Annotated in this window: 48 protein-coding genes and 1 pseudogene; 30 read left to right on the top strand and 19 right to left on the bottom strand. The window is 64.4% G+C overall.

Features of this window, described 5'->3' with window-relative positions; genetic code table 11:
• The 12 genes from HMPREF2716_RS11700 to glmS all read left to right on the top strand — a co-directional run.
• The coding region (locus HMPREF2716_RS11700) for a F0F1 ATP synthase subunit A (protein ID WP_168168081.1) at window positions 1–283 on the top strand (283 nt) is incomplete at its 5' end.
• Window positions 284–332: 49 nt separating this feature from the next.
• Complete coding sequence (atpE, locus tag HMPREF2716_RS11695; RefSeq protein ID WP_003097235.1) at window positions 333–590, top strand: F0F1 ATP synthase subunit C; 258 nt, start codon at window positions 333–335, stop codon at window positions 588–590.
• A gap of 57 nt (window positions 591–647) precedes the next feature.
• Window positions 648–1,118, top strand: a complete 471-nt coding sequence (locus HMPREF2716_RS11690) for a F0F1 ATP synthase subunit B (RefSeq protein ID WP_003100235.1) — start codon at window positions 648–650, stop codon at window positions 1,116–1,118.
• 11 nt (window positions 1,119–1,129) lie between these two features.
• On the top strand, window positions 1,130–1,666 hold the full coding sequence (locus tag HMPREF2716_RS11685; protein ID WP_003097135.1) for a F0F1 ATP synthase subunit delta: 537 nt from the start codon (window positions 1,130–1,132) through the stop codon (window positions 1,664–1,666).
• Between the two features lie 18 nt (window positions 1,667–1,684).
• Complete coding sequence (gene atpA / locus HMPREF2716_RS11680) at window positions 1,685–3,229, top strand: F0F1 ATP synthase subunit alpha (protein ID WP_003097134.1); 1,545 nt, start codon at window positions 1,685–1,687, stop codon at window positions 3,227–3,229.
• Window positions 3,230–3,279: 50 nt separating this feature from the next.
• Window positions 3,280–4,140, top strand: coding sequence for a F0F1 ATP synthase subunit gamma (gene atpG, locus HMPREF2716_RS11675; RefSeq protein WP_003097132.1), 861 nt, complete (start codon window positions 3,280–3,282; stop codon window positions 4,138–4,140).
• A 30-nt stretch (window positions 4,141–4,170) separates the two neighbouring features.
• Window positions 4,171–5,547, top strand: a complete 1,377-nt coding sequence (atpD, locus tag HMPREF2716_RS11670) for a F0F1 ATP synthase subunit beta (RefSeq protein ID WP_003097130.1) — start codon at window positions 4,171–4,173, stop codon at window positions 5,545–5,547.
• Window positions 5,548–5,588: 41 nt separating this feature from the next.
• Entirely contained in the window at window positions 5,589–6,014 is a 426-nt protein-coding gene (locus tag HMPREF2716_RS11665; RefSeq protein WP_003097128.1) for a F0F1 ATP synthase subunit epsilon, read from the top strand.
• Between the two features lie 120 nt (window positions 6,015–6,134).
• Window positions 6,135–7,499: a bifunctional UDP-N-acetylglucosamine diphosphorylase/glucosamine-1-phosphate N-acetyltransferase GlmU gene (gene glmU / locus HMPREF2716_RS11660; RefSeq protein ID WP_003114651.1), complete on the top strand. Its 1,365-nt coding sequence runs from the start codon at window positions 6,135–6,137 to the stop codon at window positions 7,497–7,499.
• A 13-nt stretch (window positions 7,500–7,512) separates the two neighbouring features.
• Entirely contained in the window at window positions 7,513–8,022 is a 510-nt protein-coding gene (locus HMPREF2716_RS11655; RefSeq protein ID WP_003114652.1) for a M23 family metallopeptidase, read from the top strand.
• 67 nt (window positions 8,023–8,089) lie between these two features.
• A complete protein-coding gene (locus HMPREF2716_RS11650) occupies window positions 8,090–8,863 on the top strand; it encodes a DeoR/GlpR family DNA-binding transcription regulator (RefSeq protein ID WP_003100226.1) in 774 nt (257 codons plus the stop codon).
• Window positions 8,864–8,878: 15 nt separating this feature from the next.
• On the top strand, window positions 8,879–10,714 hold the full coding sequence (gene glmS, locus HMPREF2716_RS11645) for a glutamine--fructose-6-phosphate transaminase (isomerizing) (RefSeq protein WP_003097120.1): 1,836 nt from the start codon (window positions 8,879–8,881) through the stop codon (window positions 10,712–10,714).
• Window positions 10,715–10,777: 63 nt separating this feature from the next.
• On the opposite strand, the gene HMPREF2716_RS11640 is transcribed toward glmS, so the two are convergent.
• From HMPREF2716_RS11640 to HMPREF2716_RS11600, 9 genes are all read right to left on the bottom strand, one after another.
• Window positions 10,778–11,983, bottom strand: coding sequence for an MFS transporter (locus HMPREF2716_RS11640; RefSeq protein WP_003122302.1), 1,206 nt, complete (start codon window positions 11,981–11,983; stop codon window positions 10,778–10,780).
• A 159-nt stretch (window positions 11,984–12,142) separates the two neighbouring features.
• The gene (locus tag HMPREF2716_RS11635) at window positions 12,143–13,033 is read right to left on the bottom strand and encodes a 2OG-Fe(II) oxygenase family protein (protein ID WP_003100219.1); all 891 of its coding nucleotides are present in this window, start codon (window positions 13,031–13,033) and stop codon (window positions 12,143–12,145) included.
• A gap of 47 nt (window positions 13,034–13,080) precedes the next feature.
• Window positions 13,081–14,028, bottom strand: a complete 948-nt coding sequence (locus HMPREF2716_RS11630; RefSeq protein ID WP_014603451.1) for a 2OG-Fe(II) oxygenase family protein — start codon at window positions 14,026–14,028, stop codon at window positions 13,081–13,083.
• Between the two features lie 28 nt (window positions 14,029–14,056).
• A complete protein-coding gene (locus HMPREF2716_RS11625; protein ID WP_023132409.1) occupies window positions 14,057–14,938 on the bottom strand; it encodes a 2OG-Fe(II) oxygenase family protein in 882 nt (293 codons plus the stop codon).
• Between the two features lie 25 nt (window positions 14,939–14,963).
• Window positions 14,964–16,394, bottom strand: coding sequence for a cytochrome P450 (locus HMPREF2716_RS11620; RefSeq protein WP_023518227.1), 1,431 nt, complete (start codon window positions 16,392–16,394; stop codon window positions 14,964–14,966).
• On the bottom strand, window positions 16,391–17,332 hold the full coding sequence (locus tag HMPREF2716_RS11615; RefSeq protein ID WP_003100208.1) for a 2OG-Fe(II) oxygenase family protein: 942 nt from the start codon (window positions 17,330–17,332) through the stop codon (window positions 16,391–16,393). The genes HMPREF2716_RS11620 and HMPREF2716_RS11615 overlap by 4 nt, the downstream gene beginning before the upstream one ends.
• Entirely contained in the window at window positions 17,329–18,297 is a 969-nt protein-coding gene (locus HMPREF2716_RS11610) for a 2OG-Fe(II) oxygenase family protein (protein WP_070621897.1), read from the bottom strand. Before HMPREF2716_RS11610 ends, HMPREF2716_RS11615 begins: the two co-directional genes overlap by 4 nt.
• Window positions 18,298–18,299: 2 nt before the next feature.
• The gene (locus HMPREF2716_RS11605) at window positions 18,300–19,034 is read right to left on the bottom strand and encodes a tRNA-dependent cyclodipeptide synthase (protein ID WP_003158562.1); all 735 of its coding nucleotides are present in this window, start codon (window positions 19,032–19,034) and stop codon (window positions 18,300–18,302) included.
• A 457-nt stretch (window positions 19,035–19,491) separates the two neighbouring features.
• A complete protein-coding gene (locus tag HMPREF2716_RS11600; protein ID WP_003099642.1) occupies window positions 19,492–20,115 on the bottom strand; it encodes an HAD-IB family phosphatase in 624 nt (207 codons plus the stop codon).
• Between the two features lie 237 nt (window positions 20,116–20,352).
• On the opposite strand from HMPREF2716_RS11600, the gene cfaB reads away from it, so the two are divergent.
• From cfaB to HMPREF2716_RS11575, 5 genes and pseudogenes are all read left to right on the top strand, one after another.
• Window positions 20,353–21,537, top strand: a complete 1,185-nt coding sequence (cfaB, locus tag HMPREF2716_RS11595) for a C17 cyclopropane fatty acid synthase CfaB (protein ID WP_070621896.1) — start codon at window positions 20,353–20,355, stop codon at window positions 21,535–21,537.
• Window positions 21,538–21,700: 163 nt separating this feature from the next.
• The gene (locus HMPREF2716_RS11590; RefSeq protein WP_003097103.1) at window positions 21,701–22,660 is read left to right on the top strand and encodes a TAXI family TRAP transporter solute-binding subunit; all 960 of its coding nucleotides are present in this window, start codon (window positions 21,701–21,703) and stop codon (window positions 22,658–22,660) included.
• 74 nt (window positions 22,661–22,734) lie between these two features.
• Window positions 22,735–24,758: pseudogene (locus HMPREF2716_RS11585) on the top strand (TRAP transporter permease).
• Window positions 24,755–25,153: a DUF1850 domain-containing protein gene (locus tag HMPREF2716_RS11580; RefSeq protein ID WP_003099655.1), complete on the top strand. Its 399-nt coding sequence runs from the start codon at window positions 24,755–24,757 to the stop codon at window positions 25,151–25,153. Before HMPREF2716_RS11585 ends, HMPREF2716_RS11580 begins: the two are co-directional and overlap by 4 nt.
• An 86-nt stretch (window positions 25,154–25,239) precedes the next feature.
• On the top strand, window positions 25,240–26,484 hold the full coding sequence (locus HMPREF2716_RS11575) for a serine hydrolase domain-containing protein (protein ID WP_023089781.1): 1,245 nt from the start codon (window positions 25,240–25,242) through the stop codon (window positions 26,482–26,484).
• 44 nt (window positions 26,485–26,528) lie between these two features.
• On the opposite strand, the gene HMPREF2716_RS11570 is transcribed toward HMPREF2716_RS11575, so the two are convergent.
• The 3 genes from HMPREF2716_RS11570 to folE2 are packed head-to-tail and all read right to left on the bottom strand — an operon-like array spanning window position 26,529 to window position 29,322.
• Window positions 26,529–27,866, bottom strand: coding sequence for a dihydroorotase (locus tag HMPREF2716_RS11570; protein ID WP_003122312.1), 1,338 nt, complete (start codon window positions 27,864–27,866; stop codon window positions 26,529–26,531).
• 2 nt (window positions 27,867–27,868) lie between these two features.
• Window positions 27,869–28,429 carry a gamma carbonic anhydrase family protein gene (locus HMPREF2716_RS11565; RefSeq protein ID WP_003099663.1) on the bottom strand — a complete coding sequence of 187 codons (561 nt, stop codon included), beginning with the start codon at window positions 28,427–28,429 and terminating at the stop codon, window positions 27,869–27,871.
• A complete protein-coding gene (gene folE2, locus HMPREF2716_RS11560; RefSeq protein WP_003099665.1) occupies window positions 28,426–29,322 on the bottom strand; it encodes a GTP cyclohydrolase FolE2 in 897 nt (298 codons plus the stop codon). Before folE2 ends, HMPREF2716_RS11565 begins: the two co-directional genes overlap by 4 nt.
• Before the next feature lie 99 nt (window positions 29,323–29,421).
• On the opposite strand from folE2, the gene HMPREF2716_RS11555 reads away from it, so the two are divergent.
• Entirely contained in the window at window positions 29,422–30,615 is a 1,194-nt protein-coding gene (locus HMPREF2716_RS11555; RefSeq protein WP_003114144.1) for an N-acetylmuramoyl-L-alanine amidase, read from the top strand.
• Here the strand turns inward: HMPREF2716_RS11555 and HMPREF2716_RS11550 are convergent.
• Window positions 30,593–31,009 (bottom strand): hypothetical protein, encoded by a 417-nt coding sequence (locus HMPREF2716_RS11550; RefSeq protein ID WP_003097088.1) that lies wholly within the window; start codon window positions 31,007–31,009, stop codon window positions 30,593–30,595. The genes HMPREF2716_RS11555 and HMPREF2716_RS11550 overlap by 23 nt on opposite strands.
• 112 nt (window positions 31,010–31,121) lie before the next feature.
• Here HMPREF2716_RS11550 and dksA point away from each other — a divergent pair, with 112 nt between their 5' ends.
• The 3 genes from dksA to HMPREF2716_RS11535 are packed head-to-tail and all read left to right on the top strand — an operon-like array spanning window position 31,122 to window position 33,381.
• Complete coding sequence (gene dksA, locus HMPREF2716_RS11545) at window positions 31,122–31,526, top strand: RNA polymerase-binding protein DksA (protein ID WP_003097086.1); 405 nt, start codon at window positions 31,122–31,124, stop codon at window positions 31,524–31,526.
• Between the two features lie 14 nt (window positions 31,527–31,540).
• Complete coding sequence (gene zigA, locus HMPREF2716_RS11540; protein ID WP_003099674.1) at window positions 31,541–32,743, top strand: zinc metallochaperone GTPase ZigA; 1,203 nt, start codon at window positions 31,541–31,543, stop codon at window positions 32,741–32,743.
• Window positions 32,740–33,381 (top strand): DUF1826 domain-containing protein, encoded by a 642-nt coding sequence (locus tag HMPREF2716_RS11535; protein WP_043495195.1) that lies wholly within the window; start codon window positions 32,740–32,742, stop codon window positions 33,379–33,381. The genes zigA and HMPREF2716_RS11535 overlap by 4 nt, the downstream gene beginning before the upstream one ends.
• 152 nt (window positions 33,382–33,533) lie before the next feature.
• Here the strand turns inward: HMPREF2716_RS11535 and HMPREF2716_RS11530 are convergent, their stop codons facing one another.
• Entirely contained in the window at window positions 33,534–33,902 is a 369-nt protein-coding gene (locus tag HMPREF2716_RS11530; protein ID WP_003097081.1) for a hypothetical protein, read from the bottom strand.
• A 102-nt stretch (window positions 33,903–34,004) separates the two neighbouring features.
• Here HMPREF2716_RS11530 and HMPREF2716_RS11525 point away from each other — a divergent pair, with 102 nt between their 5' ends.
• Both HMPREF2716_RS11525 and tonB1 read left to right on the top strand, forming a co-directional pair.
• Complete coding sequence (locus HMPREF2716_RS11525) at window positions 34,005–34,973, top strand: CobW family GTP-binding protein (RefSeq protein WP_003122315.1); 969 nt, start codon at window positions 34,005–34,007, stop codon at window positions 34,971–34,973.
• 92 nt (window positions 34,974–35,065) lie between these two features.
• Window positions 35,066–36,094 carry an energy transducer TonB1 gene (gene tonB1 / locus HMPREF2716_RS11520; RefSeq protein WP_010895710.1) on the top strand — a complete coding sequence of 343 codons (1,029 nt, stop codon included), beginning with the start codon at window positions 35,066–35,068 and terminating at the stop codon, window positions 36,092–36,094.
• Between the two features lie 415 nt (window positions 36,095–36,509).
• Here tonB1 and HMPREF2716_RS11515 read toward each other — a convergent pair whose 3' ends face one another.
• Both HMPREF2716_RS11515 and HMPREF2716_RS11510 read right to left on the bottom strand, forming a co-directional pair.
• Window positions 36,510–37,817 (bottom strand): MFS transporter, encoded by a 1,308-nt coding sequence (locus HMPREF2716_RS11515; protein ID WP_003097074.1) that lies wholly within the window; start codon window positions 37,815–37,817, stop codon window positions 36,510–36,512.
• Window positions 37,818–38,132: 315 nt separating this feature from the next.
• Entirely contained in the window at window positions 38,133–39,890 is a 1,758-nt protein-coding gene (locus HMPREF2716_RS11510; protein ID WP_003099684.1) for a cation:proton antiporter, read from the bottom strand.
• A 361-nt stretch (window positions 39,891–40,251) separates the two neighbouring features.
• Between HMPREF2716_RS11510 and HMPREF2716_RS11505 the strand changes: the two genes are divergently transcribed.
• From HMPREF2716_RS11505 to HMPREF2716_RS11495, 3 genes are all read left to right on the top strand, one after another.
• Complete coding sequence (locus tag HMPREF2716_RS11505; protein WP_003099685.1) at window positions 40,252–41,106, top strand: Tim44 domain-containing protein; 855 nt, start codon at window positions 40,252–40,254, stop codon at window positions 41,104–41,106.
• A 196-nt stretch (window positions 41,107–41,302) separates the two neighbouring features.
• Complete coding sequence (locus tag HMPREF2716_RS11500) at window positions 41,303–41,704, top strand: SMI1/KNR4 family protein (RefSeq protein ID WP_003099687.1); 402 nt, start codon at window positions 41,303–41,305, stop codon at window positions 41,702–41,704.
• Between the two features lie 217 nt (window positions 41,705–41,921).
• Window positions 41,922–42,134 carry a YgdI/YgdR family lipoprotein gene (locus tag HMPREF2716_RS11495; protein ID WP_003097061.1) on the top strand — a complete coding sequence of 71 codons (213 nt, stop codon included), beginning with the start codon at window positions 41,922–41,924 and terminating at the stop codon, window positions 42,132–42,134.
• 16 nt (window positions 42,135–42,150) lie between these two features.
• Here the strand turns inward: HMPREF2716_RS11495 and HMPREF2716_RS11490 are convergent, their stop codons facing one another.
• On the bottom strand, window positions 42,151–42,831 hold the full coding sequence (locus tag HMPREF2716_RS11490; RefSeq protein ID WP_043494701.1) for a GntR family transcriptional regulator: 681 nt from the start codon (window positions 42,829–42,831) through the stop codon (window positions 42,151–42,153).
• A gap of 64 nt (window positions 42,832–42,895) precedes the next feature.
• The gene (locus HMPREF2716_RS11485; RefSeq protein ID WP_003118447.1) at window positions 42,896–43,678 is read right to left on the bottom strand and encodes an SDR family NAD(P)-dependent oxidoreductase; all 783 of its coding nucleotides are present in this window, start codon (window positions 43,676–43,678) and stop codon (window positions 42,896–42,898) included.
• A gap of 115 nt (window positions 43,679–43,793) precedes the next feature.
• Here HMPREF2716_RS11485 and HMPREF2716_RS11480 point away from each other — a divergent pair, with 115 nt between their 5' ends.
• From HMPREF2716_RS11480 to HMPREF2716_RS11470, 3 genes are all read left to right on the top strand, one after another.
• Window positions 43,794–45,188 (top strand): aspartate aminotransferase family protein, encoded by a 1,395-nt coding sequence (locus HMPREF2716_RS11480; RefSeq protein WP_023089776.1) that lies wholly within the window; start codon window positions 43,794–43,796, stop codon window positions 45,186–45,188.
• Between the two features lies 1 nt (window position 45,189).
• Window positions 45,190–46,557, top strand: coding sequence for a glutamine synthetase family protein (locus tag HMPREF2716_RS11475; RefSeq protein ID WP_003114138.1), 1,368 nt, complete (start codon window positions 45,190–45,192; stop codon window positions 46,555–46,557).
• Between the two features lie 94 nt (window positions 46,558–46,651).
• Complete coding sequence (locus HMPREF2716_RS11470) at window positions 46,652–47,410, top strand: SDR family NAD(P)-dependent oxidoreductase (RefSeq protein ID WP_003097046.1); 759 nt, start codon at window positions 46,652–46,654, stop codon at window positions 47,408–47,410.
• A gap of 47 nt (window positions 47,411–47,457) precedes the next feature.
• On the opposite strand, the gene HMPREF2716_RS11465 is transcribed toward HMPREF2716_RS11470, so the two are convergent.
• On the bottom strand, window positions 47,458–48,201 hold the full coding sequence (locus tag HMPREF2716_RS11465; protein WP_003118448.1) for a hypothetical protein: 744 nt from the start codon (window positions 48,199–48,201) through the stop codon (window positions 47,458–47,460).
• 160 nt (window positions 48,202–48,361) lie between these two features.
• On the opposite strand from HMPREF2716_RS11465, the gene HMPREF2716_RS11460 reads away from it, so the two are divergent.
• A partial coding sequence (locus HMPREF2716_RS11460) for an acyl-CoA thioesterase (RefSeq protein WP_049262500.1) occupies window positions 48,362–48,536 on the top strand: 175 nt, incomplete at its 3' end.

The raw sequence follows: 48,536 nt of genomic DNA, 5'->3' as shown, positions 1-48,536 counted from the left end.
GATCCTGCTGATTCCGGTGAACTTCCTGCTCGAGTTCGTGACCCTGATCGCCAAGCCGGTTTCGCTGGCGCTGCGTCTGTTCGGCAACATGTATGCCGGCGAACTGATCTTCATTCTGATCGCCGTCATGTTCGGTAGCGGAATGTTCCTGCTGAGTGCCCTGGGCGTAGCCCTGAACTGGGCGTGGGCTGTGTTCCACATCCTGATCATCACCCTGCAGGCCTTCATCTTCATGATGCTGACCATCGTCTACCTGTCGATGGCGCACGAAGACAACCATTAATCGATTCGCTTCAACCTTTAACCAACACGACAAAAAGTCGGGAGGAAAAATGGAAACTGTAGTTGGACTGACTGCTATCGCCGTTGCTCTGCTGATTGGCCTGGGTGCCCTGGGTACCGCCATCGGTTTCGGTCTGCTGGGTGGCAAGTTCCTGGAAGGCGCAGCTCGTCAGCCTGAAATGGTTCCGATGCTGCAGGTGAAAATGTTCATCGTCGCCGGCCTGCTGGACGCCGTGACCATGATCGGTGTGGGTATCGCCCTGTTCTTCACCTTCGCGAATCCCTTCGTTGGTCAAATCGCCGGCTAATCACTCGAATCATTCGATTTGAGTGTTTGACGGACAACGAACGAGCGAGGTGTTGGCGTGAACATTAATGCAACCCTGATTGGCCAGTCCGTTGCGTTCTTCATCTTTGTGCTGTTCTGCATGAAGTTCGTGTGGCCTCCGGTCATCGCGGCTCTGCAAGAGCGTCAGAAGAAGATCGCTGACGGCCTGGACGCTGCCAACCGCGCGGCTCGTGATCTGGAGCTGGCTCATGAGAAAGCGGGCCAGCAACTGCGCGAAGCCAAGGCTCAGGCAGCCGAAATCGTCGAACAGGCGAAGAAACGCGCTAACCAGATCGTCGATGAAGCCCGCGACCAGGCCCGTACCGAAGGCGAACGCCTGAAGGCCCAGGCCCAAGCGGAAATCGAACAGGAACTGAACAGCGTCAAGGACGCCCTGCGTGCCCAAGTGGGTGCCCTGGCCGTCACCGGCGCAGAGAAGATCCTGGGTGCTTCGATCGACGCAAACGCGCACGAGCAGCTGGTTTCCAAACTGGCAGCCGAGATCTAAGCGAGGGCGCTATGGCAGAACTGACCACGTTGGCTCGTCCCTACGCAAAGGCGGCTTTCGAGTACGCCCAGGCTCATCAGCAACTGGCCGATTGGTCGGCTGCGCTGGGTGTGCTGGCCGCAGTGTCGCAGGACGACACCGTGCGCCAGCTGCTCAAAGAGCCTCAGCTGACCTCTTCGGCCAAGGCCCAGAGCCTGATCGATGTGTGCGGCGACAAGCTGAATGCACCAGCCCAGAACTTCGTCCGGACTGTGGCTGAGAACAAGCGGCTCGAACTGCTGCCGACCATCGCTGAGATGTACGAGCAGTTGAAGGCCGAGCAGGAAAAGTCGGTCGAGGTAGAAGTCACCAGTGCCTTCACCTTGAGCAAAGAACAGCAGGACAAACTCGCCAAGGCTCTCAGCGCCCGGCTCAGTCGCGAAGTGCGGCTACATGCGTCGGAAGACGCGAGCCTGATCGGCGGCGTGATCATTCGCGCCGGTGACTTGGTAATCGATGGCTCGGTGCGCGGCAAGCTCGCGAAACTGGCCGAAGCGTTGAAATCTTGAGTTTGAAGGGGCAGCGGCATGCAGCAACTCAATCCTTCCGAAATTAGTGAAATCATCAAGGGGCGCATCGAGAAACTCGACGTCGCCTCCCAAGCACGAAACGAAGGCACCATCGTCAGCGTGTCCGACGGTATCGTGCGCATCTACGGTCTGGCCGACGTCATGTACGGCGAGATGATCGAGTTCCCGGGCGGCGTCTACGGTATGGCGCTGAACCTGGAGCAGGATTCCGTGGGTGCCGTGGTCCTGGGTGAATACCAGGGCCTCGCCGAAGGCATGAACGCCAAGTGCACCGGGCGCATCCTGGAGGTTCCGGTCGGTCCGGAACTGCTGGGTCGCGTAGTCGACGCACTGGGCAATCCGATCGACGGCAAGGGTCCGATCGACGCCAAGGCCACCGACGCGGTCGAGAAGGTCGCTCCGGGCGTGATCTGGCGTAAGTCGGTAGACCAGCCGGTACAGACCGGCTACAAGTCGGTCGACGCCATGATCCCGGTAGGCCGTGGCCAGCGCGAGCTGATCATCGGCGACCGCCAGATCGGCAAGACCGCCCTCGCGGTCGACGCCATCATCAACCAGAAAGACAGCGGTATTAAGTGCGTCTACGTGGCCATCGGCCAGAAGCAGTCCACTATCGCCAACGTCGTACGCAAGCTGGAAGAGAACGGTGCCCTGGCCAACACCATCGTGGTCGCCGCCAGCGCTTCCGAGTCCGCCGCCCTGCAATACCTGGCGCCGTACTCCGGTTGCACCATGGGCGAATACTTCCGCGATCGCGGTGAAGACGCCCTGATCGTCTACGACGACCTGTCCAAGCAGGCCGTGGCTTATCGCCAGATCTCCCTGCTGCTGCGCCGTCCGCCGGGCCGCGAAGCCTACCCGGGCGACGTGTTCTATCTCCACAGCCGTCTGCTGGAGCGCGCTTCCCGCGTTTCCGAAGAGTATGTCGAGAAGTTCACCAACGGCGCCGTGACCGGCAAGACCGGCTCGCTGACCGCGCTGCCGATCATCGAGACCCAGGCCGGCGACGTTTCCGCGTTCGTTCCGACCAACGTGATCTCGATCACCGACGGCCAGATCTTCCTGGAATCCGCCATGTTCAACTCGGGTATCCGTCCGGCCGTCAACGCCGGTATCTCGGTATCCCGCGTAGGTGGCGCGGCCCAGACCAAGATCATCAAGAAGCTGTCCGGCGGCATCCGTACCGCTCTGGCCCAGTACCGTGAACTGGCGGCCTTCGCCCAGTTCGCCTCGGACCTGGACGAAGCGACCCGCAAGCAGCTGGAGCATGGTCAGCGCGTTACCGAGCTGATGAAGCAGAAGCAGTACGCGCCGATGTCGATCGCCGAGATGTCGCTGTCCCTGTATGCCGCCGAGCGTGGCTTCCTGCAGGACGTCGAAATCGCCAAGGTCGGTAGCTTCGAGCAGGCGTTGATCTCCTACTTCCAGCGCGAGCATGCCGCTCTGCTGGCGAAGATCAACGAGAAAGGTGACTTCAACGACGAAATCGACGCGGGCATCAAGGCCGGCATCGAGAAGTTCAAGGCCACCCAAACCTGGTAAGCCGCAGCGGGAGCCGCGAGGCTCCCGCCTGCTAACCCGATAGGTGTCAAATGGCAGGCGCAAAAGAGATTCGCAGCAAGATTGCGAGCATCAAAAGCACGCAAAAGATCACCAATGCCATGGAAAAAGTGGCGGTGAGCAAGATGCGCAAGGCACAAATGCGCATGGCGGCCGGCCGTCCCTACGCGGAGCGTATTCGCCAGGTGATCGGCCATCTGGCCAACGCCAACCCGGAATACCGTCACCCGTTCATGGTCGAGCGTGAAGTCAAGCGCGTCGGCTACATCGTGGTGAGCAGTGACCGTGGTCTGTGCGGCGGTCTGAACATCAACCTGTTCAAGTCCCTCGTCAAGGACATGAGCGGCTACCGCGAGCAAGGGGCGGAAATCGACCTTTGCGTGATCGGTAGCAAGGGCGCTTCGTTCTTCCGCAGTTTCGGCGGCAACGTCGTGGCAGCTATCAGCCACCTCGGCGAAGAGCCTTCGATCAACGACCTGATCGGCAGTGTCAAGGTGATGCTCGACGCATACCTCGAAGGCCGTATCGATCGCCTGTTCGTGGTCTCCAACAAGTTCGTCAACACCATGACCCAGAAGCCGACCGTGGAACAGCTGATTCCGCTGGTGGCCGATGACGATCAGGAGCTGAAGCACCACTGGGACTATCTCTACGAACCCGACGCCAAGTCGCTCCTCGACGGGCTGCTGGTGCGTTACGTGGAATCCCAGGTGTACCAGGCCGTGGTTGAGAACAACGCCTGTGAGCAGGCGGCCCGGATGATTGCAATGAAGAACGCTACCGACAACGCCGGCGAGCTGATCAGCGATTTGCAGCTGATCTACAACAAGGCGCGTCAGGCGGCGATCACCCAGGAAATCTCGGAAATCGTCGGCGGCGCTGCCGCGGTGTAAGAACAGGTTCAAAATTCAGAGGAACCAGACATGAGTAGCGGACGTATCGTTCAAATCATCGGCGCCGTGATCGACGTGGAATTCCCGCGCGATGCCGTGCCGAGCATCTATGAAGCCCTGAAGGTTCAGGGCGTTGAAACCACCCTGGAAGTCCAGCAGCAGCTGGGCGACGGCGTGGTTCGTTCCATTGCGATGGGTTCCACCGAAGGCCTCAAGCGTGGCCTGAACGTGGACAGCACTGGTGCTGCCATCTCCGTGCCGGTCGGTAAAGCGACCCTGGGCCGGATCATGGACGTACTGGGCAACCCGATCGACGAAGCCGGTCCCATCGGCGAAGAAGAGCGCTGGGGCATCCACCGTGAAGCTCCGTCCTATGCCGACCAGGCTGGCGGCAACGAGCTGCTGGAAACCGGCATCAAGGTGATCGACCTGGTCTGCCCGTTCGCCAAGGGCGGCAAGGTAGGCCTGTTCGGCGGCGCCGGCGTGGGCAAGACCGTCAACATGATGGAACTGATCCGTAACATCGCCATCGAGCACAGCGGTTATTCCGTGTTCGCGGGTGTGGGCGAGCGTACTCGTGAGGGTAACGACTTCTACCACGAGATGAAGGATTCCAACGTACTGGACAAGGTAGCCCTGGTATACGGCCAGATGAACGAGCCGCCGGGTAACCGTCTGCGCGTCGCACTGACCGGCCTGACCATGGCCGAGAAGTTCCGTGACGAAGGCCGTGACGTTCTGTTGTTCATCGACAACATCTACCGTTACACCCTCGCCGGTACCGAAGTGTCCGCACTGCTGGGCCGTATGCCGTCCGCGGTGGGCTATCAGCCGACCCTGGCCGAAGAGATGGGCGTTCTGCAGGAGCGCATCACCTCCACCAAGAAAGGCTCGATCACCTCGATCCAGGCCGTATACGTTCCCGCGGACGACCTCACCGACCCGTCCCCGGCGACCACCTTCGCCCACCTGGACGCGACCGTCGTACTGTCCCGTGACATCGCCTCGCTGGGTATCTACCCCGCGGTCGACCCGCTGGACTCCACCTCTCGCCAGCTCGATCCGCTGGTGATCGGCCAGGATCACTACGACACCGCTCGCGGCGTCCAGTATGTTCTGCAGCGCTACAAGGAGCTGAAGGACATCATCGCGATCCTGGGCATGGACGAACTGTCCGAAGCCGACAAGCTGCTGGTGGCGCGCGCTCGTAAGATCCAGCGCTTCCTGTCCCAGCCGTTCTTCGTAGCGGAAGTCTTCACCGGTTCGCCGGGCAAGTACGTTTCCCTGAAGGACACCATCGCTGGCTTCAAGGGCATTCTCAACGGCGACTACGATCACCTGCCGGAGCAGGCGTTCTACATGGTCGGCGGTATCGAAGAAGCGGTCGAGAAAGCCAAAAAACTGTAATCCTGTGCGCCCGGCGACGGGCGCTCATGTGAGGCAAGCGTATGGCCATAACAGTCCATTGCGACATCGTCAGCGCCGAGGCGGAGATCTTCTCCGGCCTGGTCGAGATGGTTATCGCGCACGGCGCTCTGGGTGACCTGGGTATCGCCCCGGGCCACGCGCCGCTGATCACCGACCTGAAACCGGGCCCCATCCGCCTGGTCAAGCAGGGCGGCGAGCAGGAGGTGTACTACATCTCCGGCGGTTTCCTCGAAGTCCAGCCGAACATGGTCAAGGTCCTCGCCGACACCGTGGTTCGTGCCGGCGACCTCGACGAAGCGGCCGCCCAGGAAGCCCTGAAGGCTGCCGAAAAGGCGCTGCAGGGCAAGGGCGCCGAGTTCGACTACAGCGCCGCTGCCGCGCGTCTGGCCGAAGCCGCAGCCCAGCTGCGCACCGTCCAGCAACTGCGCAAGAAGTTCGGCGGCTGATTTCCAGCCGGTACTTCTAGCGGTGTCAGGGAAAAGGGTAGCCTGTGGGCTACCCTTTTTTCGTTTTGCATCTTCACTCACAGGTTTTGCCTGTGACCACCAGGAACGGTAGTCCAGTCCATGTCCCTTGAAATCGTGATTCTCGCCGCCGGCCAGGGCACCCGCATGCGTTCGGCCCTGCCCAAGGTCCTCCATCCCATTGCCGGCAAGCCGATGCTCGGCCACGTCATCGACTGCGCGCGCCAGTTGCAGCCGGAACGGATCCACGTGGTGATCGGCCACGGCGCGGATCTGGTGCGTGAGCGGATGGCCGCCGACGACCTGAATTTCGTGCTCCAGGCCGAACAGCTCGGTACGGGCCATGCGGTGGCCCAGGCCCTGCCGTTCCTCAGTGCAGACCAGGTGCTGATCCTCTACGGCGACGTGCCGCTGATCCAGCTGGACACCTTGCAGCGCCTGCTGGCGCAAGTCACCCCGGACCAGTTGTCGTTGCTCACCGTCGACATGCTCGACCCCACCGGCTACGGCCGCATCGTCCGTGACGACCAGGGCGCGGTGCAGGCCATCGTCGAGCACAAGGACGCGACCCCGGCGCAGCGCCAGATCGGCGAGATCAACACCGGCATCCTCGCGGTGCCGGGCAAGCGCCTTGCCGACTGGCTCGGCCGCCTGTCCAACGACAACGCCCAGGGCGAGTATTACCTGACCGACGTGATCGCCATGGCGGTCGGCGACGGCCTGGTGGTAGCCAGCGCCCAACCGCTGGACGCGATGGAAGTGCAGGGCGTTAATGACCGCATGCAACAGGCCCAGCTGGAGCGTCACTACCAGCGCCTGCGCGCGGAGGAGCTGATGCGCCAGGGCGTGACCCTGCTCGATCCGCAGCGCCTGGATGTCCGTGGCGAAATCTCGGTCGGCCGCGACGTGCTGATCGACGTCAACGTGGTGCTGGAAGGCCGCGTGGTGATCGAGGACGACGTGCGCATCGGACCGAACTGCGTGATTCGCGACAGCGTCCTGCGGCGTGGCGCGGTGATCAAGGCCAACAGCCATCTGGAAGGCGCGGAGCTGGGCGAGGGTAGCGATGCCGGTCCGTTCGCCCGCCTGCGTCCGGGCAGCGTGCTCGGCGCTCGGGCCCATGTCGGCAACTTCGTCGAACTGAAGAATGCCCGCCTGGGCGAGGGCAGCAAGGCCGGCCACCTGAGCTACCTGGGCGATGCCGAGTTGGGCGCCAACTGCAACATCGGCGCCGGCACCATCACCTGCAACTACGATGGCGCGAACAAGTTCCGCACCGAGCTGGGCGACGATGTGTTCATCGGCTCGAACAACTCGCTGGTGGCGCCGCTGAAGATCGGCGATGGAGCGACGACCGCGGCCGGCTCCACCATCACCCATGAGGTTCCGGCGAAGAACCTGGCCTTCGGCCGCGCCCGGCAGAAGAACCTGGAAAACTGGAAGCGCCCGGAAAAAATCAAGAAGTAACGGAGCGGCACGGATGCCGAAGCCTGCGAAACGGATCGTGCTGGGGCTGCTCATAGCCTGGGCGGTGCTGCCCGAATGGCCGCGGATACCCGTCGAAGGCGCCAGTGCCCGCGACTGGAATCCGCGAACCTTCTGGTTCGAGCCCTGGGGGCGCTCCGGAGTGCACAAGGGCATCGACATCTTCGCCCGCAGCGGCACCCCCGTACGCTCCGCCAGCTACGGCCTGGTGCTCTATCGCGGGGAGATCGCCCTCGGCGGCAAGGTCGTCCTGGTGCTGGCGCCCAAGTGGCGCCTGCATTACTACGCCCATCTCGATAGCCTCGACGCCTATCCGGGCCAGCCGGTCCTTGCCGGTTCCCGCCTGGGTACGGTCGGCACCACCGGCAACGCGCGCGGCAAGCCGGCCCACCTGCACTACGCGATCATCACCTTGCTGCCCTATCCCTGGCTGGCCGACGACAGCACCCAGGGTTGGAAGAAGATGTTCTACCTCGATCCCGATACGGTGCTGCCGAGCCGATGAAAAGTCATTGACGGGAAGCGCCGGATAAGTTTTGATTCGCACACTTTTCTTTCGAAACGAAACTTAAGTGATCTCGAAACGTAATACGCCGCAACGTCGCCATGCCATCCTCGCGCTGCTTTCCGAGCAGGGCGAGGTCAGCGTGGACGCACTCGCCAAGCGCTTTTCCACCTCGGAAGTGACCATCCGCAAGGACCTCGCCGCCATGGAAAGCCACGGCCTGCTGTTGCGTCGCTACGGCGGTGCGGTGCCGATGCCGCAGGAACTGATAGGTGAAGCTGCGCAGCCCGTCTCGCCCTACAAGCAGGCTATCGGTCGCGCCGCCGCGGCGCGCATCCGCGAGCATGCGCGGATCATCATCGACAGTGGCAGCACCACCGCGGCGATGATCCCCGAGCTTGGGCACAAGCCGGGCCTGGTGGTGATGACCAACTCGCTGAACGTGGTCAACGCCCTGCGCGAACTGGAGCACGAGCCGGTGCTGCTGATGACCGGGGGGACCTGGGATCCGCATTCCGAGTCGTTCCAGGGGCAGGTTGCCGAGCAGGTGCTGCGTTCCTATGACTTCGACCAACTATTCATCGGTGCCGACGGCATCGATCTCGAACGCGGGACGACCACGTTCAACGAATTGCTGGGCCTGAGCCGGGTGATGGCCGAGGTCGCCCGCGAGGTGATCGTCATGGCCGAGGCCGACAAGGTCGGTCGGCGCATTCCCAACCAGGAATTGCCCTGGAGCAGCATCCATACCCTGATTACCGACGAGCGCCTGGAACCTTCCGCGCGCGAACAGATAACCGCCCGGGGCGTCACGCTGATCTGCACCCCGGTCGAGGCCTGAAAGGAGAAAGACCCCATGTGTGGAATCGTAGGCGCGATCGCCGAGCGCAACATCACCCCCATCCTTATCGAAGGCCTCAAGCGCCTCGAGTATCGCGGCTACGACAGCGCCGGCGTGGCGGTCTTCGATAACGAAGGCAGGCTGCAGCGCTGCCGCCGGGTCGGCAAGGTCGCCAGCCTGGAGGAAGGCCTGGCCGGTACGCCGCTGCTCGGCCGCCTGGGCATCGCCCATACCCGCTGGGCGACCCACGGCGCGCCAACCGAAGGCAACGCCCACCCGCATTTCTCCAGCGACGAACTGGCGGTGGTGCACAACGGCATCATCGAGAACCACGAACCTCTCCGTGAGCGGCTCAAGGGGCTGGGCTACGTGTTCACCTCGCAGACCGACACCGAGGTCATCGTCCACCTGCTGCACCACAAGCTGCAGTCCATCGGCGACCTGACCCTGGCGCTGAAGGACGCGGTCAAGGAATTGCACGGGGCCTATGGCCTGGCAGTGATCAGCGCGGCGCAGCCGGACCGCATCGTCGCCGCTCGCAGCGGCAGCCCGCTGGTGATCGGCCTCGGGCTTGGCGAGAACTTCCTCGCTTCCGACCAACTGGCGCTGCGCCAGGTGACCGACCGCTTCATCTACCTGGAAGAAGGCGATATCGCCGAGATCCGTCGCGACAGCGTGCGCCTGTGGGATGTCCAGGGCAACGACGTGCAGCGCGAGACCGTGCAGTACCACGAAGGCGCCGAAGCCGCCGACAAGGGCGAGTACCGGCATTTCATGCTCAAGGAAATCCACGAGCAGCCCAGCGTCGTGCAGCGTACCCTGGAAGGCCGCCTCGGGCAGAACCAGGTAATGGTTGAAAGCTTCGGTCCGCAGGCGGCGGAGCTGTTCGCCAAGGTCCGCAACGTGCAGATCGTCGCCTGCGGCACCAGTTACCACGCCGGCATGGTCGCCCGTTACTGGCTGGAAAGCCTGACCGGGATTCCCTGCCAGGTGGAGGTCGCCAGCGAGTTCCGCTACCGCAAGGTCGCGGTGCAGCCGGATTGCCTGTTCGTCACCATCTCCCAGTCCGGTGAGACCGCCGACACCCTGGCTGCCCTGCGCAACGCCAAGGAGCTGGGCTTCCTCTCCAGCGTGGCGATCTGCAACGTTGCCACCAGTTCGCTGGTGCGCGAATCTGACCTGACCCTGCTGACCCAGGCCGGCCCGGAAATCGGCGTGGCCTCGACCAAGGCCTTCACCACCCAGTTGGTCGCCCTGCTGCTGCTGACCCTGGGCATCGGCCAGGTGCAGAAGCGCCTGGCCGATGGCGTCGAAGCCGAGCTGGTGGACGAACTGCGTCGCCTGCCGACCCGGCTGGGCGAGGCGCTGGCGATGAACCGTACGGTGGAGAAGGTTTCCGAGCTGTTCGCCGAGAAGCACCACACCCTGTTCCTCGGCCGTGGCGCGCAGTTCCCGGTGGCCCTGGAAGGCGCGCTGAAGCTCAAGGAAATTTCCTATATCCATGCCGAAGCCTACCCGGCCGGCGAACTCAAGCATGGCCCGCTGGCGCTGGTGGACAGCGACATGCCGGTGGTTACCGTGGCGCCGAACAACGAGCTGGTGGAGAAGCTCAAGTCGAACCTGCAGGAAGTCCGCGCCCGCGGCGGCGAACTGGTGGTGTTCGCCGACGAAGGCGCGGGCATCGAGGCCGGCGAGGGCACCCATGTGGTGGGCATGCCGCACATCGGCGACGTGCTCTCGCCGATCCTCTACACCATCCCGTTGCAATTGCTCTCGTACCATGTCGCCGTGCTCAAGGGCACCGACGTCGACCAGCCGCGCAACCTGGCCAAGTCGGTCACCGTCGAGTAACGCCGGCCGCGTGCCCGAGAAGCCGGGGCAGGCATGCTGCCCCGGCGCTCGCGGCGCTCGCCGTCAATCGCGCAACGGCAGCGCCTCGTCGCTCCTGCGGCTGGCGAACCAGTCCAGCACGGTGAGCCAGGCGCCGATCCCCAGGCCGATGCCCAATACCCACAGGGTGGCGGGCGGCCCCTTCAGCTCCAGCAGTCGCACAGCCAGGGGCACGCTGGCGAGAATGGCGATGTTGTTGAACGTCTCGGCGAACGACAGCACCATGCCCTTGTCCGGCCCGGAGCGCGAGGCGAGTACCACCGTGCCCGCCGGCGCGCCCAGGCCCAGCGCGGCGCCCCAGGCGCCCAGGCAGCAGAGCGCCACGGGCAACGGTAGCGGCAGGAGCATGAAGGTCGACATCGATAGCACCAGGAGCGCCAGCACCAGCAGGAGCATGTCTTCGTCGCGCTTCAGATAACGTCGCAGGTAACCCGCGGCGAGGTTGCCCACGGCCAGGCCCACGCCGAAGGCGGCGATGCTGACGCCTATCTGCGCGGTGCTGAAGCCGTAGCGCTGGCGCAGCACCTCTCCCGAGAGAAGCAGGCCGGCGACCCCGGTGCCGTTCCAGGCACCCTTGGCGATCAGTGGCCTGAGGATGCTCCATTGCCTGCACCAGCCCAGCGCATGGCCCTCGGCGCGCGGTGCCACGGCTTGCACGGGAAGGCGCTGGCGTGCCATCAGGAAGACCAGCACGCAACCGCACGAGACCATCAGGAAGGGCGCCGCCCAGCCGAAGAAGTCCGAGAGGAGGCCGGCCAGTGCCGGGCCGGCGGCAATGCCGAGGGTCATGCCGAGCATCACCTGGCCCATGGCACCGGCCTGTCTTTGCGGGGCGACCACCTCCGCGACCAGGGCGAAGGTGGTCGGGATGATGATTGCCGAGGCGATGCCCCCGATCACCCGCAGGACGACGGCAATTTCCAGGGTCGGGGCGATGACGATGGCCAGAGTATCGACCGCGAAGAGGACCAGGGCGAGCAGCAGCAGCTTCCTGCGTTGCATGCGGTCGGAGAAGTAGCCCAGCAACGGCGCGGCGATCGCATAGGAGAACGCGTAGCTGGAGATCAGCCAGGCGGCGCCGCTGGTAGTGGTGTGGAACGCCTGCGCCAGCGGCCCGAGCATGGAGGACAGCATGAACTCGGTCACGCCGACGAAGAATACGGCCATCGACAGGGCCAGCAGGAACAGGCCGTCGAGCTTCTGTGAAGGCGGGGAAATTTTCTGGTTCATGATGTTCTCTTTGGCTGAATGAGCGGACGAACGCCAAGGGGGCGCCGGCTCGTGGAGCCGGCGCCAGGGTCAGGGATGAGTTGATCTGCCGAGGACTGGGGAAGGAAAGCCGACTTTGCGGCGGCTCTCCGGGGAATGCAGGTACTGCGGGGAGGAGGGTCAATATAGACCCTGGGTATTCTCTTGGTAAGTATTGTGCAGAATTTCGTTGAGGAACATTTCGAAATCTGCTTCCAGCACCAGGCCGTGGCCTGGAAGATAGCGAAACAGGCCAGGGCATGTCCGTGGGTCCAGGCTGCTATCCACGAACAGGGCATAGGAGAAGCGATCGGCTTGGCCTGGCAATTGTTCCTGCACTCGGTGAGCGACGGCGGCGACAGGAGTGGCCGAGTGACGGGTCAGTATCTCCATCGCGCAGCCGAAGTTGACGATGAATTCGCCGGGACGGGGCGAGACCGGCAGCCAGTCTCCCTCGCGAAGAACCTCAAGTCCAGGCTCCAGCGAGCGCAGGATGGTCACCCAACCCGAGTCCTTGTGCACATTCAGCCCGCGGGCCCGGACGTGGCTGCGGAAATGGTTAAAGGTCAGGTGATAGGTGCCTTGCATGGAGAGGCAGCGTCCCGTGGCCTCGTCCCACAGCTCTACCGGCAGGTCCAGTTCCGCGAGTACGGCCCGCAGCACCTCGAGACTGAAACTCCGCATCCGTTCGGCCTGCCGCAGCAAAGGGCCTGGGAACACTGTCTGCCAGAATCGGCTCTCGAGGAAGAACTGCTCGACCTGGTCGACGTCGCGGGAGAAATATCCTTCCCGGCGCGCCAGCCGATCTTCGGTCCACTGCGAGAAACCCTGGTAGGGCGCGCCGAGGCCCTCCTGGCGAGGCAGGTAGAAGTTGCGGGCGAAGGTATCGCCGGCTGCCAGGTCCAGGCTCGGTGACTTGACGAAGAAGAACCCGTCGGCGATGGCGCGGGCGAAGCCATCGCTGCTGTCGAAGCGTAGCTTTCCGTCGATCAGTTCGGCCGAAGCCAGAGCATAGGTGGCGTTTGGGTTCATCGTTTGTCATCCCCGGGACCGGTTGGGTGAACTCCTCTGGCATGGGGTCAGAGGAGGATGTCGTCGTTGTAGGTCCGGCTGACCTCCTGTTCGGCGAATTCGAGGACCGTCTGTACCTTCTGGGCTCCGGCCGGACCGTATCGGTAGATGTCGCCGCCCAGATCGCTATCCAGGAAAACGACATAGGAGTAGCGTTCGTCCGGGCTCGCGCGCTCGGTGCGGGCTACCCCGTGGACATTAGCGTGGACCTTTCTCGACAGGTGTTCGGAAAGCACTTCCATGGAACTGCCGAAGTTGATGATGAGATGGCCAGGCAGTGGGTTGATCGAGCGGAGCTGGCCGTCGATATAGGCGATCAGTCCGGGTTCGGTGGAGCGCAGGACGGTGACCCAGCCCGAGTCTCGATGGAACTTGGAACCACGGATCGGCTTGCTGGCGCGGAAATGATTGAAGCCGAACATCTGGTGGCCCTGTCCTTCGGACAGGCCGCTGGTCAGGCGTGCCCATTCCGCGCGGGGGATGTCTAGCTCCGCGAGCACCGCGCGCAGGACGCCAATACCCAGCTCCGCCATTTGTACGCCCAGTGCAGCCACGGCCTCAGGTATAAGAGACCAGTTGCCTCGTTCGATGTAGACGTTCTCCCACTGATCGTGCTCCCTGTCGAAATAGCCTTGGTAGGCCCCTGGTATCTGGCATTCCTTGAACCCCGTATAGGTGGACAAGGCGCCCTCTGCTCGGGGAAGGAAGCAATTGCGGACGAATAGGTCGCCAGGGCAGAAGTCCATCCGAGCTGGAACTTCCAGCAGGAAGAAGCCGTGCCTGCGCGCCTGTTCGAAGCCGTCTGGATGATCGAAGACGAGTCTGCTTTCCAGCAGGCGCGATCGCGCCATCTCGATGGGTGGGTATTGGTGGACCTGGCTCTCCAGTGGCATTGCCGGAAGGTTGACCGGAGCGCGTAGCGTCGGAGAGCTGGCGGTTTTCGGTTTCGTGTTCACTGGCGCCTCCTGCGAAGGATGTATGGGCTCAGCGATGAGCCGTCTCCACCTTGGGATGGAATTCGTAACCCATTTCCGCGGCTTTGCGTTTCTGAAACTCGAGGAAGGATTGCACCGGCTTAACGGTCTCGCCGCTGATCTGGTACAGGTCCTGGTCCCAGCGCGGACCGATGTAGGAACCGAAGGTGAACCTGTCCGCTTTTCGCTCTTGCGGTTCCATTCTGCGGACGCGGTGATAGCTGGCCTGGACAGGGGTGGCGGACTTCTCGGTTAGGAGTTCGAAGGAGTGTCCAAGTACCAGGGTGAAATGGCCGGGCATGGGATCGAAAGGAATCCAGGAGCCATTTTCCAGCGACTCCAGCCCAGGCTCCGTGGTGTAGAGCAGGGTGGTAAAACCGCTGTCCTTGTGGGCGGTGAGACCCACCGGGTGGGCGCTGTCAGCGCGGAAATGATTGAAGATGCAGTACTGCAGCGCCTGGTTGGAAGACATGCCGCCGGCTATCAGGTCGAAATGTCTTTCCTCGATGCCGACCAGCGCGAACAGTTGCGAGAGAACACTGCGGTTCAGGTCGTTCATTGCCCAAAGCAGGTCGGCGGCGGGGGCGGGAAGATATTCCCGCCACAGGCCGCATTCGATCTGCAGCAGTTCGTCCTGGTCGGCACCTGTGCGGGAATAGCCCAGCAGGGACTTGCCGAGATCCTTGCGATGGAACCCCCGGAAGGCGTTGTCGGCGTCTACCTCGGATTCCAGATAATAGCTCTGGGCCAGGGCGATGCCGGCCGAAAAGTCCCAGCCCCGTGGGTGCTCGAGGTGGAAGGCACCTAGCTTGCGCGCGCGACTGAAACCGTCTTCTTCCTTGAAGTGCAGCATGCCGTCGAGCATCCGGGCGGATGGAAGGATATTGCTCATCAAGCGTTCTCCATGACGTACAGGTTCACAGGGCGGCGGCCCTGGCAGTGAGGATGATGTTTCCCGAACGTCGGGGCCGCGGCATGGAACTGTGAGGTGCCAGCGTGGAGTCGGCTTCTGTCACGCAGACCTTGTAGAGGCGGTACAGCTCCGTCAGGATCAGCGCCTGTTCCCTGACGGAGAACAGGCGGCCTGGGCATTTGCGCGGGCTTCTATGGGTGTTGACCATGTTGAAGGAGTTGATTTCGTAGCGGTTCCTGGCCAGCAGCGACACGGCCTGGCCGTGGCTGGTCTGGTTGCGGATGAGCTGCCGGATGTTGTCCGTATTGAACCGCTCGGCGTGGGGGAACAGCGACGCGTCGCGATTGGCCCGCCGTCGATCGAGCCAGAGCATCGTATTGGCGGGAATCGTAACCTCGGTGCCGCGATGGCGGATGCGTATCGGCCGGTTGGTCCGGCGCCACAATGCAGTGGGGTTGCTGCCACCCAGGCGGATCGCTTCAAGCACCAGTAGGTAGGCCTCGTCCAGCGCTTGTTCCGGGTTGTCTACTACACCCAGCAGACGTTCTTTCTCGGCTGGGTTGTCCTCCAGGTAGGTGAGCGTCCAGAGCAGACTGAGGGCCGTGGTGTCATAGGTCGCGACGATGATCGTACCCAGTTCCTTGAGTGATGCGGCATCCAGCGTTCGTATGGTTTCGCGTGTGAAGGGCCGGGAGAAGCAGTCGAACTGGGCGAGGATCATGTTCGTTGGAGGAGCCCGGACAATCGATTCGTAGTTCGAATCCAGCATGTCGCGCGTCATCTCGACGATCATGTCGGCGTTCTCGATCGATTCCGGATTCATCTTGCTGATGACCTCCGAGGCGATCTCGAAGAAGTCCCTGGCGATCACTCCGTATTCGGTGCTTTGCAGGTAGTGGGTCAGGGGCTTCTGATGAAAATCCAGGACGCCGGGCAACCCGCTGTCGATGCGCGCTACCATGTGCAGGCAGAAGTCCTGCAAGGGCAGCGAGCGACCTGCCACCTCTCGCAGGTAGTGTTGGGCCATTTCGCGTACATGCGGGTCCAGACTGGTAACGAACCGGTTGCTGCCGAGCACGCGTTCGACCACGGCGCGCTTGGCCTTGCGTCGCTCGTCCTGCGCGGGCAGGGAACCGAGGAAGGAACCGAAGAGCTCGGCGTTCGCATTGATCGAGGGCGCCAGATCCTCGTCGTCGACGAGGGGCGCGTTGGTCGTCTGGTAGAGCGCCAGGTCGTCTCCGAGCCAGAAGGTACAGAGTCCTTCGTTGTTCTCCGCCAGTTCCGCGATGCCGGAACGGGCGAAGTAGGTGGAGGCGTCCAGGCCCTGGCACACCGTGGCATGGTGGAAAGCCTCGGCGTGTCCGGTAGCCGGACAAGAGCCGGAATGATGGGCGATGAGGCCGGGGAAGGGCGCGCTATTCTCTTTGCTGTTCATGGGCGCAGGTACCGGTTTGCGTGGTCGTCGGCTGGGGCGGCGGCCCCAGGCCCTTCGGCGATGCCGAAATCGGTATAGCTGTCCTTCCAGGTCTGCTCGTTGAATTCGCGAAGGAAGGTCTCTACCGGAATGACCGGCTCGGCGCGCTGGCCGTCGGCGGTGAGGCTGTAGAGCGCGCCGGTCGCAGGTGGATTGAGGAATGCCGCGAAGGAGTAGCGATCGCCCCGCTCCACCGTCGATGAACTCTGTCGGACCTGGTGGAGAACCGCGGCGGCCGGGATTGGCAACCTGGCGGTGAGAAGTTCCAGGCTGCCCCCGAAATTGATCAGGAAATGCCCTTCCATGGGGGGGACCTCGACCCATCCTTCCTCGAGTCGCGCCTGCAGGCCTGGCTGGTCGCAGTACAAGACGGTGACGAAGCCGGTGTCCTTGTGCGCTGGAGCGCCCTGCATGTTGCGCTCGGGTCGGTAGTGGCTGACGGCGAACCAGGTGACGCCCTTCCCTTCGCTGGTCCCGCCGGTGACGTCGGGCCACAACCGTGGCGCTACGCCGAGGCTGCCGAGGATCTCACGCAGGATGAGCCGGGCGATCTCGTGCATCCGTTCGCACAGTCGGTTCACTTCGTCTGGAAACGACGCCTGGCGTTGTCTGGCGTCGGCAAGGATATGTTCGGTCTGGAAGTTCTCCCGGTCGAAATAGATGTCGGGAAGGTTCCTGAAACCCCGGTAACGGGCGTCTGCATGGGGCTCTTCCACGGCAGGTTGGTAGAACTCTTGGGCGAAGCGGATACCTGGTGCGAGATCCAGTTCTTCTGGAATACGCAGGGCGAAGAAGCCGTCGCGTAGCGCCCGCGCAAAGCCATCCGCCTGGTTGAAGACCAGGTGCCTGGAATCATCCAGATAGGCCTTGCAGGGATGGAACTGGGGAAGCCCGCTCATGGATTGTCCGTCTCCCTGATGACCGTACCCTGGTAGATCTCCTCGTCGTTCGCGTCGATGATGTCGCGCGAACTGCAGACTCTCCTGAGTCCCTCTCCCGTTGCATAGCTGTAGATGCCTGCCTCGGTGCCGGGAGTGCAGTGACTGGAGGTGAAATGAGCGAAGCTGCAGCGGTCGTGGGTCTGATGCCTGACCCTGTGCATGATGGCCCTGACGGGTGTGGAGGAGCCGCGAGTAAGCACTTCCATGGAGAGACCAAAGTTGACCACGAAATGATCGGATGAGGGCTCCAGCGCCTCCCAGCGATCATTGCGGTTGACTTCCAGCCCCGGTTCGGTGGTGCGTAACAGCGTCAGGAACCCATCGTCCTTGTGGGAAGCCAGCCCGACACCCGCGAAGCGCGGGCGATAGTGATTGAAGGTTAAATGGTAGGAACCCTGGGCGTCCGAGGCACCGCCGGTAGCCAGGCTCCAGAATTCCGGATCGATGTCGGTGAGCGACAGGATGACACGCAGCAACTGCCGACTGTAAGCGGTCAGCTGTTCGCCGGCCTGGAGGATTTCCTCTGGGTAGTGGGTTTTCCAGAAGCGTCGTTCCAGCAGGAATTGCTCGATCTGGTTGATTCGTTCATGAAAACCCAGCAGGGGATCGTCGAAGGTTTCCGCTGTGAGTTCGCGAAATGCACCGTAGGGGGCGATGGCCGGGCCCTTGAAGAAATTGCTGGCGAACAGGTCGCAGTCGCGGACCTGGAAATCGTCCGGTATCCGCAACAGGAAAACGCCATCTCTCAACGCCGCCACGCGGGTTTGTTCGGAGGGGAAGACCAGATGCTCGTCCTCCAGATAGGCCTCTTGCAGTTTTGCCAGGGTATCTACAGGACGTTTATCGATTCTCTTCTCGTAGACATCCTGGTAGATCGAACCTCGGTTCAATTGCCAGGCCACCGGCTTGGGAGAGGAACTCATTCCTATCTCCTTTTCAATTGCAGGGAAACCACGGTAAGTTTCTGCAATTCATCGAGCATTCCTGGAAAGTCACCCGCTGCTATTTCTGCCAACGTACTGAAAGCACCGGGATAGGCCATGACTTTGAAGCCTTTTCTTACTAGGCAGGCGAATACGGAAAACTCTTCGAGAAAATATCGCGAGGAAAAGTCGAGGCGATGCCTCTGCTGTTCTTCACTCAACTTCTCCCAATTATGCCGGTGGTAGTTTCTTCCAAACTTTTCCACCGAATCTCGGAATCCTGAGTGCTCCAGGAAATAGTTACGCAAACTTGAATAGAAGTCCTTGCATTCTGTACTGGCCTGGATCTCCGAACAGGTTATGTACTGGAAGTCCGTGGCGTGTCGGTAGGCATCGACGATGAGCCGGCTTTCCTCCATGAACGCGTCGCCCAGTCTGACGGCCTCGCGGCGGGCATCTTCCTCGGGCATGTCCCGCGTGGACTGCAAGGTAATCCGGTGAATATGGTCGCCTATCAAAATACTGCATTTCTCAAAGCGCCGAGCCGCCCACTCGACCATGGAATGGAAGCGGTTGGGAGTGAAATTTCTATTTTCCAGGCTGACGCCCAGAAAGCACTTTGGCTCGTCCTCAAAACTGTTACGCCTGGTGTGTGGTGAAACGAAAGCGATCTTCGCTTTATACCGCTCACCCGCTAGAAGGCTTCGTGTGCTGAAATCTTCCGCTATCAGGTTCATTGGCTAATTCCAGAAATAATGAATTGTTCGAATTATTTGCGTAAATTGGTTTTCGCAACTTCTGGGCGTTGTGAGGGTAAGCGCTGTAGAATATCGAACAACTATTAATTTTAATGGGCGGAGAAGAAATCCAGATTTCCGGATATTGCCGGAAGCCCTATAGGGCAAATAGCCACCAATAGCCCTAAGTCCAAGCCAGACCGAGAATTTTCTTTTTCGCTGACTGCCGCTTCGAGATGACCGAAGAGGTTTCCGGCAGACCAGATTCCTCTTGCCGGTTCCGACCAAACGTCGATCTGGTTTTGGCCATCGGTTGATGGCGAAAGGCTATTTTTCTGCGGGCATCGGCTTTTTCGCAGGCGATGGTTTCAGGCCAGCCAGCTTTCTTCGGCTCCGAAGGGGGAGCGCTACCAGCAGTCCCGTTTCAAGTGGGTTACGGTGCCTTGAGGCGAACCGGTCAGCGGAACGGTTTCCAGAAGCGCTCCAGCGCCGCCGCCAGCAGTTCCGTATCGCCGCGCGAGTCGCCCCAGGCGCGCAGGGAGTATTGGGTCAGCGGACCGTAGTGCCGCTCCAGGCGGCAGACTTTCTCGTCGCGCCGGCAGTTGCGGCCGACGATCCTGCCGGTCAGTACGCCGTCTACCACTTCCAGCTCGGTGGCGATCAGGTGCACGCCGAGCTTCTCGGCGAACGGCCTGAGTAGCAGCGAAGGGGAGGCGGAACAGATGGTCACGGTGCTGCCGCTGCTGACCTGGTCGGCCACCGCGGTCAATGCGTGGGGACGCATCAGTGTTTCCCAGAAGCGGTTCTGGTAGGCCAGCGCCCGCTCTTCCAGCACATGTACGGGCACATCGGTGAGGAAGGTGGCGATCAGGCGCGCCTTCAGGTCGTCGCGGTCGATACGCCGGCAGAGATAGGCCAGGCTGGGTCCTGCCATGCGCAGCATGCGGCGGACGAACACCCGGTTGCCGAAGGCGAAACGCAGGAAGGGCACGAAGCTGTCTCGGTATGTCAGGGTACCGTCGAAGTCGAACACGGAGAGAAAGCGTACTTCGCGTGTTTCGAGGGATACGGTCTCGTTCATCGGCATTCCTTATGTCGCTTCCGCTTCCTTTGACAGGGTGTATGCGTCATTCCGTTATTGCAGCAAGGGAAAGTTTGTATATCAGAACTGTCAACTATCCATGGGCAGACTGGCTGCTAACCTGAATCGGAGTGCTCAGGGGTTTTGCATCGATAGATAGGAGGCTAAGTAGTCGATAGCAAAACTCTATCAGGTACTGGACTATAGTGTTCCCGTCTTGTGACCAGGAGGTTTGGCATGATTGCACAGCTCCCCTCTGAGTTGCTGTCCCTGCAACTGCCGTTGCGGATCCGCATCGGCGATGCTCAGGCGTTCGATCTGGGGCCGGATCCACAGGTAACCATGGTCATTCGCGACCCCTCGCTGCTAACCGAGATCACCCATCCCAGCCTCGATGCGCTGGGCAAGGCCTACGTCGAGAAGCGTCTCGACATCGAAGGACCGATCAGCCAGGTCATCGGTATCGGCGATGCCCTCAGCGAAGCGCTCGGCGAACCCGATGGCGGCGCGCCGCCGGTTCGCGAAAGCCACGACAAGGACACCGACGCCGAAGCCATCCATTACCACTACGACCTGTCCAACGACTTCTACCAGCTCTGGCTGGATCCGGAAATGGTCTATTCCTGCGCTTATTTCGAGACCGGCAAGGAAGACCTCGCCACCGCGCAACTGGCCAAGCTCCGTCACCTGTGCCGCAAGCTGCGTTTGCAGCCGGGCGAGAAGCTGCTCGATGTCGGTTGCGGTTGGGGAGGGCTGGCGCGCCTGGCCGCTCGCGAGTTCGGCGTCGAGGTCACCGGCATCACATTGAGCAAGGAGCAGCTGGCGCTCGGCCGGGAGCGGGTCAAGGCCGAAGGCCTGGAGGACCGGGTCACCCTCAAGCTGCTGGATTACCGCGACCTGCCGCGCGATGGCCGCTTCGACAAGGTGGTCAGCGTCGGCATGTTCGAGCACGTCGGGCACGCCAACCTGGGGCTGTACTTCCAGCAACTGTACGATGCGGTGCGTCCCGGCGGCCTGGTGATGAACCACGGCATCACCTCGCGCTACACCGACGGCTGCCCGGTTGGCAAGGGGGCCGGCGACTTCATCGATCGCTACGTGTTTCCCCACGGCGAGCTGCCGCACCTGTCGCTGGCGGTGGCGCGGATGAGCGAAGCCGGGCTGGAAGTAGTCGACGTGGAAAGCCTGCGTCTGCACTACGCCCGGACCCTGGACTTCTGGAGCGCCAACCTGGAAGCCAGGCTGAAGGAGGCGGCTCGCCTGGTGCCCGAGGAAACCCTGCGGATCTGGCGGCTGTACCTGGCCGGATGCGCCTACGGCTTCAAGCGCGGCTGGATCAACCTGCACCAGATCCTCGCCATTCGCCCCCACGAGGATGGCTCCCACGAGCTGCCCTGGTCGCGGCGCGACCTGTACGCCTGAACGCCGGCGACCGGCTCCCTTGCGGAGCCGGTCGCGCAATCGGTCCTTGCTGATTGTCCTGCGTGGCGGGGCGGTCTAGTCTGCACGAAGTCCTGCGCGGTCGAAGGAAGCCGGGACGCTTCCGCGACAGCGCGACAACAACGATAAGAACAGGAGACTTCCCATGTCGCTGAGCAGACGCTTCGGTCTTTTCACGCTTGCCGCAACGGTGACCTTCAGTACCGCGGTCTTTGCCGCGCCGACCTTCATCAATATCCTCACCGGCGGCACCAGCGGGGTCTATTACCCCATAGGGGTCGGCCTCTCGCAGATCTACGGACACGATATCCAGGGCGCGAAAACCTCGGTGCAGGCCACCAAGGCTTCGGTCGAGAACCTCAACCTGTTGCAGGCCGGGCGTGGAGAACTGGCGCTGGCGCTGGGCGACTCGGTCGCCGACGCCTGGAACGGGGTCGCCGACGCCGGCTTCAAGGCGCCGTTGAAGAAGCTGCGGGCTATCGGCAATACCTATCCGAACTATATCCAGGTAGTGGCCAGCCAAGCCTCGGGCATCAAGACCCTGGCCGACCTGAAAGGCAAGCGCATTTCGGTGGGCGCGCCCAAGAGCGGTACCGAGCTGAACGCCCGGGCGATCTTCAAGGCCGCCGGCCTGAGCTACGAGGACATGGGCAAGGTGGAGTACCTGCCCTACGCCGAGTCGGTGGAGCTGATCAAGAACCGCCAGCTCGACGCTACGCTGCAATCCTCCGGCCTGGGCATGGCGGCCATCCGCGACCTGGCCTCGACCATGCCGATCACCTTCGTCGCGATCCCGGCGGACGTGGTGGCGAAGATCGACAGCCCGGCCTACCACGCCGCGAGCATTCCCGCCGGCACCTACGACGGCCAGGAGCAGGACGTGCCGACGGTGGCGATCGACAATATCCTGGTCAGCCACTCCGGGGTCAGCGACGAGCTGGCCTACCAGATGACCAAGCTGATGTTCGACAACCTGCCGCGCCTGGTCACCGCCCATGCTGCCGCCAAGGACATCGCCCTGGACAAGGCGGCGAAGAACCTGCCGATTCCGCTGCATCCCGGCGCCGAGCGCTTCTACAAGGAGAAGGGCGTACTGCCCGAGTGAGGCCCGTTTCTCCGTAGCCCCGGTCCGTGCGGCGGACCGGGTTCCCCGCGTTTCCGGCTGTAGGGAGTCGATGCATGAGCGATCATCAGAACGGGCTGCATCTTGAGGCGGAAAACTGGCCGCGCGCGTTGTTCGCCGTGGCCCTGGCCTTTTCCGTGTTCCAGGTCGTCACCGCGGCCTTTCCCCTGATTTCCACCCAGGTCCTGCGGGCAATGCACGTCGGACTGCTGTTGCTGGTGGTGTACATCAGCTATCCCGCCTTCGGCATAGGTCGCCCCTGGCAGCCGCTGGCCTGGTTGCTGGGCATGGCCGGCCTGGGCACGGCGGTCTACCAGTGGGTTTTCGAGGGCGACCTGATCCAGCGCTCCGGAGAGCTGACCCAGGCCGACATGGTCGTCGGCGTGGTGCTGATCGTCCTGGTCTTCGAGGCGGCGCGACGGGTGATGGGCATCGCCTTGCCGATCATCTGCGCGCTGTTTCTTGCCTATGGCCTGTTCGGCGAACACCTGCCGGGCGACCTGGCCCACCGCGGCTACGGCTTCGACCAGATCGTCAACCAGCTGTCGTTCGGTACCGAAGGTCTCTACGGCACGCCGACCTACGTATCGGCCACCTACATCTATCTGTTCATCCTGTTCGGCGCCTTCCTCGAGCAGGCCGGCATGATCCGCCTGTTCACCGATTTCGCCATGGGCCTGTTCGGTCACCGGGTCGGCGGGCCGGCCAAGGTCTCGGTATTCTCCTCGGCGCTGATGGGCACCATCACCGGCTCCGGCGTGGCCAACGTGGTCACCACCGGACAGTTCACCATCCCGCTGATGAAGCGTTTCGGCTACAAGCCGGCGTTCGCCGGCGGCGTCGAGGCGACCGCGAGCATGGGCAGCCAACTGATGCCGCCGGTGATGGGGGCGGTGGCGTTCATCATGGCCGAGACCATCAACGTCCCCTACGTGGAGATCGCCAAGGCGGCGCTGATCCCGGCCCTGCTGTATTTCGGCTCGGTGTACTGGATGGTCCACCTCGAGGCCCGCCGGGCCGATCTAAAGGGCCTGCCGCGCGATCAGTGTCCGAGCGCCTGGGGTGCCGTCCGCGAGCGCTGGTTCCTGCTGATTCCGTTGCTGGTGCTGATCGCGCTGCTGTTCTCCGGGCGCACGCCGCTGTTCTCCGGAACCATCGGCCTGGCGCTGACCGCCATCGTCATCCTCGGTTCGGCGATCATCCTGCGGGTGTCCTCGCTCGGCCTGCGCATCGCCTTCTGGGTGGCGCTGGGGCTGCTCTGCGCGGGGTTCTTCCGCCTCGGCATCGGGGTGATCTTCGTCGTGATCGCGGCCCTGGCCCTGGCCTGCTGGTTCGTCCGTGGCGGCCGGGAAACCCTGCGCATCTGCGTCCGCGCCCTCGCCGAAGGTGCGCGACATGCGATCCCGGTGGGCATCGCCTGCACCCTGGTGGGAGTCATCATCGGGGTGATTTCGCTGACCGGCATCGCCACCACCTTCGCCAGCTACGTGCTCGATCTGGGACGGGAGAACCTGCTGCTGTCGCTGGTCCTGACCATGGTCACCTGCCTGGTCCTGGGAATGGGCATCCCGACCATCCCCAACTACATCATCACCAGCTCCATCGCCGCGCCGGCGCTGCTGGAACTGGGGGTGCCGCTGATCGTCTCGCACATGTTCGTCTTCTACTTCGGCATCCTCGCCGACCTCACCCCTCCGGTGGCGCTGGCCTGTTTCGCGGCCGCGCCGATCGCCAAGGAAAGGGGATTGAAGATCAGCTTCTGGGCGGTGCGCATCGCCCTGGCGGGTTTCGTGGTGCCGTTCATGGCGGTGTATTCCCCGGCGCTGATGCTGCAGGAAGGCGGTTGGGGGGCGACGCTCTATGTCACCTGCAAGGCGGTGCTGGCCATCGGCCTGTGGGGCATGGCTTCCATCGGCTACCTGCAGGGGCCGCTGGCCTGGTGGGAGCGCCTGGTGGCGTTCGCCGCGGGGCCAGCCTGGTCCTGGCCTTGCCGATCAGCGACGAGCTGGGCTTCGTCCTCGGCGCGCTGGTGATCGGCTGGCACCTCTGGCGCCAGCGTGCGCGCGAGGCGGTGGCGTGATCGCGCTGTGTCTGGGCATGGCCGGCAGCGTCTGGGCGACGCTGCCGCTGCAGTCGTTCACCCTGGCCTGGCAACACACGGTCGAGAAGGTGCTCTGGGAAGAAGACTATCGCCTGAGTGAGCGCGGCCTGCTGCTGGAAGAGGCCCGGGTGCGGGGCAGCGGGGCGGGGATGGAGATTCCCGAGGGCGCCGTGCTGCGTGACGGCGCCTGGCATTACCACCGTGGGGTGCCGCCGTTGCAACCGTTGCGGCTGGGGCGCACACCGGAGGCCGGCGACTACCGGATCTGCCGTCAGGGGCGCTGCGATGCGCTGGCGCGCTGGATCGGTCCGCCGGACCCTGAGCGCCCGGCGGTCGAACTCTGGGCGTGTCCGATACGGGACCCGAGCGACTGAACGTCCTGTGGATAACCCTGAGACGCCAGTCCACATCCATAAAAACGACGAAGCCGGAGCTGCTTCCGGTCATAAGGAAAACGTCCATGCGTAGCTGTATATCAGTCTTCCGGCCGGCCCTGCTGGCACTGTTCGTCTCGGCAAGCGGCTCGGCCGGCGCCGACGCGGCTGTGGAAAACCCGCGGATCGGCCGTGCCGCCGATCTCTATGAACTGATCCCGGAATACCAGCCGGACACCTACCGGAACATGGACAAGGTCTATCCGACCCGGGTTATCCACAAGGGGTCCAAGGTCCGTCCGCTGCCGGCGGGTGTGGCCATCGCGCCGCGCTACCGGATCGGCGGCGAGGAATACGGCGTCGACGATTTCATGCGGCGCAACCGCGTTGGCGGGGTGTTGGTCCTCAAGGATGGCAAGGTCGCCCTGGAGCGCTACGGCCTGGGCAACGACGAACGGACGCGCTGGACCTCGTTCTCGGTGGTCAAGTCGATCTCCTCGACCCTGGTGGGCGCCGCCGTGCAGCAGGGCCTGCTGGCTCTCGACCAGCCTGTGGACAAGTACCTGCCGAGCCTGGCCGGCTCCGCCTACCAGGGGGTGACGGTGGAGCAGGTCCTGCAGATGAGTTCCGGGGTCCGCTGGAACGAGACCTATCGCGATCCGAAGTCCGACCGCCGGCAGATGTTCGACGCCCAGCTCGCCGAACGTCCCGGTGGCATCCTGCGGCTGCTGGCGAGCCTGCCGCGGCAGTACCCGAGCGGTACCCACTTCACCTACAGCACCGGCGAGTCGCACCTGCAGAGCGAGCTGCTGCACGCGGCGACCCGCATTCCGGTGAGCGACTACCTGTCCGAGCGGATTTGGGCGCGAATGGGCATGGAGAGCGACGGCTTCTGGCAACTGGAATCGCCGGCCGGGCAAGAGATCGGCAGCAGCGGCTTGAGCGCGACCCTGCGCGACTATGGCCGCTTCGGCCAGTTCGTCCTCGAGGACGGGGTGATCGATGGCGAACGTATCCTCCCCGAAGGTTGGGTCGATCGTGCCAGTCGCGTCGAGGCTTCTTCCCACCTGGCCCCGGGCAAGCTCTACGATGGCGAATACGCGCTCGGCTACGGCTACCAGTGGTGGACCTTCCCGGTGGGCGCCAAGGCCCTGCCCGAGCATGACGGCGGGGCCTTCGAAGCCCAGGGCATCTTCGGCCAGTACCTCTACATCAACCGCAAGGAGAAGATCGTGGCGGTAGTCTGGAGCGCCTGGCCGAAGCCGGAGATGGACGATCGCGAGGAGGAGACCTATGCCTTCCTTGGCGCGGCGGTGAAAGCCCTGCGCTAGGGCCGTGGGCTAACGGATATCCACAGCAGGCTGTGGACAAGACTTCAGCGGGAAAACCGCAGGGGCAGTCCCTGGCAATCGTCGGACAGGCGTCCCGCGTGCCAGGCGAGTTGCCCGGAGACGATGGTGGTATCGATCCGATGGTGGAATGCCCGGTGGCGGAACGGCGTCCAGTTGCAGCGCGACAGCAGCGGCATGGCGCTGGCCAGCGCCGGGTGCTCCAGTTCGCTGACCAGCACCAGGTCGGCCCAGTAACCTTCGCGGAGGAAACCGCGATCGGCGATGGCGAACAGTTCGGCGACCCGGTGGCTGGTCTTCGCCACCAGGGTGGCCAGCGACAGCCAGCCTTCGCGGACCAGCTCCAGGAGTGCCGGCAACGCATGCTGGACCAGTGGCAGGCCGGCCGGCGCCTGTGGATAAGCCTGCTGCTTCTCGGCCCAGGCGTGCGGCGCGTGGTCGGTGCCGATCACGTCCAGGCGGTTGCCGGCCAGCGCCCTGCGCAGGGCGTCGCGGTCCTCGCGGCTCTTGATCGCCGGGTTGCACTTGAGCAGATGGCCGAGGCGGGCGTAGTCGCTGTCGTCGAACAGCAGATGGTGGACGCAGACTTCCGCGGTGATGCGTTTCTGGCACAGCGGCTTGTCCTCGAACAGGGCCAATTCGCGCGCTGTGGATAAGTGCAGGACATGCAGCAGCGTGCCATGTCGTTGCGCCAGTTCCACCGCCAGGGCGGTGGAACGGTAGCAAGCCTCGGCGTCGCGAATGCGCGGGTGGGCGGCTGCCGGAATACGTTCACCGAAGCGTTGTCGCCAGCGCGCCAGGTTGGCTTCGATCCGCGGCGTGTCTTCGCAATGGCTCAGCAGCAGGGTCGGAACGCTGGCGAACAGGCGCTCCAGGGTCGGCAGGTCGTCCACCAGCATGTCGCCGGTGGAGGCGCCCATGAACACCTTCACCGCGGCGACCTCGCGTGGATCGAGGGCGGCCACGGTGTCGAGGTTGTCGCGGCTGACGCCGAAGTGGAAACCGTAGTTGGCCACGCTATGGGCGGCGGCGAGGCGCTTCTTTTCCGCCAGCGCTTCGAGGCTCAGCGTCGCCGGGCGGGTATTGGGCATGTCCATGAAACTGGTGATGCCGCCCGCCACGGCGGCGCGGGATTCGCTGGCGATCGAGCCCTTCTGTGGATAACCCGGCTCGCGGAAGTGCACCTGGTCGTCGATCATTCCCGGCAGCAGGTAGCGTCCGGCGGCATCGATCTCCCGGCTGGCGCCGCAGTTTTCCAGGCAGCCGGCGATGCGTTCGATGCGACCGTGGCGGACCAGCAGATCGCCTTCGCGTACCTGCCCCTCGTTGACCATCCGGGCATTGCGGATCAGCAGGCTTCGCATGTTCAGAACTCGTTCTGCAGCGACTTGTAGCCGCGTACCAGGTCGACGTTGGTGCGCGCCACGTCTTCCGAGAACTCGCTGGCGGAAACGCTGACCCGCGGCATGCTCGCCAGGTCGGTGCGCGGACCGATGCGCTCGGTGGACGGTACGTAGAAACCCGCTGGCAGGTCGCAGCCGTCGACCACCGCGTTGTGGCGGACCACGCAGCCATCGCCGACCCGGCAGTTGAACAGCACGCTGTTGAAGCCGATGAAGACCCGGTCGCCGACTTCGCAAGGACCGTGGACGATGGAGCGGTGGGCGATGGAGCTGTGCTCGCCGATGGTCACCGCGGCACCCGACTTGGAATGGATCACCACGCCGTCCTGGATGTTCGAGTTGGCGCCGATCACGATCGGTTGCATGCCGCCGTCGGCGTCGACTTCGTCGGCACGGATCACTGCGTAGGGACCGACGAAGACGTTGGCCTGGATGATCACCTTGCCGCAGATGATCGCGGTCTTGTCCACATAGGCCGATTCGTCGATCACCGGCAGGTCGCCGGAGGGATTCTTGCGGATCATGCTGCACCTCGCTGCCAATGGCTTTCGGCGACGGCGTCATGGGCATGCAGGCTTTCCGCATGGACGACCCGTATGGAGAACCGGCTCGCCTGTGGATAACCCTGCAGGGCGCGGTGCAGCCGGCGCACCGCGTCCTCGCAGAACATCAGGTTCTGCCCGTTGGCGAGGGCGAAGGCCTGCTCGTCGGCGCGTTTCACCGCAGTCTGCACCGCGGTGCCGAGGGCGCTTTCGCCGAGATCCGCCAGCTCTTCCAGGGGCAGTCCGATGCAGTCTTCCGCCAGGCCGATGCGCAGGTGCGCGCTGCTGCGCTGGCTGTGCGGGGTGGCGACGATGCCGGCGCTGCTGCCGAGCCAGGCGAGCACGCTGGCATGATCGAGCGGCTGTCCGGCGAAGTCCTGGTCGAAGCGCTCCTGGATCAATTGCCGGGCCAGTGCCGCCGAACAGGGGCAGGTTGAGGAGTAGGTCAGCTCGAGATGGACTTCGGCCTGGAAGTCATCGCCTTCCAGGCGCGTGTCCAGCACCAGTGGATAACGTTTCCAGCCGCTCAGCGGGCTGACCAGCGCCGGACGCCGCAGCAGCGGCGCGAGGCGTAGGCGCAGGTAGGCGCGACGCGACAGGCCGGCGTGGCTGTCGAGGAAGCGTTGCAGGACGGCGCGCAGGCAGGAAAGGTCCAGCTCGCCCTGTTCCAGTTCGGCCAGCGCCAGGTAGAGGCGCGACATATGGATGCCGCGGGCCTGCGGGTCGTCCAGGCTGACACCGGCATCGGCTTCGGCGGCGACCCTCTGCCCGCCGATCTGCACGGGAAGGGCGATGCCCTGCATGCCGACCCAGTCCAGGGGAAGATCGGCGGTGGTGGTCTGGCGGGCGATATCGGGAAGCGTCAAGGCATTCATGGAGAACTCGAAGAAGGGCAGGCAAGGCCTGGAAATGGCTTTAATGTTATAATATAACATATTAGCTAATACCGACCCTTGCAATCGGGTATTTCGTCGATGAAGCGCCGTCGTCTCCTGCAAAGCCTGCTCGCCGGCCTGGCCCTCCAGCCGTTCCTGGCCGCCAGCGCCAATGTACGAATCCGCCAGGCCCGGGCCTGGAATTCCTCGGAAAGCTGGCGCCTGGTGCTGGAACTGGACGGCCCGCCGCGTTATCGAACCTTTTCCCTGCAGGCCCCCGAGCGGTTGATCCTCGACCTGCCCGACGCGCAATTGCTCGCAACGCTCTCCGAGCTGCCGCTGGACGGCCCCGTGCGCGCCATACGCAGTGGCCAACTGGGTGGCGGCGGGACGCGCATCGTCCTCGATCTGCGCCAGGCGGTCAGGCCGCGCAGCTTCGCCCTGGAACCGCAGGCGGGAAAGGGCCATCGCCTGGTCCTGGACCTTTATCCACAGGCGCTGGCGGCACCCCCCGAGCCGATGCTGGCGCTGGCCCGCCCGCTACCCTCGACGGGCCGCGACATCCTCGTGGTGGTCGATGCCGGCCATGGCGGCAAGGACCCCGGCGCGGTCGGTAGCAAGGGCGAGCGCGAAAAGGACGTGGCGCTGGCCATCGCCCGCCTGCTGGCGCGGCGGATCGACCGTGAGAAAGGCTTCAAGGCGCGCCTGGTGCGCAACGGCGATGTGTTCGTCCCGCTGCGCAAGCGGCCGGAAGTGGCCCGGCGCTACAACGCCGACATGTTCGTTTCGGTGCACGCCGACGCGGCGCCGCGACTGACCGCCTCCGGCGCGTCGGTATATGCCCTCTCCGAGCATGGCGCCAGCTCGACCATGGCGCGCTGGATGGCCGAGCGCGAGAACGGCGCCGACCTGATCGGCAACAGCGGCAACCTGCCGCTACAGGGCCGCGACAAGGTACTCGCCGGGGTGATCCTCGACATGGCCCTGAGTTCGACCATCGCCAGCAGCCTGGACCTCGGCCACAGCGTTCTCGGCCAGTTGTCGGACGTCACCGCGCTGCACCAGAAGCGTGTCGAGCAGGCCGGCTTCGCCGTGCTCAAGTCGCCGGACATCCCTTCGATCCTGGTGGAGACCGGCTTCATCTCGAATCGCGGCGATTGTCGCCGGTTGATGGACGAACGCCATCGCCAGCGCCTGGCCGAGGCGATCTTCGCTGGCGTGCAGGGCTACTTCCGGCAACGCCCTCCCGCCGGCAGCTACCTGGCGGCGCTCAGCGCGCAGCCTCCCGGCTAGGGCCTTCGCTGCAGCCGCTGACCCGCCCGCAGGTCAGGCGTTGGCGCTGGCCCGATGAACTGCTCAGGCGGCTGACGCTGGTCCAGCCGATGTTGCGGCTGAGGCCGACCCAGATTTCCCCATCGCTGGCGATGCCGCTGAAGAAGGTCAGGCGCCCGTAGCGCGTATTGGTCTGGGCCCAGCGTCGTCCGCTCGCCGCGTCGTAGCCGCGCAGCCAGGTGTCGTTGCCGCCGGTGGCGACGCTGTAGTGGTTGCCCAGCCGATCCATGCAGGCCAGAACGGTACGCAGGTAGGCGCATTCCGCCGGGCGGGTGCCGGGAAGAAAGCCCTGCGCCTGTGCCGCCGGAGCGAGCAGCAGGAGGGCCAGGCAGTAAAGGCGGAGGACGCGGCGCATCGGTGGATCCCGGGATGACGTGGGCCCAGGGTAGCCGGAAGGCGATTGGCGGGCCATCGATTGTGGTGTTAATTGTTATAGTATAACGTTTTAAATTTCCCAGGTTCAGCCCATGACCGAACAGGAACTGCTTGCCCAGCCCGACGCTGCCTACATGGACGAAGCCCAGCAGGACTTCTTCCGCGACCTGCTGCTGCGTCAGCGCCAGGAACTTCAGGCGCGCATCGAAGGCGAATTCGGCGAGCTGCGCGATCTCGAACGCCCCAGCGACGAGGCCGACCTGGCTTCCCGCGAGGAACAGCGGCAATGGCAACTTCGCCTGCTGGAGCGGGAGAAGAAGCTGCTCGACAAGATCGACGAAGCGCTGGAGCGCCTGGCCCGCGGCGACTACGGCTGGTGCCAGGAAACCGGCGAGCCGATCGGCCTGCGCCGCCTGCTGTTGCGTCCCACCGCCACCCTCTGCATCGAGGCGAAAGAGCGCCAGGAGAAGCGCGAACGCCACGTGCGGCACAACTGAAGAGGTTACCAACCGTGAACCAACGCCTACCTGTCACCGTGCTGTCCGGCTTTCTCGGCGCCGGCAAGAGCACGCTGCTCAACCATGTGCTGAAGAACCGCGAGAACCGACGGGTTGCGGTGATCGTCAACGATATGAGCGAAATCAATATCGATGGCAGCGAGGTCCAGCGCGATGTCAGCCTGAACCGCGCTGAAGAACGCCTGGTGGAGATGAGCAACGGCTGTATCTGCTGCACCCTGCGCGAAGACCTGCTGGAAGAGGTCGGCCGTCTCGCCCGGGAAGGCCGCTTCGACTACCTGCTGATCGAGTCCACCGGGATTTCCGAACCGATGCCGGTGGCCGAGACCTTCACCTTCCGCGACGAGCTGGACCGCAGCCTGTCCGACGTGGCGCGACTGGATACCATGGTCACGGTGGTCGACGGGATGAATTTTCTCCGCGACTACCAGGAGGCCGCCAGCCTGGCCAGTCGTGGCGAAACCCTCGGTGAGGAGGATCAGCGCTCGATCACCGACCTGCTGATCGACCAGGTCGAATTCGCCGACGTGATCCTGGTCAGCAAGATCGACCTGATCTCCAGCGAGCAGCGCGAGGAACTGCTGGCGATCCTGCGCCAGCTCAATGCCGAGGCGGAGATCCTGCCGATGGTGATGGGTCAGGTGCCGCTGGCGAAGATCCTCGATACCGGTCGCTTCGATTTCGATCGCGCGGCGTCCGCGCCGGGCTGGCTGAAGGAACTGCGCGGCGAGCACCTGCCGGAAACCGAGGAATATGGCATCGCCTCCATGGCCTACCGGGCGCGCCGGCCGTTCCACCCCGCGCGCTTCCACGCCTTCCTGCACAATCCGCTGAAGCAGGGGCGGCTGCTGCGCTCCAAGGGCTTCTTCTGGCTCGCCAGCCGGCCCCGCGAGGCCGGCAGCTGGTCGCAGGCCGGCGGCCTGATGCGCTACGGCCTGGCGGGCCGCTGGTGGCGCTTCGTGCCGACCGGACAGTGGCCACAGGACGAAGAGGGCCTGCGGGCGATCATGCGGCACTGGGAGGAAGGCGTCGGCGACTGTCGCCAGGAGCTGGTTTTCATCGGTCAGAACCTGGACTTCGCGGCCCTGCGCGCAGCCCTGGACGCCTGCCTGCTGGATGACGCCGAGATGAACCTGGGCATCCCCGGCTGGCAGGGCCTGGACGACCCCTTCGAGGACTGGGGGCACGCCGCATGAGCGCACTGCCGCAGGAAAAACCGTTGCCGTGCCAGGCGTTCGATGACGACCCCCAGGTGCTGGCCGAGGTGCTTCGCGAGGGCGTCAACCTGGCGGTCTGGACACGCCGGCTGAACCCGGCGCTGCGCGACTTCGCCGCCGCCCTGGTACGCAACCGGCCGGGACTGGCGCTGAGCCAGACGCTGGAGATGGAAGAGGAACGGCTACCCGCCTTGGACGGCCTGCTCGACGCGCGGCAACTGCCGGGACAAGCCGATTTCCTCGACGACCTGGGCTGGCTGGTCGAGGCCTTCTTTTGCCTGACCGGGGCGCGGCGTATCGGCCTGCGCCTGCGCGTTCTGGATAAACCGATGTGCCCGCGTTTCCATGTCGACCACGTGCCGCTGCGGCTGGTCACCACCTACCAGGGCGCTGCCAGCGAATGGCTGGACGAGTCCGGCCTGGACCGTCGGCTGCTTGGCGGAGCGCAGGCCGAAGTTGTCGACGAACAGCTTATCCATAGCTTGTCCACAGGCGACGTGGCGCTGCTCAAGGGCGAACGCTGGGAGGGTAACGAAGGTGCCGGACTGGTGCATCGCTCGCCGCGAGCGGAGCCCGGGCTGGCGCGCCTGCTGTTGACCCTGGACTGGCTTGCCTGAGCCTGTGGACAAGTGTCTTTCGAGGAATAAAAAAAGGCCATCCGCAGATGGCCTATCACCAAAAAGTCGTCCTACCTTGGGGATGGGGACGAAGGGTGCTGAGGTACCCGACTCCCATTTAGCCCGGACGCTGTGACAGGCTGATGACGCGCTCAGGGCTTTTTCGCGGCGCTAGGCTCTTCCCAGCGGCCTTGGCTCTGGCTGGCGCAGAACGGCTCCAGGTAGCGTGCGTCGGTCGCGATGCCGTAGTAGAAGATGTCCTGCCGATAGGGCGCATTGGGTACCCTGGCGTCGCGGCAGACACCGAAGGCGCCCGTCGGACACTCCTCGGCGAACGCCACCTCGACCTTCTGGCCCTGCAGTTGTGGCTGGCAGAAGCCTTCGCGGAACAGCTTGGCCGGGATGCTGCGGTTCTGCTGGCAGACCTTCACATCGAGATTCTTCGCCTGGCTATGGACGATGCAGGCTTCGGCCAGGGCCAGGCCCGGCAGGCAGGACAGGAAGAACAGGAACGGACGCATGCGAGGACTCCATTGCAGACGGGCGCGACTCTAGCACGGGGCCTGGCTCCCCGCAGGCAAGGACCGCATTGATCCACAGGCTTTCACATTCCGGTTGCGCAGATGCTTCGAGAGATACCCACACACCTGATCGGCGGCCCCCTGGGGGCCGGCAAGACCAGCCTGATCCGCTCGCTGCTGGCGCAGAAGCCGGCGGGCGAGCGCTGGGCGGTGCTGGTCAACGAGTTCGGCGAGATCGGCCTGGATGCCGCGCTGCTGGCCACGGACGTCGACGGCGTGGCCATCGGCGAGGTGGCGGGCGGGTGCCTCTGCTGCGTCAATGGCGTGCCGTTCCAGGTGGGGCTCGGTCGCTTGTTGCGTCGGGCACGGCCGGACCGGCTGTTCATCGAACCCTCCGGGTTGGGACATCCGCTGGCGCTGTGGAAACAGCTGCAGGCTCCTCCCTGGTCCGGCGTCCTGGCCCTGCAACCCCTGGTAGTGGTGCTGGATGCCGCCGCGCTGGCCTCCGGCCAACCGCTGCCGGAGGCACAGGAACAGGCGCTGGAAGCGGCCGGCATGTTGCTGCTGAACAAATCCGAAGCGCTCGACGCGACGCAGCGCTGCGCCGTGCGCGCGCGCCTGCCGGTCCTGCCGTTGCGCTGGAGCGTGCGCGGCCACCTGGCATTGCGCGATCTGCCGACCAGCGTTGCCGGGGAAGGTAGCGCGACGACCTGGGCGGCCCTGCCGGACGCGCCTGCTCAGTTGGGAACGGTGCTGCCCGCCGAGCGACCGCTGCGCGCCGTGCGCGAGCAGGACGGCCAGTTGGCCATCGGCTGGCGGCTGGCGCCGTCGGTGCGTTTCGATCGGGTCGCAGTGGACGCCTGGCTGAGCCGTTTGTCCGGACTGCGGCGGGCCAAGGCGGTGCTGCATTGCGCGGACGGTTGGTATGCAGCGAATGCCGCGCCGTTTGTGGATAACTGGGGCAAGTCCTCGTGGCGGCGGGATAATCGGCTGGAACTGATCCTCGCCGCAGGCGCGGATGAAGAGGCGCTCGAAGAGGCGTTCCTGGCGTGTCGGATGGTCGCGGAATGATCCGCCAAGGTTGCCCTGAGGACGCGACTGAATGATAATAATTATCAGAAGACTCTACTTCCTTACCTTTCACTTCTCCGCAGGTCGCCCTCATGTCGCCACAGCCTTCACGGTCGCCTGACCGTTTTTCGCTGGCCGCGCTCGCCGAAGACCACCCCACCGCTCCCGCCCAGGGAGACGAAAGCGAGTCCCTGCCATGCGTGAATGCCCAGCGCGGAGAACCCAACCTGCGCGTGGTGGACTGCTCCGGCGCGCGCCGCGACGAGGAAGTGGCGGTCGAGGAAGTGCTGATCCCCTACGCCCATGGCAGCGATCCCGAAGACGTCCCCGGCGAGCCGCCCAAGTCGCGCTGGTGGCTGTCCTCCGGCGCGGCGGTGGCGATGCATGTGGCGATCATCGGTGCGCTGGTGTGGGTGATGCCGACCCCGGCCGAACTCAACCTTGGCCACGGCGAACTGCCGAAGACCATGCAGGTGAATTTCGTCCAGCTCGAGAAGAAGGCCGAGCCGACCCCGCAGCCGCCGGCTGCCGCGCCGGAACCGACGCCGCCGAAGATCGAGGAACCCAAGCCGGAGCCGCCGAAGCCGAAGCCGGTGGAAAAACCCAAGCCCAAGCCGAAACCCAAGCCCAAACCGGTGGAAAACGCCATTCCCAAGGCCAAGCCGAAGCCGGAACCCAAACCCAAGCCGGAACCCGAGCCGAGCACGGAGGCATCCAGCCAGCCCAGCCCGTCCAGCGCCGCGCCGCCGCCCGCGCCTACCGTCGGGCAGAGCACGCCCGGCGCGCAGACCGCGCCCAGCGGCTCGCAAGGTCCGGCCGGCCTGCCCAGCGGCAGCCTCAACGACAGTGACATCAAGCCGTTGCGCATGGATCCTCCGGTCTATCCCCGGATGGCCCAGGCCCGGGGTATCGAAGGCCGGGTGAAGGTGCTGTTCACCATCACCAGCGATGGCCGCATTGACGACATCCAGGTGCTGGAGTCGGTGCCGTCGCGCATGTTCGACCGCGAAGTGCGCCAGGCCATGGCCAAGTGGCGTTTCGAGCCGCGTGTCAGTGGTGGCAAGATCGTCGCCCGCCAGGCGACCAAGATGTTTTTCTTCAAGATCGAGAAGCGCCGCTGAGGCGGTTCTCTGACAACGAAAAGAGCCGCGCCTTCGAGCGCGGTTTTTTTATTCCCGGTAGGTCTCGCAGACGGGGCTTCGCTGCCTGGGGACGGCAGGCCCCTTGCGCTGTTCCACCGTGGGAACGCGAGGAGATCGGCGTTTGCGCGCCAAGGTTCCAGCCCCGCCGGAATGACGAGCCGCAGGGCGAATAACCGCTTGCGGTTATCCGCCGTGGAACGCAGGGACACCGGATGATTACGCCGCCGGCGTTGCGCGCCCTAGGGCTCCGGTCGGGATGCCGTGCCGTAGACCAACAGTCGGCGGGTGTGGGGGAATCGGTTGCCGGGCCAAAAAGCAGGACGGCGACCCGAAGGTCGCCGTCCTGTGGATAAAAAGGCCCGGAGTGTGTCGGGGCCATGAGCACGAGGCTCAATCAATCGGTCGTGATCTTCGAGTGCTTCTGGGTGTCCTTCATGAACACATAGACCAGCAGCGAGCAGGCGATACAGGCGGTGACGTACCAGTAGAAGCCGCTCTCCAGGCCGACGCTCTTGAACCACAAGGCAACGTATTCGGCGGTGCCGCCGAAGATCGACACGGTCAGGGCATACGGCAGGCCGACGCCCAGGGCGCGGATCTCGGTGGGGAACAGTTCGGCCTTCACCACCGCATTGATCGAGGTGTAGCCGCTGACGATCACCAGCGCCGCCATGATCAGGAAGAACGCTCCCCACCAGCTGTCGACGCTGTGCAGTGTGCTGAGGATCGGGTAGGTGAAGACGGTGCCGAGTACGCCGAAGGCGATCAGGATCGGCCGCCGGCCGATCTTGTCGGAGAGGGCGCCGACGATGGGCTGCAGCAGCATGAAGAGGAACAGGGTGGCAGCCGAGATCATGGTCGAATCGGTCTTGCTCATGCCTACCGTGTTCACCAGGTACTTCTGCATGTAGGTGGTGTAGGTGTAGAAGGCCAGGGTGCCGCCCATGGTCAGGCCGACCACGGTCAGCACTTCCTTCGGGTGGCGCAGCAGGGTGCGCAGCAGGCTTTCCTTCGGTTCTTCCTTCTTCTTCGAGAAGGACTCGGTCTCTTCCATGCCGCGACGCAGGAACATCGCCACCACTGCGCACAGCGCGCCGATGAAGAAGGGGACGCGCCAGCCCCAGCTTTCCAGTTGTTCTACGGTCAGGGTCTGTTGCAGGACGATCAGCACCGCCAGGGCGATGAGCTGGCCGGAAATCAGGGTCACGTACTGGAAGCTGGAGAAGAACCCGCGCTGTTCCTTGTTCGCCATCTCGCTCAGGTAGGTGGCGGAGGTGCCGTATTCGCCGCCGACCGACAGGCCCTGGAGCAGGCGCGCGACCACCAGCAGGATCGGCGCGGCGACGCCGATGGTTTCATAGCTGGGGGTCAGGGCGATGATCAGCGAGCCAAAGCACATCAGCAGCACCGAGGCCAGCAACGCCGCCTTGCGGCCCTTGCGGTCGGCATAGATACCCATCAGCCAGCCACCGATCGGGCGCATCAGGAAGCCCACGGCGAAGATAGCTGCGGTGTTCAGCAGTTGGGCGGTCATGTCGCCCTGGGGGAAGAATGCCTTGGCGAAGTACAGCGAGAAGGCGGCGTAGACGTACCAGTCGTACCACTCGACCAGGTTGCCGACGGAACCGCTGAAGATCGACTTGATGCGTTGCGAAGTGGTGCGGGGCTGGGCAGACGCGGAAATGGCGTTGGCGCTTTCCATCGTGTTTCCTCTTTTCGTTGTTGTCTTGGATGTGCTGATCAGGGCGCAGCACACCAGCACATCGCGAGGGCGACGTATTGGATGGCTCGATAGCAGGTGCCGTGCCAACGCGGGAAAGCCGCGTGGGGACTGGGTTGGAAGAGGAGCGGGGTGGTCTTGGCCGAGCGGGAGTCCGCCGACCGGGAGTGTGGATAAGCGGAAATCCGCCGATCCTTCAGGACAAAGGGTCCGATAGCGACACCAGGTGCAGGCGAGGGCGAATAACCGCAGCGTGGTTATCCGCCGATTCGACGGCAGGCCGGGATCGCTTGGCTCTCAGTGGCTGCCCTTTTCCTGGTCGAGGGTTTCCATCAGCGCGATCTGCATCCGCGAATGCACGCGGATCAGCCAGCGCCAGAGCACTGCGATCACCAGGCCGGCGACCAGCACCACTACGACCAGCAACTCGCCCGGCGGCAGGATGCTCGAGCTGAGCGCCGCCAGCAGCACCATCATGCCGGCCAGCGACAGCAGCGGGATGATCTCGGAGATCACCCGACGTACCCGCGCCGTATGGCGTCCGGCTTTCTCCGGCTTGACCCCGAGTTCGGCCAGCAGCATCGACAGGGCCTTGAGCTTGCGGTACGCGGCGATCAGGAAGGCCAGCGAGACCAGCAGCGCGCCGCCCCAGATCAATGCCTTGTGTAGCCCGTCGTAGGCGACCCACTGGCTCATCCAGGCGGAAAGCGTATCGGCGAAATAACCGCCGGCGAGGAAGATCGCGATCACCAGCGCCAGGTTCACCCCGACCTGCAGCAAGATGCGCCGGATCATCGCCGCCAGCACCGCACGGTCGCCCTGCGGCTGGATGCTGCGCAGCCAGTCGCCGTAGTGGCCGAAGATCCTCGCCATGCGCTGCGGCATGGCGTTGGCCAGGTGCTGCGAGAGCGGGTCGGCGGCGCGGATCAGGTACGGGGTGAGCAGGGTGGTGATGGCCGAGACCGCTACCGCCACCGGGTAGAGGAAGTCGCTGGTGACTTTCAGAGTCATGCCCAGGGCGGCGATGATGAAGGAGAACTCGCCGATCTGCGACAGGCCCATGCCGACCCGCAGCGAGGTGCGTCCGTCGTTGCCGGCGATGAACGCACCCATGCCGCAGGAGAACATCTTGCCGAGCACTACCGCGACGGTGATCAGGGCGATCGGCCAGGCGTACTCGACGAGGATCTTCGGGTCGATCAGCAGGCCGATGGCGACGAAGAAGATCGCACTGAACATGTCACGGACCGGCTCGATCAATCGTTCGATCTGCACCAACTGGCGCGACTCGGCCATGATCGCGCCGATCAGGAAGGCGCCGAGCACCATGCTGTATTCCAGCTTCACCACCAGCAGGCAGAAGCCGAAGCACAGGCCGAGCACGGTGACCAGCAGCATCTCGTTGCTCTCGAACTTCGCCACGTAGGCCAGCAGACGTGGCACCAGGAGGATGCCGACGACCAGCGCGACGATCATGAACAGGCTGAGCTTGCCGACCGTGGAGAACACCTCGCCGGTTTCCACCGAACCGCTCACGGCGATTCCCGACAGCAGGGCGATGATGCCGATGCCGAGGATGTCCTCGACGATCAGCACGCCGAAGATCAGTTGGGCGAAGCGCTCGTTCTTCATCTTCAGGTCGCCGAGCGCCTTGACGATGATGGTGGTGGAGGAGATCGCCAGGATCGCACCGAGGAACAGCGAGTCCATGGTGCTCCATTCGAAGAAGCGACCGATCTCGAAGCCGATCCAGATCATCAGGACGATTTCCAGGAACGCCGCGATGAACGCCGTGGCGCCGACCTGGAAGAGCTTGCGCAGGCTGAACTCCAGGCCGAGGCAGAACATCAGGAAGATCACCCCGAGTTCGGCCAGGGTCTTGATCGTGTCTTCGTCGTGGATCAGTCCGAAGGGCGGGGTGTGCGGGCCGATGATGAAGCCGGCGACGATGTAGCCGAGGACCACCGGTTGGCGCAGGCGGTGGAAGAGGATAGTGACCACACCCGCCACCAGCATGATCACGGCGAGGTCCTGGATGAAATCGACGGCATGCATGGCGGCGGTCCTCGCTCGGGGAATGGGTCGGCAGACGCGGCGACCGGGCGGCCTCGCAGACCCGCAGACTAGCATCCGCAAGTGCTTGATCGGTGGGCTGAAAAAAACTGTAACAGACGTTTCGGCGAGGCTCTGCGTTGTGCTTCCCGGGTCGCCGGGCGGATCTTCGCGCGCCGATCCGCGTGCATGCCTGTCGTCCCCGGCAACGAAGGTGTACCCTGGCGCCGACCCGCGAGCCAGACGCGGCGGGCGAAAAAACGGCGGCCGGGGAGCAATAGCCCGAAACAAAATCCGGCTGGTCCTGTCGCCCGTACCGCCGCAACATGGCGCGCGTCGATTCCCCCAAGAGAGAAAGACTACAATGCAGCGTGTTCTCAGCATCGCCCTCGCCTTCTGCCTGGCGCTGACCGTCAGCCTGGATGCCAATGCCAAGCGCTTCGGCGGCGGCAAGAGCCTCGGCTCGGCACCCAGCCACCAGACCCGCCAGGCGCAGCCGGCCACTGCGCCGAACGCCACTGCTGCCGCCCCCAACGCCGCTCGTCCCGCCGCTGCCGCCAGCGGTGCTTCGCGCTGGCTCGGCCCGCTGGCCGGTATCGCCGCGGGCGGCCTGCTCGCTTCCATGTTCATGGGCGACGGCTTCGAGGGCATCCAGATGCTCGACATCCTGTTGATCGCCCTGGTGGCCTTCATCGCCTTCCGCTTCATCGCCGCTCGCCGGCGCCAGCAGAACCAGGGCCAGCCTGCGATGGCCGGGCACGCGCCGATGCAGCGCGAAATGCCGGCCCAGGCGCCGATCTTCGGTGGCGCCGCCGCTGCTGCCGCTGCGCCGAGCCCGGTGATCAACGCGCCGAGCTGGTTCAACGAGGAGCGCTTCGTCGGTGCCGCTCGCGAACACTTCATGTCCCTGCAGCAGCATTGGGATGCCAACGAGATGGACAAGATCGCCGAGTTCGTCACCCCGCAGATGTTGCAATGGCTGAAGCAGGAGCGCGCCGAGATCGGCGACGCCTACCAGTCCACCTACATCGACAACCTGGTCGTGCAACTGGACGGCGTCGACGACCAGGCCGACAAGACCATCGCCACCCTGACCTTCAGCGGTGTGTCGAAGACCTCGCGCTTCGACCAGGGCGAAGCCTTCAGCGAAAGCTGGCGGATGGAGCGCGCCCAGGGCGAGAACCAGCCATGGCTGGTGGCCGGTATCCGGCAGAACTGATCCCGAGTGGTTGCGGTCCCTTCGGGGGCCGCCGAAACCCCCGCTTCCGCCAGGGAACGGGGGTTTTTTCATCTCCGTTGGCGGGTTGACCGACCATTCGTCCGGCGCCATGGCCGAAGGCCAGCCGCGACACTTGTCTTGCGCTCGGTGCGGCTACTGTATAAAAAGCGCGCCACCCGTTGCGAGAGAGCCTGTCGTGGAAGACGTCATCGAAAAACTGCGTGAACTCAACGAACCGGTTCCGGTGCCCCTGGAACTGCCGGAAGAAGAACTGCTGGTGGAAATCGAGGAAGAGCTGCTGATCGGCATTCCCGCCGAGTTCCGCGAATTCCTCCTGCTGGTCAGCGATGTGGTCTACGGCCGCCTGGAGCCGGTGACCGTGACCGATCCGCACTCGCACACCTACCTGCCCGAAGTGGCGGCCACTGCCTGGGACCTGGGCGTTCCGCGCGAGCTGATCCCGCTTTGCGAGGACGACGGCAGCTACTACTGCGTGGCGGAGGACGGCGAGGTGGTGCTCTGGGCCGATGGCGACCTCACCGATGAAAGCTGGGATTCGGTGTGGGTCTGGGCTCGCGACGTCTGGCTGGAGAGCTGAGCCTGAACCGCCGCAAAGGCTCTGCAACGCGCCTTTGCCGCTGACTTCCCGACGTCGCGCGAGGCTGCCTGGAGGCCCTGCGCGTCGCCGTCGGCGCTTCGTCTCCGACAAAGCGCCGCTGCGCTAAGGAATTTCCCTCGATTGCGACGGTCACAAGGGCAATTCCGCACTTGTCGCTCCGGATGTAGGCAAGTGCGCTGCCCCGTGTGGAGATTCTATGAAGTTCAAAGCTCTGTTCGCTGCATTGCTGCTGACCAGCCTGGCGGGTTGCGCCAACCAGGCGGTGGTCACTTTGCAAGATGGCAGCGAGGTCCTGGTCAAGGATCAGTCGGATTACGACAAATACAATGACTACTACGAGTTCGAACAGCTGAATGGCGACACCATCCTGATCAAGAAGGACAATGTGCGCACCATTCGCCCGCAGTAGCGGCGCTTATCTCCCGTCAGGCGTGCTCGCCGGAACGGTGTCGCTTTCGTGGCCGGGCCTCCAGCTCCAGGAGGTTCAGCAGGTACTGGCCGAAGTAGGCCAGGTCCTGTTCGATCGCCGCGCGCGCGGCCGGGCCGTCGCCGCGGCGTAGCGCGTCCAGGGCGTCCTCGTGGAAATCGTTCAGACGTAGGGAGAGGTCGGCCTCGGTGAACAGCCGGTTGAAGAACGGCCCGACCTGTAGCCAGAGCGTCTCGATGAGACGCAGCAGCACCGGGTTGCCGCAGGCGCGGTAGAGCGTCAGGTGGAATTCGCTATTGGCTTCCAGGTAGGCCTGTACCTCGCGTCGGCGCAAGGCGTCCTCCATTCGCCGCAGACAACCTTCGAGTCCTTCCAGTGCCTGCTCGTCCAGCCGGCCGCTGGCGCTTTCGGCCGCCAGCCCTTCGAGGGACAGGCGCACCTGGAGGATCTGCAGGAAACGCTCGCGGGTCATCAGCGGCACCCTGAGCGAGCGTTGTGCCTCGCCCTCCAGCGCCCCTTCCGCCACCAGCCGTTGCAGGGCGGCGCGAACCGGCATCGGGCTGGTGCCCCACTGGTTCGCCAGGTCGCGGATCTTCAGTCGCTCGCCGGGCTGGAAACGTCCGGCCAGCAAGTCTTCCCGCAGTCGTTGGTAGAGTTGTTCCTGGAGATTCTCGGCCATGGTCAGCTCCGGGTCGCCGGTGGCGCCGGAAGCTGGGAAAGTGTCAGGCTGCAGTTGCGCATGTTCAGCTCCGTTTGTTTTCGATCAGGCAGTTGCCGCCATCCACCACCAGCAGTTCGCCGTTGACGAAGCTGGCTTCGGGCGAGGCGAGGAAGGCCACCGCGGCGGCCACCTCTTCGGGCCGGCCGGCACGTCCGCTGGGGCTGGCCAGGGCGGCCTGGCGTTCTTCGGCGGTGCTCGAGCCGGTGGCGATCCAGCCCGGCGCGACGCTGTTCACCGTGATGCCGCTCTTCGCCACCTCCAGCGCCAGGCCCATGCTCCAGCCGACCAGACCGGCCTTGGCCGCGCTATACGCGGCTTCGCCCGGGTTGCTGCCGCGGGTTCCGGTGGTGGAGGCGACGTTGACGATCCGCCCGTAGCCGCGCTCGCGCATGCCCGGCAGCAGGCCGCGGGTGAGCAGGAAAGCGCTGGTCAGGTTGCGCGACAGGGACAGTTGCCAATCCCGCAGCGAGGTCGCTTCCACTGCGCTGAAGGGCTCCGCGCTGTCCAACTGGGCCATGCCGGCATTGTTCACCAGGATGTCGACCCGTCCCCACTGGGCTTCGGCCCAGTCCAGCAGGCCCTGCACCTGGGCTTCGTCGGTCAGGTCGGCGCTCGCGGCGCGCACGTCGTGACCACATGCGCTCAGTTCCTCCGCTCGTTGCCTAATCCGCTCGCTGCTGGCGGTGATCAGCAGACGCACGCCTTCGCGGGCCAGCCGCCGGGCAATGGCGAAACCGATGCCGAGTTCGCTGCCGGCGCCGCTGATGAGCGCGACCTGACCTGTCCACTTCGAAAAGTCATTCATTTTTGTGATCACAAAATTGACATGGAAAACAGATTATCAGTGCTTTCAAATACTGTATTGACTTTTTTGTGATCACAAATGAAAGTTGTGCGAAATAAAAAACGAGGTGTTCGAAATGACCGCCAGTGGCATCGCCGAAGCCGCCGTGGAAACCTTCATGGCCCGCGAGCAGCAACGTTTCCTTGCGCAGAATCCACAGTCCGTCGCGCTCGCCGAGCGAGCCCGGCGCGCCTTGTTCGACGGCGTACCGATGCACTGGATGAGCGATTGGTCAACACCCTGTCCGCTGTTCGTGGAGCGTGCCCACGGCGCGCGTTTCCATGATGTGGACGGCCACGCCTACGTGGACTTCTGCCTGGGCGATACCGGCAGCATGTTCGGCCATTCTCCGGCGCCGATCGCCCGGGCGCTCGCCGAGCAGGGCGCGAACGGCCTGACCACCATGCTTCCGGGGGAGGATGCCATCGTCGCAGGCGAGCTGCTGGCGCAGCGCTTCGGCCTGCCGTTCTGGCAGGTAGCGACCACCGCTACCGACGCCAACCGCTTCGTCCTGCGCTGGGCGCGTGCGATCACCGGTCGCAAGGTGGTGCTGGTATTCGACGGTTGCTACCACGGCACGGTCGACGACACCCTGGTTCGCTGCCGCGACGGCCGCACCGTGCATCGCTCCGGCCTGCTCGGCCAGGCCCACGACCTCACCCAGTTCAGCCGCGCGGTGCCGTTCAACGACCTCCAGGCCCTGGAGCGGGCGCTGGCCAGCGAAGACGTGGCCGCCGTGCTCTGCGAGCCGGCGATGACCAACATCGGCATGGTCCTGCCGCAACCCGGCTTCCACCAGAAGCTGCGCGAGCTGACCCGTCGTCACGGCACGCTGCTGATCATCGACGAGACCCACACCATCTCCACAGGTCCTGGCGGCTGTACCCGCGCCTGGAAGCTCGAGCCGGACTTCATCACCCTCGGCAAGCCGATCGCCGGCGGCGTACCGTGCTCGGTGTATGGTTGCAGCGCGGCGATGGCCAGCGCCATGCAACTGGCCAGGGCACGTGCCAGCGAGCAGAGCGAAGGCCACGGCCACAGCGGCATGGGTACCACGCTGTCGGCCAACGCCCTGGCGATGCGCTGTATGCGCGCCAACCTGGAAGAGGTGATGACCGATACCGCCTACGCCCACATGCTGCCCCTGGCGGCGCGTCTGGCCGAGGGCTTCCGCAGGATTATCCACAAGTACGGCCTGGCCTGGTCGGTGACCGAGCTCGGCGCGCGCAGCGAGTTCCAGTTCTGCCCGCAACCCCCACGCGACGGCGCGGCCGCCGAGGCGGCGTTCCACGACAGCCTGCAGATGGCCTTGCACCTGTATCTGATCAACCGCGGCATCCTCATCACGCCGTTCCACAACATGACCCTGTGTTGCCCGGACACTCGCCAAGAAGATGTCGACCGCCTGCTCTCCAGCCTCGACGAGGCGCTCGGCGAGCTGCTCGCCATACCCGGCGCGCGGGAGGCCTGAGATGCATTTCGCCGATCCGCGGGAAGCCCGCGAGTTCCTCGCCGCACACCCCGAGGTGCGCAGCATCGAGCTGTTCCTGATCGACGCCAACGGCGTGCCGCGCGGCAAGCTGCTGCATCGCGACGAGCTGCTGGCGGTCTACGAAAGCGGGCGGCCGCTGCCGAGCACCATCCTCGGCCTGACCATCAATGGCGATGACGTCGAGGAGACCGGCCTGGTCTGGGACGTCGGCGATGCCGATTGCTGGACCTTCCCGCTGCCCGGCAGCCTGACCCTGCAACCCTGGCGGCAGTCACCGACCGGCCAGGTGCAGGTAAGCATGCATCCCGAGCTCGGGCTACCGGCCGCGGCGGGCGATCCCCGGCATGTGTTGCAGCGGGTTATCCACAGTCTGCAGGCGGAGGGTTTCCACCCGGTGATGGCGGTGGAACTGGAGTTCTACCTGCTCGACCGCGAACGCGACAGCGACGGCCGGCCGTTGCCGGCGTTACAGATGAATGGCCAGCGGCCGCGGGCGACCCAGGTCTATGGCGTCTACGAGCTGGAGCAGTTGCAGCCATTCCTCGATGACTTGTATGCCGCCTGCGAGGCCCAGGGCCTGCCGGCGCGCACGGCGATTTCGGAGTACGCGCCGGGGCAGGTGGAAATTACCCTGCAGCATCGCTTCGACACGCTCCAGGCGATCGACGAAGGCGTGCGCTACAAGCGCCTGGTCAAGGGCGTGGCGAATCGCCATGGGTTGCAGGCCTGCTTCATGGCCAAGCCGTTCGCCGATCTTTCCGGCAGCGGCCTGCACCTGCACGTCAGCCTGGCCGACGCCGCTGGCAACAATCTGTTCGCCAGCGAGGACCCGGCCGGGACCCCGCTGCTGCGCCAGGCCATCGGTGGAATGAAGGCGTGCCTGCTGGAGTCTTTGGCGCTGTTCTGTCCGAACGCCAACTCGTTCCGCCGCTTCCAGGCGAACAGCTACGCGCCGCTGGCGCCGACCTGGGGAATCAACAACCGCACCGTGTCGCTGCGGGTTCCCGGCGGCCCGGCGTCCAGCCGGCACATCGAGCACCGCATCTGCGGCGCCGACGCCAATCCCTACCTGGCGGCGGCGGCGTTGCTCGCGGCGGTGCGCCTGGGGATTCGCGAGCGACTCGACCCCGGTGCGCCGATCACCGGCAACGGCTACGCTCAAGCCACCCAGGCGTTGCCGAGCGACTGGCTGACCGCGCTGCGCGCGCTGGAGGGCTCGGCCTGGGCGCGCGAGGCGCTCGGCGAGGATTTCCTGAAGATCTACCTGGCGATCAAGCAGGCCGAATACCGTGCCTTCATGGGCGAGGTCGGCGAGCAGGACTGGCGCTGGTATCTCAACCAGGCCTGAATGAACGGCTGCCGGCGTTGCCGGTCAGTCATTGAAGCGGGCGGCCGATTGGCCGTCGGTGTTTTCCACGCGGCACAGGAGTAAGGAAAAGCAGATGAGCACGCCCGTCGTTCTTATCACTGGTGCAGCCGGCGGCTTGGGCCGGGCAATCGCCAAGCGTTTCGCCCAGAGTCATTGGCGCATCGCCGCCACGGATGTGGATAAGGAGGGCCTGCACGCGCTGAACGCGCAGGTGCCGTTGGACGCCAGCGGGGTCGCCGACCTGCGCAGCGCGGATAACTGCCATACCCTGATGTCGAAGATTCTCGCCCGTACCGGACGTCTCGACGCCCTGGTGAATGCCGCGGGCGTCTGGCGCGAGGGGCCTGTGGAAAACTTCACCGAGGAGGATTTCGACCTGGTCCTGGGAGTCAACCTCAAGGCCTCCTTCTACATGTGCCAGGCCGCGATTCCCTACCTGAAGGAAAACCAGGGCAGCATCGTCAACATCTCCAGCGACTCCGGACGCCAGGCCTACCGGGGTTCGGCGGCGTATTGCGCGAGCAAGGCGGCGCTGACCATGCTGAGCAAGACCCTGGCGCTGGAACTGGCCGAGCAGGGCGTGCGGGTCAACGCCGTGTCGCCGGCGGATATCGCCACGCCGATGCTCGACTACCAGGCCGAACGCTATGGGATGGGCAATCCGGATGGCTACAAGCGCGCGCTGCTGAAGGATTATCCACAGGGCAAGGCGGCACGCTTCATCCGCCCGGAAGAAGTCGCCGAGCTGGTCTGGTATCTCTGCGGCCCTCAGGCCGAAGCGATCACGGGTGCCGACCTGGCGGTGGACTTCGGCCTGTCCGCTGGCCGCTGAGTGGATTTTCCACGGGTCGCTCCGCTGGAGCGGCCTGTGGAAAAGTTTCAGTCGTCCCTGGCCTGACTGGATATCTTCACCCAGTTACCGGCGGCGGCGATGCCCATGCCGCCGTAACCCTGGCAGTTCCCGCCAAGGCTCTCCACCACTCGCAGGTCGATGCCTTCCTGCCATACCAGCAGGCTGCAGCCGGCGCCCAGGCCTTCGCTGCGCAGCCGGTAGAGCGCGCCTTGCCCCTCCAGCCGACCGGACAGCTCGCCGACCGCCGCGGGCCCATATTCCATCAGTTTCTCCGGATTGCCGATGCGCATCAGGGCGAAGCTCGCCTGGTAGCCGCCCTTCACCGGTTCGATCTGCAGGCTTTCCCATTCGGCCTGCCCGGCGTAGCGCAGGTAGTGCCCGGCGAGGCCCTGGAGGGACGGATAGTCGACTTTCAGGGCAACCTGTTCCAGGTTGTAGCGCGTGGCTTTGCCGCTGTAGCCGCGATCCAGCGCCAGGTTCATCCAGGCGCGGGCGCGTCCCGGTTGCCCGGCCTTGAGGCTGGTCAGCGCGAGATTGTTCAGCGCCTGTTCCGAGTCGGCTCCGCCCTGCTCCTGGCGCTCGGCCAGGCGCAATTGCCAGGCGAAGGCGTCCAGCGCCTGTGGATAACTCCCCTGTCGATAAGCCTGGGTGCCGCGCGTGTTGCATTCCGCGGCGGTGGCGCAGGGCGTATCCTCGGCCTGGATGGCAGCGGCACCGATGCCGGCAAGCACGGCCAGGGCCAGGAGAAGGATGCGTATGGCGGCAGGCATTGGAGCGATTCCCGGTGGAAAAGGGCCAGTCTAGAAAAGCCCGCGGATGTCTGCACGACCCGGCGCGATTTCGATCATGACGATTGAAAATTTGTGGCCGCTGCCGTCTTCGTTTGCGTCTATGGTGTCCCCCGCCCGTCCTGATGAGAGAAAAAGCGCTATGCAACCCGGAAACAACCAACTGTCGATGACCGTGCTGATGACTCCGGACATGGCCAATTTCTCCGGCAATGTCCATGGCGGCACCCTCCTGAAGTATCTCGACGAAGTCGCCTATGCATGCGCCAGTCGCTATGCCGGTCGCTACGTGGTGACCCTGTCGGTGGATCAGGTGA

This window comes from Pseudomonas sp. HMSC076A11 (assembly GCF_001810205.1).
GTDB lineage: Bacteria > Pseudomonadota > Gammaproteobacteria > Pseudomonadales > Pseudomonadaceae > Pseudomonas > Pseudomonas aeruginosa.
Note: the sequence above shows the minus strand (reverse complement) of the source record. Positions and strands in the feature narration are given on the sequence as shown.

Bases quoted from the DNA above. Each gene is read 5' to 3' on its own strand.
- HMPREF2716_RS11600 (WP_003099642.1), bottom strand. From the start codon at position 20,115: ATGAACGAGACCGTATCCCTCGAAACACGCGAAGTACGCTTTCTCTCC.
- HMPREF2716_RS11625 (WP_023132409.1), bottom strand. From the start codon at position 14,938: ATGAGCAATATCCTTCCATCCGCCCGGATGCTCGACGGCATGCTGCAC.
- atpA (WP_003097134.1), top strand. From the start codon at position 1,685: ATGCAGCAACTCAATCCTTCCGAAATTAGTGAAATCATCAAGGGGCGC.
- HMPREF2716_RS11565 (WP_003099663.1), bottom strand. From the start codon at position 28,429: ATGATCCGCAAGAATCCCTCCGGCGACCTGCCGGTGATCGACGAATCG.
- HMPREF2716_RS11635 (WP_003100219.1), bottom strand. From the start codon at position 13,033: ATGAACCCAAACGCCACCTATGCTCTGGCTTCGGCCGAACTGATCGAC.
- atpE (WP_003097235.1), top strand. From the start codon at position 333: ATGGAAACTGTAGTTGGACTGACTGCTATCGCCGTTGCTCTGCTGATT.
- HMPREF2716_RS11640 (WP_003122302.1), bottom strand. From the start codon at position 11,983: ATGAACCAGAAAATTTCCCCGCCTTCACAGAAGCTCGACGGCCTGTTC.
- HMPREF2716_RS11620 (WP_023518227.1), bottom strand. From the start codon at position 16,394: ATGAACAGCAAAGAGAATAGCGCGCCCTTCCCCGGCCTCATCGCCCAT.
- HMPREF2716_RS11510 (WP_003099684.1), bottom strand. From the start codon at position 39,890: ATGCATGCCGTCGATTTCATCCAGGACCTCGCCGTGATCATGCTGGTG.
- HMPREF2716_RS11665 (WP_003097128.1), top strand. From the start codon at position 5,589: ATGGCCATAACAGTCCATTGCGACATCGTCAGCGCCGAGGCGGAGATC.
- tonB1 (WP_010895710.1), top strand. From the start codon at position 35,066: ATGTCGCCACAGCCTTCACGGTCGCCTGACCGTTTTTCGCTGGCCGCG.
- HMPREF2716_RS11475 (WP_003114138.1), top strand. From the start codon at position 45,190: ATGCATTTCGCCGATCCGCGGGAAGCCCGCGAGTTCCTCGCCGCACAC.
- HMPREF2716_RS11470 (WP_003097046.1), top strand. From the start codon at position 46,652: ATGAGCACGCCCGTCGTTCTTATCACTGGTGCAGCCGGCGGCTTGGGC.
- HMPREF2716_RS11610 (WP_070621897.1), bottom strand. From the start codon at position 18,297: ATGAGTTCCTCTCCCAAGCCGGTGGCCTGGCAATTGAACCGAGGTTCG.
- HMPREF2716_RS11525 (WP_003122315.1), top strand. From the start codon at position 34,005: ATGCTTCGAGAGATACCCACACACCTGATCGGCGGCCCCCTGGGGGCC.
- HMPREF2716_RS11465 (WP_003118448.1), bottom strand. From the start codon at position 48,201: ATGCCTGCCGCCATACGCATCCTTCTCCTGGCCCTGGCCGTGCTTGCC.
- HMPREF2716_RS11605 (WP_003158562.1), bottom strand. From the start codon at position 19,034: ATGAACCTGATAGCGGAAGATTTCAGCACACGAAGCCTTCTAGCGGGT.
- HMPREF2716_RS11505 (WP_003099685.1), top strand. From the start codon at position 40,252: ATGCAGCGTGTTCTCAGCATCGCCCTCGCCTTCTGCCTGGCGCTGACC.
- HMPREF2716_RS11655 (WP_003114652.1), top strand. From the start codon at position 7,513: ATGCCGAAGCCTGCGAAACGGATCGTGCTGGGGCTGCTCATAGCCTGG.
- HMPREF2716_RS11480 (WP_023089776.1), top strand. From the start codon at position 43,794: ATGACCGCCAGTGGCATCGCCGAAGCCGCCGTGGAAACCTTCATGGCC.
- glmS (WP_003097120.1), top strand. From the start codon at position 8,879: ATGTGTGGAATCGTAGGCGCGATCGCCGAGCGCAACATCACCCCCATC.
- HMPREF2716_RS11485 (WP_003118447.1), bottom strand. From the start codon at position 43,678: ATGAATGACTTTTCGAAGTGGACAGGTCAGGTCGCGCTCATCAGCGGC.
- HMPREF2716_RS11530 (WP_003097081.1), bottom strand. From the start codon at position 33,902: ATGCGTCCGTTCCTGTTCTTCCTGTCCTGCCTGCCGGGCCTGGCCCTG.
- HMPREF2716_RS11570 (WP_003122312.1), bottom strand. From the start codon at position 27,866: ATGCGAAGCCTGCTGATCCGCAATGCCCGGATGGTCAACGAGGGGCAG.
- HMPREF2716_RS11495 (WP_003097061.1), top strand. From the start codon at position 41,922: ATGAAGTTCAAAGCTCTGTTCGCTGCATTGCTGCTGACCAGCCTGGCG.
- HMPREF2716_RS11685 (WP_003097135.1), top strand. From the start codon at position 1,130: ATGGCAGAACTGACCACGTTGGCTCGTCCCTACGCAAAGGCGGCTTTC.
- atpD (WP_003097130.1), top strand. From the start codon at position 4,171: ATGAGTAGCGGACGTATCGTTCAAATCATCGGCGCCGTGATCGACGTG.
- HMPREF2716_RS11575 (WP_023089781.1), top strand. From the start codon at position 25,240: ATGCGTAGCTGTATATCAGTCTTCCGGCCGGCCCTGCTGGCACTGTTC.
- folE2 (WP_003099665.1), bottom strand. From the start codon at position 29,322: ATGAATGCCTTGACGCTTCCCGATATCGCCCGCCAGACCACCACCGCC.
- glmU (WP_003114651.1), top strand. From the start codon at position 6,135: ATGTCCCTTGAAATCGTGATTCTCGCCGCCGGCCAGGGCACCCGCATG.
- HMPREF2716_RS11550 (WP_003097088.1), bottom strand. From the start codon at position 31,009: ATGCGCCGCGTCCTCCGCCTTTACTGCCTGGCCCTCCTGCTGCTCGCT.
- HMPREF2716_RS11615 (WP_003100208.1), bottom strand. From the start codon at position 17,332: ATGAGCGGGCTTCCCCAGTTCCATCCCTGCAAGGCCTATCTGGATGAT.
- dksA (WP_003097086.1), top strand. From the start codon at position 31,122: ATGACCGAACAGGAACTGCTTGCCCAGCCCGACGCTGCCTACATGGAC.
- HMPREF2716_RS11555 (WP_003114144.1), top strand. From the start codon at position 29,422: ATGAAGCGCCGTCGTCTCCTGCAAAGCCTGCTCGCCGGCCTGGCCCTC.
- HMPREF2716_RS11535 (WP_043495195.1), top strand. From the start codon at position 32,740: ATGAGCGCACTGCCGCAGGAAAAACCGTTGCCGTGCCAGGCGTTCGAT.
- HMPREF2716_RS11515 (WP_003097074.1), bottom strand. From the start codon at position 37,817: ATGGAAAGCGCCAACGCCATTTCCGCGTCTGCCCAGCCCCGCACCACT.
- HMPREF2716_RS11590 (WP_003097103.1), top strand. From the start codon at position 21,701: ATGTCGCTGAGCAGACGCTTCGGTCTTTTCACGCTTGCCGCAACGGTG.
- atpG (WP_003097132.1), top strand. From the start codon at position 3,280: ATGGCAGGCGCAAAAGAGATTCGCAGCAAGATTGCGAGCATCAAAAGC.
- HMPREF2716_RS11490 (WP_043494701.1), bottom strand. From the start codon at position 42,831: ATGGCCGAGAATCTCCAGGAACAACTCTACCAACGACTGCGGGAAGAC.
- cfaB (WP_070621896.1), top strand. From the start codon at position 20,353: ATGATTGCACAGCTCCCCTCTGAGTTGCTGTCCCTGCAACTGCCGTTG.